The sequence below is a fragment of the Streptomyces sp. NPDC001663 genome (assembly GCF_042893105.1).
In the GTDB taxonomy this organism is placed as follows: domain Bacteria; phylum Actinomycetota; class Actinomycetes; order Streptomycetales; family Streptomycetaceae; genus Streptomyces.
The window spans coordinates 278,112-335,106 of the sequence record NZ_JBIAUR010000006.1 but is presented as its reverse complement, the minus strand read 5'-3'; the positions used below and the strand labels follow the sequence as shown (position 1 = coordinate 335,106).

Here is a 56,995-nt window from a genome sequence, read left to right as displayed (position 1 = left end):
GGCGTCTTTCGAGGCGAGAACCGCCTGGTAGGCGGGCATGCCGGGCCCGCGCATCGCGGCGAAGGCCTCCTCGACACCCCGGCCCTCGGTCCTGCGTGTGATCTCCTTGATCGCCGCAAGGGCGAGGGGCGCGCTGCGGCAGACCTGGCGAGCGAGCGCCATGGCCGCGGGGAGGAGCCGTTCGCGGGGGACGACCTGGTTGACGAGTCCCCAGCGGGCCGCCTCCGGCGCGGTCATGCGCCGTCCGGTCAGCAGCAGCTCGGTGGCGATCGCCGGGGGCAGGCGCCGCGGCAGCCGCAGTACGCCGCCGGAGTCCGGGACCAGGCCCAGCGTGGCCTCGGTGAGGGCGAACTCGGCATGCTCGGCGGCCACGATCAGGTCGGCGGCCAGGGCGAGTTCGAAGCCGCCGCCGAGCGCGAGGCCGTTGACTGCGGCGATGACCGGCTTGTCGAGGTCGAAGAACTCGGTCAGCCCGGCGAAGCCGCCCGGTCCGTGATCGGCGTCGACCGCCTCGCCCGCCGCCGCGGCCTTGAGGTCCCAGCCGGCGCTGAAGAACCGCTCACCGGCGCCGGTGACGACCCCGACCCGCAGTTCGGGGTCGGTGCGCAGCCGCTCGAAGGCGGCGTACAGGGCGCGGCTGGTGGCGACGTCGACGGCGTTCGCCTTCGGCCGGTCCAGCGTGACGACGAGGATGCCGTCGTCGGTCGAGAGCCGTACGGCGGCTTCGGTTGCGACGTCGGGCTCAGGCATGGGGCGGGTCCTCCTGCGCGGGATGGGTGAGTCGGATCAGTGCGTCGGCGGCGTAGGCCCCGCGGCCCTCGGGGAGCACCAGCAACGGGTTGACGTCCAGCTCGACCAGGTCGGCCGCGTGGTCGTGCGCGTAGGCGGCCACGGCGGCCACCGCTGCCACGGCGGCTTCGACGTCGGCCTTGGGCCGGCCCCGGTGGCCGTCGAGCAGCGGCCAGGTGCGCAGGGAGGTGAGCGCCGTGCGGATCTCGGCCGGGGAGGCCGGGAGGAGCAGGGTGGCCGTGTCCCGGATCAGTTCGACCAGGATGCCGCCCGCGCCGACGGTCAGCGCCGGGCCGAAGCAGGGGTCGCGGTGGACTCCGACGATCAGCTCGGCGACCGGTTCCTGCACCATCCGCTCGACGAGGAAGCGGTCGGGCAGGCCCCGGCGGAGCATCTCCTCGGCCGCCTCGCGCACCTGTCCGGTGTCGGTCAGGTGCAGGCGTACGGCTCCGGCCTCGGTCTTGTGCGTGAGAGAGGCGGAGACGGCCTTGAGGACGATGGGAAAGCCGAGCTCGCGGGCGCGGAGGGCCGCCTCGTCGGGGCCGGTGGCCAGGGCCGCCTCGGGGACGCGCAGGCCCCGGGCGGCGAGGGCGCGTTTGCCCTGCCACTCGTCGAGGGTGTGGGGCGTGCCGCTGTGCGCCGAGGGGTGGGCGGTGAGCGGCCGGATGCGGTCGGCGCCGGCCTGGGCGGCGCCGATGGCCGCGGCGGCGGCGATCGCGTCCAGGCATTCGGTCAGGCCCTGCATGGGGGCGATGCCCTCGCCGAGCAGCCGTGTGCCCGCCTCCTCGGGCAGCCCTTCGGGGAGCGAACTGACCAGGCAGGTGACGGGAGTTGGGGCAGCTTCGCGGTGCGCGGCGATCAGGGCGTCGACCGCCGTGTCCCATGAGGACGCGTCCCCCGTGCCGGGCTTCGGCATGTCGAGGATCAGCAGCTGCGCGTCCAAGTCGGCGCCCAGCACCGCCCCGTAACACTCCGTCAGCGCGGCTCGGTCGTCCCAGATGTAGGTGTGGTAGTCGAGGGGGTTGGCGACGCTGACGCGTTCACCGAGTACGGATCGCAGTCGCTCGCCGGTGAGTTGGGGGAACTCCGGCAGCGTCACCCCGCGGGGCTGAGCCAGGTCGGCGACCAGGGACGCCTCGCCGCCGGAACAGCTCATGGAGGCGATCCGCGAGCCGCGCAGCGTGCCGTGCACCGTCAGGAACTTCAGCGTCTCCAGCAGTCCGGGCAGATCCCGGACCCTGGCCACTCCCAGGCGCCGGAACAGGGCGTCGTACAGCGCGTCCGAGCCGGTCAGGGAGCTGGTGTGGCTGAGGGCGGCACGGGCGCCGAGCGGTGAGCTGCCGGCCTTCAACGCGACGAGGGGGATGCGTCGTTGCAGGGCTTCGAGCGCGACGCGGGAGAAGCCGGCCACGTCCTCCAGGCCCTCAATGTGCAGTCCGATCGCCGTCACCCGGGGGTCGTCGAGGAGTCCCTCGACGAGCTCGTGCAGCTGAAGGGCCGCGCTGTTGCCGACGGTGATGAGGTACGACAGCGGGAGCGAGCGGCGGTGCATGGTGAGGTTGAGGCCGATGTTGCCGCTCTGGGTGATGATCGCGGGCCCGCGGGCGGTGCGTGCGCCGCCGTGGCGGTCCGGCCAGAGGGCGGCGCCGTCAAGGTAGTTGAGGATGCCGTAGCAGTTGGGGCCGACAACGGCCATGTCGCCGGCGGCCGCCACCAGCCGGTGCTGCAGTGCGGTGCCGGTGGCGCCCGTCTCGGCGAAGCCGGAGGCGTAGCACACCGCTCCGCCGGCGCCTCGCCTCGCGAGGGCGGCGACGATGTCGACCGTCGGCTCGCGCGGTACGGCGACGAAGGCCGCGTCGGGCGCCTCGGGCAGGGCGTCCACGTCGGGGTGGCAGCACAGTCCCCCGACGGTGCGGTGCGTCGGATGTACGGGCCAGATGGCGCCGTCGTAACCGATGCGCCGGCACTGGCGCACCACCTCCGCCGCGTGCCGTCCGCCGAAGACGGCGATGTGCCGGGGGGAGAGCAGGCGTTGGAGGTTGCGGGCGCGGGCGGAGCGGGCGGTGTCGAGGGCGGACGACGTCATCCCCGCTCCCCCTTCAGGCCCCGTGCGGGCGCAGCAGCGACCGCGAGATGATGTGCCGCTGGATCTCGCTGGTGCCGTCCCAGATGCGTTCCACCCGGGCGTCGCGCCAGTGGCGTTCGACGGCCGTCTCCTGCATCAGGCCCATGCCGCCGAAGATCTGGACGGCGTGGTCGGTGATCCGGCCGAGCGTCTCCGAGGCGTGCAGCTTGGCCATCGCCGCGTCCCGGTCGGTCATCCTGCCGCGGCTGAGCTTCCAGGCGGCCGAGAGGGTCAGCAGTTCTGCTGCCGCCAAGTCGGTTGCCATGTCGGCGAGTTTGAAGCCGGTGCCCTGGAAGCGGCCGATGGGCTGCCCGAACTGCTCGCGCTCGGCGGCCCAGCGCACGGCCGACTCCAGCACGCGGCGCCCGCGGCCGACGCTGGTCGCGGCCACGGTGAGCCGGCTGGCGCCCAGCCACTCCCCCATCAGCTCGAAGCCCCTCCCCTCCTCGCCCAGCAGCTGCCCTGCCGGTATCCGGCAGTCGGTGAAGGTCAGTTCGCACTGGTGGTAACCGCGGTGCGAGACGCAGGCAGAGCCGCGGCGGACCTCGAAGCCGGGGGTTCCCTTGTCGACGAGGAAGGCGCTGATGCGGCTGCGTTCGCCGCGCGCGGTGCGCTCGGTGTCGGTGGTGGCGAAGAGGATGACGTAGTCGGCGGTGTCGGCGTGGCTGATGAAGTGCTTGGTGCCGTTGAGGACCCAGTCGCCGTCGACGCGTTCGGCGCGGGTGCGCATCGAGCGGACGTCGGAGCCGGCGCCGGGTTCGGTCATGGCGAGGCAGTCGTGGCGTTCGCCGCGGATCGTGGGCAGGAGGTAGGTGTCGATCTGGTCGCCGGTGCAGCCCTGGAGGATGTTGCTGGGGCGGGCGACCAGCATCTGCAACGCGTAGGAGGCGCGGCCGAGTTCGCGTTCCGCGAGGGTGAGGGCGATGGGGTCGAGGCCGCCGCCGCCCAGTTCCTCTGGCATGTTGGGGGCGTACAGGCCGGCGTCGAGGGCCTTCTTGCGGATCTGGGCGGCGAGTTCGGCGGGGACCTCGTCGAGGCGCTCGACCTCGTCCTCGTACGGATAGAGCTCGGTCTCGACGAACGCGCGGACGGTGTCGACGACGAGGTCCTGCTCGGGGGTGAGCCCGAAGTCCATGGAGCGTCCTGCCTTTCGAGTCTCCTGAGGAGGCGTCAATTTTCGTGAGGGCGGGGCGGTTTGCGGTGGATGCCCATGACGTGGCCGACCGCCTCGGGCACGGGCAGTCGGGCGTGTGCGGCGCGGGTGGCGGCCAGCCGCTGGACGAGGGACCCGGGGAAGGGCGCGACACGCCCGGCGGCGGTGTCGACGTGCAGCAGCATCTGTTCGGCGGTGGCGAGCAGCGCCCCGGAGTCCTCGTGGTGCATGGCGTGGAAGAGGTGCAGGCGCTTGTCGTCGACGTCGAGGATCTGCAGCGTGAGCCGCAGCGGGTCCCCCTCGCTCGCCTCGCCGCGGTGGTGGAGGTGCGTCTCCGCGGTGTAGAGGGAGTGGCCGGCCGCCCGGTAGGCCTCGTCCACGCCGATCCACCGGAAGAAGGCGTCGGAGTTGTCGCCGAAGACGAGCAGGAAGCAGGACTCGCTGAGGTGGCCGTTGTAGTCCACCCAGGCCGGGGAGACGGTGGTGCGGTGCAGGGCCAGTGGGGCGGGGATCGGGGCCTCGGGGTCCCAGCCGCCGTGCTGCCGGCCTTCGTACGGAGTGACGATGCCGTGTTGCTTCATGCACCCACCGCCTCGGCTATTGCGGGCAGCGCCAGGTAGCAGAGGTCGCGGTACTGGCGGTCGGCCCAGGCGTCCGCGTGCGGCCAGGCCGACGTCTTGACCACGACCACGCGCCGGGCCCGGTCGACGTAGACGAACTGGCCGCGCATGCCGTCGGCGGTCACCCGCTGCCCGGTTCCGTCCAGGGGCCACCAGTGGTAGCCGAAACCGGCGTGTGTGGTGATCGTGCTGGGCAGTCGGCCCGGGGTGAGGAACGGCTGCTCGGGCCGGCTGGAGGCCTCGACCCAGTCGGGCGGCACGAGCTGTCGGCCGCCCCGACTGCCGTCGATCTGCAGCCATCCGAGGCGGGCCCAGTCGCGGGCCGTCGCCGCGAGTGCTCCGCCGGCCATGGCGACGCCGGACGCGTCGAGGCCCACGACGGCGGGGTGTTCGGCGCCTATTGCCTGCCAGAGCCGGGAGAGGTGGGCGGCGAAGTCGAGGCCGGTCGCACGTTCGCGCACCCAGTCGAGGACGAGCGAGTCGGCGGTGCAGTAGGCGAAGGCCGTGCCGGGCGGGCGGCCGGGCGGGATGCGCAGTACGTGGTCGCGCAGCTCGCCGCATCCCTCGCGGAGGCAGGCGACGAGTCGGGAGGCGGGCGAGGCGGGATCGCGGTGGTCCTCCTCCCAGTCCACCCCGCTGGTCATCGTGAGGAGTTGACGGACCGTCACCCGTGCGTAGCCGCTGCCCGTGAGTTCGGGGACGTGGGTGGCAGCGGGTGTGTCCAGGTCCAACCCCTCAATCCGGCCGACCAGTTGAGCGAGCACCGACTTGGTCGCCGAGTTGCCCACGAGCCGGTCGTCCGGGGTGATGCCGGGGGCGTAGCGCTCGTGGACGAGGGCGCCGTCCGCGATGACGACCAGCGCGGTGGTGTGGGTGAGGGAGAGGAACTCGTCGAGGTCCATGGTGCGTCCGGCGCCGGTGATGCGGGCGGACAGCGGGCGGACGGCCCGGGGCCAGGGTTCGGGTGGCGCGGCCGCGGCGATCTCCGTGGAGCGGGGATACCAGCGCTGGGGTTCGCGCAGGGTGTCGACGTCGGCGCCGGGCGAGACGGCTGACGTGACCATCAGGCGCCCTCCCCGACGAGTTCGGCGGAGCCGTCTCCGCGGCCGGGTGTGTCCGCGAGCAACTGCCGTGTGTAGGCGGCCGAGGGCCGGTCCAGTACGTGGGCCGTGGATCCCTCCTCGACGATGTGGCCGTCGGAGAGCACCGCCACGCGGGTCGCCAGCGAGCGGACGAGGGCGAGGTTGTGGGTGACGAACAGCATCGACAGGCCTCGGCTCGAGCGCAGTTCCTCCAGCAGGCCCACGATCGACGCCTGGACGGAGACGTCGAGGGCGGAGGTCACCTCGTCGCAGATCAGCAGTTCCGGCTCGCAGGCCAACGCACGGGCGATGGCGACACGTTGGCGTTCACCGCCGGAGAGACGGTCGGGGCGCAGGTCGTACACCGCCGGTGAGAGCATCACCTGGCCGAGGAGTTCGTGCACGCGCCGGGTGGCGTCGGCGCCGTGGGCCAGACCGAACAGCTCCAGCGGTCGGCGGACGATCCTGCCCACGGTCATTCGGGGGTTGAGGGCGAGGTAGGGGTTCTGGAAGACGTACTGGACCGCCTTGCGCAGCTCGCGGGTTCGCTGCCGGGCGCCGGGCGGCAACGGCTCGCCCCGGAAGGACAGGGTCCCGCTCCATTCCTCGTGCAGCCCTCCGATGGCACGTGACAGGGTCGACTTGCCGCTGCCGGACTCTCCTACGACGGCCACGCACTCGTTGCGCCCGACCTCCAGGTCGATGCCGTGCAGGATGGGCCGGGAGCCGTAACGGGCGCTCAGGCCGCGGACGGTGAGGACGGGGTCGGGGCGGGTGGTGGCGGGCGGGGCGGAGACCGTGAACTCGAGGGGCTGGGAGCGGACGTGCTCGGTGCGGTGGCAGCGGACCAGGAGGGAAGCGGTGCCGGCGGGGGCATCGCCGATCTCGGTCAACTCCGGCTCCCGCTCGGCACATTCGGCCTCGGCGAACGCACACCGGTCGTGGAAGCGGCAGCCGGAGGGGCGCCTGCCGGGCGAGGGCGCGCGGCCGGGAATGCCCTTGAGGACGCGGGATTCCCTGACGCTGGGGACGGCCGCGAGGAGGGCCCGGGTGTACGGGTGCGCAGGGGCCTCGAAGATCTGCTCCCGTGGTCCGATCTCCACGATCCGACCGGCGTACATCACCGCCACCCGGTGGGCGAACTCGCCGACCACCGCGAGGTCGTGGGTGACGTACACGGCCGCGACGGCATGCCGGGCGCACAACTCCCGTACGGTGGCCAGGACATGGGCCTGGGTGGTGACGTCGAGGCCGGTGGTGGGCTCGTCGAGGACCAGCACCCGGGGTCGTAGCGTGAACGCCATGGCGATGGCGACGCGTTGGAGCTGGCCGCCGGAGAGCTGATGCGGATAGCGGCGCAGGAACTCGTCGTCGTCCGGCAGGGCGACCTCCGCGAGGACCTCACGGACGCGAGCGTCGCGCTCGGCGGGGGTCCCCGCGTGGTGGACGTCGAGCACCTCGCGGATCTGGCGGCCGATCCGCATCACGGGGTTGAGGGAGGCGGCTGGATCCTGAGGGACGTACGCGACCTCGGAGCCACGGCGTTTGCGGGCCTCGCCGGGCGAGGCCCCGAGCAGTTCGCGGCCGTCGAGGACGACGGCACCGGCGTCGATGCGGGCGCCGCGCCGGGTGTGGGCGAGCAGGGCGGTGGCGATGGTGGTCTTGCCGCTGCCGGACTCGCCGACCAGCGCGAGGATCTCGCCCTCGGCGACGTCGAAGGCGATGTCGTCGACGACGTCGGGACCGCTGCGGCCGAGGACCACCCGCAGCCCGGTGACGGAACAGGAGGGACGAGTGGTGTCGGTGGCCGGCGTGCTCATGAGCTCGCTCCCTTGCTGCTCGTGCCGACGTCCGTTCCTGCCGCCGCCCGGGCGATCCCGTCGGCGATGAGGTTCGTGCCGAGGGCGAGTACCGCGATGGCGAGGACGGGCGCGAGGATCGCCCAGGGCTGGACGGCGAGGGCGAGGCGGTTTTCGTTGATCATCAGGCCCCAGTCGGCGGCGCTGGGGTCGGAGGCGAAGCCGAGGAAGCCGATGGAGGCGACCAGGCCCACGGAGTACGTCAGGCGCAGCCCGAGTTCCGCCAGCAGCGGCGCGGTCATGTTGGGCAGGAGTTCGGCGAACAGGATCCGGGTCCGCTTCTCGCCCAGCGCTTCCGCGGACTGGACGAATTCTCGTGTCGCGAGGCCGGTCGTCATGCCCCGGGTCAGCCGGGCGACGCGCGGCGCGTGCGAGACGCCGACGACCACCACGACCAGCCACCGCTTGGGGCCGGCCACCGAGAGCAGCACCAGGACGAGCACGATCTGTGGGAAGGCGAGCACCACGTCGCAGACCCGCATGACCACTTCGTCCACCCAGCCCCGGGCGTAACCCGCGATCAGGCCTGCCGCCACGCCCAGCACCATGCCGAGCAGCGTGGCCAGCACGGCGGTCACGACGACCCAGTTGCCGCCGGCCAGCAGCCGGCTCCACACGTCCTGGCCCAGGTAGTCCGTGCCGAGCAGCGCGCCGGGCGCGGAGTCCGAGTACGGCGCCCCGACGATGTCGTTCTCGCCGTGCGGGGCGAACAGCGGGCCCAGGAAGGCCAGGCCCATGACCAGCACGGTCAGCAGGATGCCGGCCCAGGTCCGGCCGGAGGCGAACGCCCCGCGCAGCCGGAACCGCCGTACAGGAACCGGTACTTCGAGCACTGCGGCAGTCATCACCGCACCCCCGTCCGCAGCTTGGGCGTCACCAGGATGGTCAGGACGTCGGCGATCAGATTCACGACGACGTAGACCGCGGCGATCAGCAGGGCCAGCGCCTGGATCACCGGCACGTCGCGGTTGCGCACCGCGTCGACCAGGGCGGTGCCGATCCCGGGGTAGAGGAAGAGGCTTTCGACCACGACAACTCCCCCGGCCAGCCAGGCCAGTTGGAGGGCCATCACCTGGATCGCGGGGACGACGGCGTTGCCGAGCGCGTGCCGGCCGACCGCCCGCCGCTCCGGCACGCCCTTCAGGCGGGCCATTTCCACGTAGTCGCTCTCCAGGACCTCGATGAGGCTCGCGCGCAGGATGCGGGCGACGTACGGGACGACTGCCAGGGTCAGTGTGGCCACCGGGAGGATCATGACGACCGGATCCGTCCACGGGCTGCCCGTCCAGGACACCGCCACCGACGGCAGCCAGGTGAAGACGACGGTCGAGAACAGCGTGACCAGCAGGATGCCGATCACGAACTCCGGGAGCGCGGCCGTGCCGAGCAGGGCGACCTGGATGACGTGGTCGGCGGCCCGGTCGCGGCGGCGGGCCGAGTAGAGGGCGATCAGGGCGGACAGCGGGGCGATGATCACGGCGGACACGGCGACCAGCACCGTGCTGTTGACGATCCGCCCGCCGATGAGCGTGGACACCGGTCCCTTGGTCGCGAGCGAGGTGCCGAAGTCGCCGGTGAGGACGCCGCCGAGCCAGGAGAAGTACTGGTGGACGGCGGAGTGGTCGAGGCCGAGCTGCCTGCGCAGGGCGGCCAGGCGTTCCGGAGTGGCGGAGCGGCCGAGGATGGCCTGCGCGGGGTCGCCGAGCAGATGGGTGGCCGTGAACACGAGCAGCGAGATCAGCCAGAGGGTGAGCAGCGCGAGTCCGACCCGGCGCAGCAGCCACAGGGTCCAGGTGCGTGCGGCGGACGAAGAGGCGTCGTCGCGACGGGTGGACCCGACCGTCGCGGGAATCGCCGCGGCCTCAGCCGTTGACCGAGACATTGCGGAACTCGTAGTTGGAGAGCGGCAGATTGCGGTTGGGCGTGAAGCCGGTGACGTTGGCGGCGTAGGCGTCGACCTGGTTCTTGAACCCCCAGATGATGTGGCCGCCCCGCTCGTACTCGATCTTCTGGGCGGCTTTCAGGAGTTCGCTGCGTTTGTCCGCGTCGAATTCGCGGCGGGCCCGGTCCATGAGGGTGTTGAACTCCGCGTCGTTCCAGTGGGTTTCGTTGTACGGGGAGGTCTTGAGGGACCCGGCGTCAACCTGGGGCAGGTAGTTGCGGGTGAACCAGTAGTCCTGGGCGAACGGCCAGCTCAGATAGCGGTCGCCGTAGAAGGTCGCGGAGTCGGTGATGCGGACCTTGACCTTCACTCCCGCGCCCTTGGCCTGCTCGGCGAAGATCTGGGCCGCCTCGATGGAGCCCGAGCCGATGCCGGTGGACGTGACGAGCTCGACGGTCAGGTCCTCGCGCCCGGCCGCCTTCAGCAGTGCCTTCGCGCGGCCCAAGTCCTGGTGGCGCTGCGGGAGTTCATGGTCGTAGGCGACGTCGAAGGGGGCGTAGAGGTCGTTGCCGATGCGGCCCTGGCCGCCGAGGACCTGTTCGACCATCTGGGGCCGGTCGACGATGAGCCGGAAGGCCTGGCGCACCCGGACGTCGTCGAAGGGGGCCGTGTCGACGCGCATCGTGATCGGGTTCCAGGAGCCGGTCTGGGAGATCAGCACCTGGCCGCCCTGCTTCTTGATCATGCCGATGTAGGCGGGCGGGAGGTTGTCGATGGCGTCGATCTGCGCGCTCAGCAGGGCGTTGATCTTGGCGGTGTCGTCGGGGAAGTCGAGGATGTGCAGCTCGTCGAGGTAGGCCGGACGCCGCCAGTAGTTCGCGAACCGCGTGAACGTCGACCGGTCGCCGGGCGCGAAGGACCCGTACCCGAAGGGGCCGGTGCCGACGGGCCGCTTCAGGTCGAAGTCCTCGGGGACGATGCCGAGGGTGTACTGCGCGAGCAGGTCCTCCAGCAGCGCGTACGGATACTTCAGCGGGATGCGTACGGTCGTGGCGTCCACCCGGTGCAGGGCCTTCGCGTCGATCACCGAGAGGCTGGTGGCGCCGGCGGTGGGGGCCTTGGGGTCGACGATGCGGCGCAGGGTGGCGATGACGTCGCGGGCGTCGAGGGGCTTGCCGTTGTGGAACTCGACGCCGGGGCGCAGCTTCAGCAGCCAGGTCTTTCCGTCCTTGGACGGTTCGATCGACTCGGCGAGGAGGGGTTTCAGGCGGTATTCGGCGTCGTGGTAGAAGAGCGGTTCGTACAGGTTCACCACCCGCGCCTGGTCGGGGTAGGACAGCGGGTTGTGCGGGTCGAGGGTGTCCTTGGCGCTGCCGCCGCTGACGCCGACGCGCAGCGCACCGCCGCGCACCGGCCTGCCGTTCGTGGCGGCGACGGTGGTCCTGGAGCAGGCGGTCAGCAGGCCGGCGGCCGGGAGGGCGGCGGCGAGCAGAGCGCCCCCGCGGAGGATGTCCCTGCGCGTCATCGCGTGGGGAGGGGAATGGGTGTCGGGCATGGCTGGCCTCGCCTTCGGATCGCAAGACGTTCAGATCGCAAGACGTTCGAGACGTTCATATGACGCGATGGCCGCACGGATGGTGAGAAGATAGGGACGACTGTCAGGTAGGTCAAGGGGCCGAGAGTCAAGGGGAAGAGATGCGTAAGTCGAAAGCCGGACACACCAGCGACAACGGCGAGGCGCCCGAGATCACCGAGCCGGGCGAGGCGTCCGCCCCGGCGTCGACCTCGGGCAAGGTCCAGTCGCTGGAGCGGGCGATCATCCTGCTGCAGGCGACGGCCGACAGCGCGCCGGACGGCGATACGGCCGCCAACCTGGCCGCCCGCTGCGACCTCAACCGCGCCACGGCCTGGCGGCTGCTGTCCACGCTGGAGCAGTTCGGGCTGGTGGAGCGCAGCCCCGTCACCAACCGCTACACGATCGGTTTCGCGGTGGCCCGGATGGCCTCGGCGGCGGGATACGACGGGCTGATCCGCCGCGCGCACGGCACGCTGAGCCGGGTCAGCGAGCAGACCGGCGAGACCGCGAACCTCGCGGTGGTGCAGCAGCTCGGGCTGACGTACATCGACGAGGTGACCCCGCCGGTCGTGCTGAGCGCCAAGTGGCTGGGCCGGCAGGTGCCGCTGCACGCCACGTCCACGGGCAAGGCCCTGCTCGCCTGGCTGCCCGAGGAGGAGGCGGACGCCCTGCTCGCCGGGCCGCTGGACGCCTTCACGGACACCACGGTCACCGACCGGGCGCGGCTGCGGGCGGAACTGGAGCAGACGCGGGAGCGTGGCTACGGCGTCTGCGTGGGCGAGCTGGAGCGGAATCTGTACGGCGTCTCCGCACCGGTGCTCGGCAGCCGCGGCCGGCCCTTCGCGGTGGTCAGCATCTGGGGGCCGCAGGACCGGGTGCCCGAGTCGCGGTTCACGACGCTGGGACCGCTGGCGCGCGCCGCGGCGGACGAGATCGCTCGGGCGGCACAGGCGCTCTGACGTCTCGCTGGTTTCATAATGTGCGACGAGCGCACGCATCATGAAACCGGGGTCTTGCCGCTTCGGCTTGTGCGCGGTTACGGTCGTGGGGTCTTCGTCGCCCACCTCCGTCCCCGAGAGGAACCAGCGCGACCATGAATCAGGACGTCATCATCACGTGCGCCCTCACCGGCGCCGGCGACACCGTGCGCAAGAGCCCGCACGTCCCCGTCACCCCCGAGCAGATCGCCGCCTCCGCGGTGCAGGCCGCCGAGGCCGGTGCCGCCGCGGTCCACATCCACGTCCGCGATCCCGAGACCGGAGCGCCCTCCCGCGACCCGCGGCTGTACCGCGAGGTCGTCGAGCGCATCAAGGAGACCGGGACCGACGTCGTCATCAACCTCACCGCGGGCATGGGCGGCGACCTGGTCATCGACCCGGACGAGCCGCTGAAGCAACTGCCCGGCACCGACCTGGTCGGCGGCCTGGAGCGGCTGCCGCACGTCGAGGACCTGCTGCCCGACATCTGCACCCTGGACTGCGGCTCGCTCAACTTCGGCGACGGCTCCAACCTCTACGTCTCCACCCCCGACATGCTGCGCACCGGCGCCAAACGCATCCAAGAGCTGGGCGTACGCCCGGAGTTGGAGATCTTCGACACCGGGCACCTGTGGTTCGCCAAGCAGCTGCTCGCCGAGGGGCTGCTGGACGATCCGACCGTGTTCCAGCTGTGCATGGGCGTCCCCTGGGGCGCGCCCGCCGACCCCGGCGTACTCCAGTCGATGGTCAACATGCTGCCGGACGGCGCCCAGTGGGCGAGCTTCGCACTGGGCCGGATGCAGATGCCGTGGGTGGCGCAGTCGATCCTGCTCGGCGGCCATGTGCGGGTCGGCCTCGAGGACAACCTCTACCTCGGCAAGGGCGTCAAGGCGACCAACGCCCAGCTGGTGGAGCGCGCCGTGACGATCGTCGAGGCGCTGGGCGCGCGGGTCGCGACCCCCGACGAGGCCCGACTCAAGCTCGGCCTGAAACCGCGCGGTTGAGACCCAGCTCGCCCCTCCCCCACCTTCAAGGAGCCGTAGATGACGGAGACTTCCGCCCCCACGCCCTCCCCCGAGGACGTACGCCGCGTCGCCTGCGTCGGCGCCGGAGTGATCGGCGGCGGCTGGGTCGCCCACTTCCTGGCCCGTGGCTACGACGTCACGGCCTGGGACCCGGCCCCCGACGCCGAGGCGAGGCTGCGACGCCTCGTCGACGCCGCATGGCCCGCACTCGAACAGCTCGGGCTCGCTCCGGGCGCCTCGACGGACCGCCTCACGGTCACCGCGACCCTCGAAGAGGCCGTCGCCGAGGCGCAGTTCGTGCAGGAGAGCGCCCCGGAGAAGCTCGACCTCAAGCGCGAACTGCTGGCGAAGCTGGACGCCGCGACGCCCGCGGGAGTCGTCATCGCCTCCTCCACCTCCGGCTACCCGATGACCGACATGCAGACCGAGGCGGTCACGCCGGGCCGCCTCGTCGTCGGCCACCCGTTCAACCCGCCGTATCTCATCCCGCTCGTCGAGGTGGTCGGCGGCGAGCGGACGGACCCGGCGGCGGTGCGGTGGGCGTCCCGCTTCTACGAGGTGGCCGGCAAGTCGGTCATCACCATGGACCGCGAGGTCCCGGGCTTCATCGCCAACCGCCTCCAGGAGGCGCTGTGGCGCGAGGCCCTGCACATGGTCGCCGGCGGTGAGGCGACGGTCCGCGACATCGACCTGTCCATCACCGAGGGCCCGGGCCTGCGCTGGGCGATCATGGGCCCGATGCTCACCTTCGCCCTCGCGGGCGGCGAGGGCGGCATGGCCCACATGCTCGACCACTTCGGCCCGTCCCTGAAGTCGCCGTGGACCCGCCTTGAGGCTCCTGAGCTGGACAAGGCACTCTACGACGCGGTCGTGGCCGGCTGCGACGAGGCCGCCGACGGCCGTACCATCGCAGACCTGGTCGCCGAACGCGACCGGGGCGTGATCGCCGTCCTGCGCGCCACCGGCCGACTGCCCGGGGAGGGCACCGAGTGAACCCGCCACGCCTTCCGCTGTACCGGGACACCGTGCGCCCGGAGTGGATCGACTACAACGGCCACATGAGCGAGGCGTACTACGTCCTGGTCTTCGGCTTCGCGACGGACACCATGATGGAGCTCACCGGCATGGACGCCGAGTACCGCAAGAGCACCGGTTGCTCGCTGTACACGGTCGAGTCCCACGTCCGCTATCTGCGGGACGTACCGGAGGGCGCCCAACTCGCCGTACGGACCAGGATGTTGCGTGCAGTCGGGAAGAAGGCGTGGTTCACGCACGAGATGTACGTGGGCGCGGAGCCGGCGGCCGATGCCGACCCGGTGGCCACCATCGAGCTGCTCCTGCTCCACGTCGACCAGGCGGCCGGCCGGGCGACGCCGTTCCCCGAGACGGTCCGTGAGCGTCTCGCCGCGCTGACGGAGCCGGCCCCGTCGTGGGCAGGACGCTCGGTCGGGGCGCCCTGAACCCGGTCCTCGCACCGGCGCCGAAGCCGAGCGGCGCCCACCGGACCACCCGCCATGGGTGATGCCGCCCCGTCCCGATCGCGTGACCATGAGCAGCGCGCCGGGAACGAAAGGAGCGCCGCGGCCGACGCATCTGTTTTTCCATCCCTTCCGCTGGTCAGGAGTGACCATGAGTGACGACCTGGAAGAAATGGGTCCCGTCGACTATCTGGTCGTCGAGTTCCCCGGCAATCGGATGACGGGCGAGGGGTTCCCGCTGCTCGTCGACCTGGTCGATCGCGGCATCATCCGGATTTTCGATTTTCTCTTCGTCCGCAAGGACGAGGACGGCTCGGTCTCGGTTCTGGAGCTGAAGGACGTGGGGGACGAGGTGGATCTGTCCGTCTTCGAAGGAGCCTCCTCCGGCCTCATGGGCGACGAGGACATCAAGGAAGCAGGGAACGTGCTGGAGCCGGGCAACTCCGCGGCGCTCCTGGTCTACGAGAACGTATGGGCGGCCCCTCTGGCGCGGGCGCTGAGGCGTAGCGGCGCTCAGATGGTGGCGAGCGGGCGTATTCCGGTCCAGGCCCTGTTGGCCTCGCTGGAGGCCGCCGAGACCGCAGCGTCCGGCGCAGGATCTGCGGTCGGTTGATCCGAGACTCCGCCCCGCGGCGCGCACCCCCGCGCCGGCGGATCGCACACCCTGGGAGATGAGTGGACATGCCCGGACTGCTTCGCGGTGTCGCGCGCACCGCCGTCGTCGCCGGCACCGCCACGGCCGTGTCGAACCGCGTTTCGCGGCGTCAGGCCGGACGGTGGGCGCGGCAGGACGACGAACAGCAACAGACGTACCAGCAGGCGCCTGCCCAGTCGGCGCCGCCGACCGCCCCCTCGGACGAGATGTCCGACAAGATCGCGCAGCTCAAGCAGCTGGGCGAACTGAAGACGCAAGGAATTCTGACCGACGCGGAGTTCGAGGAGCAGAAGCGCCGCATCCTGGGCTGAGGAGCACTACCCGAGCCAGGCCTTGACCTTGTCCGGATTCGCCTCGACCCATTTCTTCGCCGCGGCCTCCGGCGTCATCTTCTCCAGGGCGATGTACTTCGCCACGGTGTTCTGGTCGGTGTTGGTCCACTTGAAGTTCTTCACCAGGTCGTAGGCCGGGCTGCCGGACTTCGCGAACCTGGTGCTGACGATCTTGTCGAGGTCGAAGACGGGGTAGTCGCAGGCGACCTTCGCAGGCTCGGCGTCGCAGCCGGTCGTGTGCTTGGGCAGGTCGATGTGGACCAGGGGGATCTCCGAGAAGAACCACTGCGGCTCGTAGAAGTAGCCGATCACCCATTTCTTGTTCTTCTCGGCGTCCCGGAAGGCCTGGATGAGCGCGGTCTCGCTGCCCGCGTACACCACCTTGAAGTTCAGCTTCAGGTTCTTCACCAGCGCCGCGTCATTGGTCTGGTACGACGGGTCGCCGTCCAGGAGCTGGCCCTTGCTGCCCGACTCGGAGGTCTTGAAGTTCGACGCGTACTTGTTGAGGTTCTTCCAGTCCGTGATGTCCGGATACTTCTTCGCGATCCACGGCGGGATGTACCAGCCGATGATGCCCTTGTTGCCGGTCTGGCCCAGGTCGACGGCGGTCTTCTGCTGGGTGATGTACTTCTTCTTCAGGTCCTCGTGGCCCCAGTTCTCGAGGATGGCGTCGACCTCGCCGGTCTCGAAGCCCTGCCAGCCGATCTCCGCCTTCAGGTCCTTCTTGGCGACCTTGCAGCCGAGCTCGTGCTCCGCCACGTAGCCGACGACGGCCGCGTCCGCCTCGTATCCCACCCACGGGTTGACCGCGAGGTTGAAGGTGCCGCACTTGCCCGAACTGCCGTCCGCCGCAGCCGGGTTGTCGCCGACCTTCGCGCCGCCGCAGGCGGTGAGGGCGAGGCCGAGCACCACCGTGCCCGCCGCGCCGACGCGCCACTTTCTTGTTCGTTCCGCCATGGTCCTGCTCCTTGGTCGAAAGAGGTTCATGTCATGTCCGCGGCGCACCGGAATCCCACGTTGCCGGTGGCCGAATCCGGGAACAGGCCCTGCCTCGCGGCCACCCGGTAGCGGCGGCAGTAGGAGGCGTGGCACAGATAGGAGCCGCCCTTGGCGACACGCTGCTGTCCGCTACGGGAGAAGGGGTCCGCGCACCACTCCCACACGTTGCCGGTGGCGTTGTACAGGCCGAAGCCGTTGGGTTCGTAGGCGTCGACCGGGCAGGTGCCGTACCAGCCGTCGGCCGTCGGGTGGCGGCTGGGGAAGTCGCCCTGCCAGACGTTCATGCGGGGGCGGCCGCCCGGTTCGAGCTCGTCGCCCCAGGGGAACACCTTGGCGTGCAGTCCGCCCCGGGCGGCGCGCTCCCACTCCGCCTCCGTGGGCAGGCGTTTGCCGGCCCAGGCGCAGTAGGCCCGGGCGTCGTCCCAGTCGACGTGGACGACCGGGTGGTCCGGCCGGTCCTGCCAGGTGGAGTGCGGTCCGTCGGGGCGGCGCCAGTCGGCGCCCTCGACCTGGCGCCACCAGGGTGCGCCCACCACGCCCCGGGTGGGCGGGAAGTCGTCCGGGAGCAGACCGGCGAAGACGAACGACCAGCCGATCCGCTCGGCGGAGGTGCGGTAGCCGGTTTCGTCGATGAAGCGGGCGAACTGCTCGTTGGACACCGTGCAGGCGTCGATCCAGAAGGGGTCGACGGACACCGTCCGCACGGGGCCTTCGCCGTCGGCCGGGTAGGCGAGGGCGTCCTGGCTGCCCATGAGGAACTCGCCGGCGGGGACGGCCACCATGCCCTCGGTGGTCGCGAGGCGGTCGGCGCTCTGCACGGCCGACGGCCGCCCGGCGTCCCGGCCGCCGGACGGCGCACAGCAGTTCACTGGGCCCCCATGACGCGTCGGTGCAACCCGCCGTCGAACTCCGCCTGTTCGCCGACGGCAGCGTCGAGGTCGATGCGGACCGTGTGCACGATCCCCGTGAACTCGTTGTCGAGGACGGGATAGTCGTCGGTCACCGGTGTGCTCAGGTCCACTCCCACGTCGAGGGTCTCGTCGAAGGAGAAGTAGTACGGGATGGTCTGCTCGACCCGGCCGGTGGCGTGCCGTTCGCCGTCGACCAAGAGGGTGGCGGTGCCGCCCTTGCCGAGCCCTGCGCCGTCGTAGTCGAACTCGAGCCGCACCTCGTGCCGTCCCGGCGTCAGGGGCCTCTCGCCGCGCACGGTGTACAGGCTCATCCCGAAGTAGTTGTAGACGTAGGCCGGTTTTCCGTCGGTGACGTACAGGGACCAGCCGCCGAACCGGCCGCCCTGCGCGATGAGCACGCCCTCGGCCGGCGTACCGGGCGTCTGGGGTGTCTCGATGTCCGCGGTGATGCTGTGCGAGCGGTTCTTGATGTTGGGGGTGGTCTCCTCCGTGAACCGTCGCATGCCGCCGCGGTAGGTCACGGAGGTGCGGTCGCCGAGCAGGTCGATGCGTCCGGCGACGGCGGGGTTCTCCCGTTCGGTGACGCGGTCGTCCAGCGGGAAGACCTGGTACTTGGCCGCCTCGATGAGGAACAGGTCCTGCAACCGGCGCAATTTCTCCGGGTGTTGGGCGGCGAGGTCGTGGGCCTGGCTCCAGTCCCTGGTGAGGTCGTACAACTCCCAGACGTCGTCGGCGAATCGCTTGTTCTTGTCGGGCACCATCTCCCACGGGATGCCGTGCCGGGTGACCGCCATCCAGCCCTCGTGGTAGATGCCGCGGTTGCCGCACATCTCGAAGTACTGCGTACGACGGTGCTCGGGCGCCTCGGGATCGGTGAGCGTGCGCCACATGCTGGTGCCCTCGATGGGCTGCTGTGTGACGCCGTCGACGCTGAACGGTGCCGGGACGCCGACGCAGTCCAGGATCGTCGGGAGTACGTCGATGACGTGGGAGAACTGGTGGCGCAGGCCGCCGGGTTCGGCCACTCCCCGTGGCCAGTGCAGGATCATGCCGTCCCGGGTGCCGCCGAAGTGCGAGGCCACCTGCTTGGTCCACTGGTAGGGGGTGTTGAGTGCCAGCGCCCAGCCCGCCGGGGCGATCGGGTAGCTGTGGGGGCCGCCGATCTCGTCGAGGTGCTCGATCATCTCGTCCGGGTCGTCGACGATACCGTGGCCGAGCCGGTGCTCGACGACGGTGCCCTCGATGCCGCCCTCGCCCGAGGCGCCGTTGTCGCCGAGGATGTAGAGGATCAACGTGTTGTCCAGCTCGCCGAGTTCGTCGAGGGCGTCGAGAAACCGGCCGACCTGGACGTCGGCGTGTTCGGTGAAGCCGGCGAAGGTCTCCATGAAGCGGGCCGCCAACCGGCGTTGGTTGTCGGCGAGTTCGTCCCAGTGGGGCACGCCCTCGGCCCAGTTCGCGAGGTCCGCGTCCGCGGGCACCACGCCGAGTTCCTTCTGCCGCTGCAGGGTCAGTTCGCGCTGGCGGTCCCAGCCGTGGTCGAAGTGTCCGCGGTACTTCTCCTGCCATTCCGGGGCTACGTGCAGCGGTGCGTGCGCGGCGCCGAGGGCGAGGTAGGTGAAGAACGGGCGGCCCGGGGTCAGGGTGCGCTGGGTGCGCACCCAGTCGACGGCGTGGTCGACGAGGTCCTCGGAGAGGTGGTAGCCGTCCTCGGGGCGGCGGTCCGGCTCGACGGGGGTGGTGCCCTGGTAGAGCAGCGGGTACCAGTGGTTCATCTCGGCGCCCATGAACCCGTAGAAGGTGTCGAAGCCCTCGCCGGTCGGCCAGCGGTCGAACGGCCCGACCGCGCTGATCTCCCGCGGCGGGGTCTGGTGCCATTTGCCGAAGGCGGCGGTGCTGTAGCCGTTGCCCTGCAGGATCTGGGCGAGAGTGGCCGCGCTGCGCGGGCGGAAGCCGTTGTATCCGGGGGCCGCCGTGGTCATCTCGGTGGTGCCGCCCATGCCGACGGAGTGGTGGTTGCGTCCGGTCAGCAGGGCCTGGCGGGTCGGTGAGCACAGGGCCGTGACATGGAAGCGGGTGTAGCGCAGTCCGCCCTCGGCGAGGCGTTCCGCGGCCGGCATCTCGCACGGTCCGCCGAAGGCGCTGGAGGTGCCGAAGCCGAGGTCGTCGACGAGCACGATCACGACGTTCGGTGCGCCCTGCGGTGGCGGGACCGGGCCGATGGGTGTGAAGGGCGTCTGCTGCTCGTGGACGTCCATCGCGGTCGTCAGGGGCCGACGGAAGTCGGGGCGGGGAAGGATGTGCCGTCCGGCGTCGAACTCAGTCATGCATTTCTCCGATGCGGTCCGCCGGGGAAATTTCACAAACTTTTCGCAATGCCGAATCAATGGCGCAATGCAGCTGGACTTCCGCTGCATGTCCGCCCGCGGCTCAGTAAAAATGTCAGTCGGCGTCGACGCAGGTCAACAAGGTGCGGAGAATCGCCCTGAACCGGTTTTGAATGAAGGCGGTAGAAAACTTCTATACCTGCAGCAGGCGTCAGCCTTCGGCCGGTAAGGCCGGTGCGGCCGCCAGATCGACGAAGGCCTGGGCGGCGGGCGAGAGCGGGCCCGACCGCCAGACGAGGCGTCCGTGGCGCAGCAGTTGGGGGCGGTTGGAGAGCATGCGGGCCCCGCGCAGCTCGGCGTCCCGGGCCATGGAGGCGGGCAGCAGGGAGGCGCCGACGCCGGAGAGGACCAGCGGCACGATCATCGCGCGGTGCGCGGTCTCCACCACGATCCGCGGTTCGACGCCGAGCGCGGTGCACACGTCGTCCACCGCCACCCGGGTCTCGGTGCCCGGTGGCGTCACGATCAGGTCCAGCGCGGCCAGTTCGCGCGAGGTGATGGTGCTGCCCGGCGGATGCGGGTGGTCCGGCGGCAGCACGACGTGCATCTCCTGCGCCGGCAGGTCGATCCCGCTGAGGTCACCGGTGGGCACCGAGGCGTCCACCAGTCCGAGCTCGCACCGGCCGGCCCCGACCATGACCGCCACGTCGGCTCCGCGCTCCGGGTCCACCACGCGCACGGAGACCTTCGGATGCGCGCGGTGGAAGCGCCCGAGCATGCCGGCGAGCGGATCGACGGAGAGTGTCGTCTGGGAGACGATGTCGAGCCGCCCGCCCTCCAGGCCGAGGACCTCGCGCACCAGGGAGCCCGCGGTGGCGAGGTCCCGCAGGACCTGCTGGGCCGGCCGCACGAGCGCCTCACCGGCCGCGGTGAGCACGACGCCGTGCGGAAGGCGGTGAAAAAGACTTCCGCCGAATTCGCGCTCCAGGGCCCGAATGGCATGCGACAGCGAGGGCTGGGCGACATGGAGCGCAATGGCCGCGGCTGTGAATCCGCCGTGTTCGACCACGGCGATGAAGTATTCCAGCTGACGTCGTTCCATCGGGTCTCCGTGAATTTCGGGTCACACTGTCACCCGGCTGACGGAGACCCGATGTTCACACGTATTCCGTCGCCGCGTCCAGTATCCAGTCCGTGAGATAGCCGGCGAAGGAAGAGCGGACCAGTACCCAGAATCCGGCCCTGGGTTCGTCGCGGGCGACCAGGACGACCTGGGTGCGGCCCAGGGTGGTCTGGGCGCAGCGGCCGGGGGCGAAGGACCGCGGGTGCAGGTCCAGTGCACAGCCGTGGGCCAGCAGGTCGCGGGCGCTGGAGCCCGCGACCAGGAGCGTGGTGCGCTGGGCGGAGACGTCGGTGACGGAGACCGGTTCGTCCCCGGCGGCTTCCCTGATACGGCCCTCGAGGTCGCGCTGCGTCCCCGGCGGGCCGACCAGCAGCCACTCGTCCGGTCCGAGCCACAGGGCGGTCAACTCCCCTGCACGGACAACCGTGTTGGGCTCCAGGGGCAGTTGGAGTCCCAGCGTCAGGCCTACTGCGTCCGCCGCGGCTCCCTTGGCGTCCAGGCGGATGTTCAGCTGGGCCAGGAAGGGGAGTTCGGCCAGTCGGATCGCACCCCCGGAGGCGTGCGTCGCGGCGGCCAGGCGGTCCGCGGCGTGCGAAAGGGGGCTGCGGGGCGGGGCGTTGAGTGCGGTGTCAGCCATCGCGACGGGCTCCCTCGGGGTCGTAGAGGACGGGGCTTGCGACGGTCACCGGGACCAGCCGGTCGCCGACGGGGGCGTAGAGCCGCTCGCCGATGCGCTCGCGGCCGCCCTTGATCAGGGCGAGCGCGAAGGTACGGCCGAGGGCGGCGCTGCGATAGCTGGAGGTGACATGGCCGAGCATCGGGACCGGCGGGGCGGGCAGTTCGCTCTCGGCGACCAGGTGGGTGCCCTCGGGGAGGAAGGTGCCCGGGTCCTCCGGGAGCAGGCCGACCAGGTGCTTGCGGTCGGGGCGGACGGTGTCGGCGCGGGCGTAGGAGCGCTTGCCGATGAAGTCGGGCTTCTTCTTGGACACCGCCCAGCTCATGCCGAGGTCCTGCGGGGTGACCGTGCCGTCGGTGTCCTGACCGATGATGGGGTAGCCCTTCTCGGCACGCAGGACGTGCATGGTCTCGGTGCCGTACGGGGTGATGTTGTACGGGGCGCCGGCCTCGTACAGCGCCTCCCAGAGGGCGAGGGCCTCCCACGGTGACACGTTGATCTCGTAGGCGAGTTCGCCGGAGAAGCTGATCCGGCAGACCCGGGCCTCGATGCCGGCGACGGTCGTCTCCCGCCAGGCCATGAACGGGAAGTCGTCGTTGGAGACGGCGAGTTGGGGCGCGAGCGAGCCGAGGACAGCGCGGGACTTCGGGCCGACCAGGGCGACGGTGGCCCACTGCTCGGTGACCGACGTGCAGTGCACCTTGAGCTCCGGCCACTCGGTCTGGAGCCACTCCTCCATCCAGTCCAGTACGGTCGCCGCGTTGCCGGTGGTCGTGGTGACCAGGAAGCGGTCCTGGGCGAGGCGGATGACCGTGCCGTCGTCGAAGACCATGCCGTCCGGGCGGCACATCACGCCGTAGCGGATCATGCCGACCTTCAGGGTGCTCATCATGTTGGTGTAGAGCAGGTCGAGGAAGACGCCTGCGTCCGGGCCCTGCACATCGATCTTGCCGAGGGTGGAGGCGTCCATGAAGGCGACGCTTTCGCGGGCGGCGGCGCACTCGCGCAGGACGGCCGCTTCCATGTCCTCGCCGGACTGCGGGTAGTACCAGGGGCGCTTCCACTGGCCGACGTTCTCGAACAGGGCGTGGTGTGTGACATGCCACTGGTGCAGGGCGGTCGTGCGGACCGGGTCGCTCAGCGCGCCGCGGTCCCGGCCGGCGAGGGCGGCGAAGGAGACGGGGGTGTAGGGCGGGCGGAACGTGGTCGTGCCGAGCGCGGAGATGTCCACGCCGAGCAGTTCCGCGACCACGCCGCTGGCCAGGACGCCGGAGGTCTTGCCCTGGTCGTTGGCGGTACCGGCCGTGGTGTAGCGCTTGGTGTGCTCGACCGAGTTCAGGCCGGCGCCGGTGGCGCGGGCCAAGTCGTCGATGGTGACGTCGCGTTGGAGGTCGACGAAGCTGGGGGCGCCGTCCCGGCCGGGCACGGTGAACACCTGCATGGACGGTGTCGGCTGCGGCTGTGCGGGCACCTGCGGGAGCCGGGGCGTCTCGGCCGTGTAGCCCTCGGCCTCGATCGCGCGGGCGCCGGCGGCGGCACCCTGCGCGAGGACCGCGGCCTGGTCGAACTCGCCGTTCGCACTGCCCGCGACCTCGACGGCCTGGCGGCCGGTGTCGGGGACGAAGGTGCCGAGGGTGTCGTCGTGGCGGAGCTTGCCGCCGGACTGGCTGAACAGGTGCGCCACCGGGTTCCAGCCGCCCGAGACCAGGAGCAGGTCGGCCGCGAACTCCCGTTGTCCTGTGGTCTGTCCGTACGGCGCGACGGTCACGGCGGTCAGCCGCGGCTCGCCCTCCGTGCCGGTGACTGCGTGACCGGGCAGCACCTCGATGCCGGCCGCGCGGGCGCGGTCCGCCCATGCTCCCGGCTCGGGGCGGGTGTCGACGATCGCCGAGATCTCCACGCCGGACGCGGCGAGGTCCAGGGCGGCGGCGTACGCGCTGTCGTTGGTGGTGAACACGACCGCGTGACGGCCGGGCAGGACGCCGTGGCGGTTGACGTAGGTGCGGGCCGAGGCGGCCAGCATCACGCCGGGGCGGTCGTTGTCCGCGAAGGCCAGGGAGCGCTCGTGGGCGCCGGTGGCGAGGACGACTCGGCGAGCGCGGATGCGGTGGACTCGTTCGCGGGAGACGTTCTGCGGGGCTTCGGCGCCGAGGTGATTGGTTCGGCGTTCCACGGCGAGGAGGTGGTTGTCGTCGTAGTAGCCGAAGACGGTCGTACGGCGCAGGACGCGGACGTCGGGGGCGGCGTCGAGTTGCGTGGCCAACTCGTCGACCCAGTCGAGGAGTTCGCCGGAGCCGAGGAGGCTGCCGCCGAGTTCGGGACGGTCGTCCGCGATGATCACGCGGGCGCCGCTGCTTGCTGCCGCGGCTGCCGCTGCGAGGCCGGCGGGACCGGCGCCGACGATCAGGAGGTCGCAGTGGGCGTGTACGGCGTCGTAGCGGGCCGGGTCCGGGTCGGTGGCGAGGCGGCCCTGGCCGGGGAGGCTGGTCGCGACCAGGCCGTCGTAGAGCTCGACGGTGGTCGCGGGGAGCATTGGCTCCGGGAAGGGTTCCTCGATCTGGATGACTGCGTTGGGTTCTTCGACGCCGGCGGAGAAGATGCCGCGCGGGCGGCCCAGCTTGATGCTGGTGCCGGCCTGGATGACGCCGTTGGCCAGGAGGGCCGACGCGAGGGTGTCGCCGCGGAAGCCCTGGTACTCAGTGCCGTCGAAAGTGAAAGTGACGGGGTGGTTGCGGTCGACTCGGCCGCCCGCGGCCAGGCGGTTCGGTTGGGTGGTCAGCCGTGCTGGGGGCTCTGCCCCCGGACCCCCGATCGGCCCTGAAGGGGCCTCGTCCTCAAACGCCGGACGGGCTGGTTGTGCCGGACCCGGCTGAGAAGTGACCGGACCCGGCTGGGAAACAACCGCGCGCGGCTCGAAGGTACCCGGACGCTCCTCCCCCGCCCGGTACACCGCCAAGATCTCGTTCGTCGACGTGTCCCGTACCGCGTTGAACCAGCGGCGGCAGCCCGCCGAGTGGCTCCAGCGCTCGGCGAAGGGGCCCTTGGGGTTGTCGCGGAAGAACAGGTACCGCGCCCACTCCTCGTCGGTGAGGTCGGCCGGGGTCTGCGGATACGGGACGTGCGCCTGGCCGCCGTAGTGGAACTCGGCCTCGTCGCGGGGCCCGCACCACGGGCAGGGGATGAGCAGCATGGATCGGCTCCCTAGTGGGCCACCGCGGCCGCGCCGTGCTCGTCGACGAGCGCGCCGGTGGTGAAACGGTCGAGCGAGAAGGGGGCGTTGAGCGGGTGGGGGGTGTCGTTGGCGATGGTGTGGGCGTAGACCCAGCCGACGCCGGGGGTGGCCTTGAAACCGCCCGTGCCCCAGCCGCAGTTGAGGTACAGGTTGTCGACGGGGCTGAGGCCGACGATCGGCGAGGCGTCGGGGCTGACGTCGACGATGCCGCCCCAGGTGCGCAGCACATGCGCCCGGGCGAAGACCGGGAAGAGTTCCAGGGCCGCCGCCATCTGGTCCTCGATGATGTGGAACGCGCCGCGCTGGGTGTAGGAGTTGTACGAGTCGATGCCCGCGCCCATCACCAACTCGCCCTTGTGCGCCTGGCTGACGTACACGTGGACGGCGTTGGACATGACGACGGTCGGGTGGACCGGTTCCAGGAGCTCGGAGACCAGTGCCTGCAACGGGTGGCTCTGGACCGGGAGTTCGATGCCCGCCATGGCGGCCAGGACCGACGTGTGGCCGGCCGAGCAGAGTGCCACCTTGCCGGCCGCGATCGGGCCGAGGTTGGTCTGGACGCCCACCACCCGGCCGCCGACCACGTCCAGGCCCGTGACCTCGCAGTTCTGGATGATGTCGATGCCGGCCGCGTCCGCGGAGCGGGCGTAGCCCCAGGCCACGTAGTCGTGCTTGGCGATGCCGGCGCGCGGCTGGTAGGTGGCGCCGAGGACCGGGTAGCGCACGTCGGGTGAGATGTTGACGATCGGGCAGACCTCTTTGACCTGCTCGGCGTCGAGCCACTCGGCGTCGACGCCGTTGAGGCGGTTCGCCTCGACGCGGCGGACGCTGTCGCGGACGTCCTGGAGGCTGTGGGCGAGGTTGAGCACGCCGCGCTGGGAGAAGAGGATCGGGTAGTCGAGCTCCTCCTCCAGGTTCTCCCAGAGCTTGAGCGCATGCTCGTAGATGCCGGCGCTCTCGTCCCAGAGGTAGTTGGAGCGGATGATCGTGGTGTTGCGGGCCATGTTGCCGCCCGCGAGCCAGCCCTTCTCCAGCACCGCGACGTTGGTGATGCCGTGGTTCTTCGCCAGGTAGTGGGCGGTGGCCAGGCCGTGTCCGCCGCCGCCGACGACGATGACGTCGTACGAACGCTTCGGCTCGGGCGTGCGCCAGAGGAAGTCCGGGTGGTCGGGGAGGTCGGCGCCGGGGGTGGTGGGGCTCATCGGGCGTCTCCTGAGGCACCGGAGAGGTGCGGGTAGAGCGGGTGCTTGGCCGCCAGCGCCTCCGTGCGGGCGCGCAGCGCGGCGGTGTCGGGCTCCGGCTGGAGCGCCAGCGCGATCACGTCGGCGACCTCGGCGAAGTCCTCCTCGGTGAAGCCGCGAGTCGCCAGGGCCGGGGTGCCGATGCGCAGGCCCGAGGTGACCATGGGCGGGCGCGGGTCGAAGGGGACGGCGTTGCGGTTGACCGTGATGCCGATCTCGTGGAGCAGGTCCTCGGCCTGGCGGCCGTCCAGTTCCGAGTCGCGCAGGTCGACCAGGACCAGGTGCACGTCCGTGCCGCCGGTCAACACCTTCACCCCTGCCGCCGCCGCGTCCGGCTGCGTGAGGCGCTCGGCGAGGATGCGGGAGCCGGCCAGCGTGCGGGCCTGGCGCTCGGCGAACTCCGGTGACGCGGCGACCTTGAACGACACCGCCTTCGCGGCGATGACGTGCTCCAGCGGACCGCCCTGCATCCCGGGGAACACCGCCGAGTTGATCTTCTTGGCGAGGTCGGCCTCGTTGGTGAGGATGACTCCGCCGCGCGGGCCGCCGAGCGTCTTGTGCGTCGTCGTGGTCGTCACGTGGGCGTGCGGTACGGGGTTCGGGTGCAGCCCGGCTGCCACCAGCCCCGCGAAGTGCGCCATGTCGACCATCAGCAGCGCGTCCACCTCGTCGGCGATCCGACGGAAGGCCGCGAAGTCCAGCTGCCTCGGGTACGCCGACCAGCCCGCGATGATCATCTTGGGGCGGTGTTCCTTGGCGAGGCGCTCCACCTCGTCCATGTCGACCAGGTAGTCCGTCTCCGACACGTGGTAGGGCACCACGTTCAGCATCTTGCCGCTGTAGTTGATGCGCATGCCGTGCGTGAGGTGACCGCCGTGCGCGAGGTCGAGGCCGAGGATGGTGTCGCCGGGCTGCAACAGGGCGAAGAACACGGCCGTGTTGGCCTGGGCTCCCGAGTGCGGCTGGACGTTGGCGAACCCGGCCCCGAAGAGGGACTTGATCCGCTCGATCGCCAGCCGCTCGGTGACGTCGACGTGTTCGCAGCCGCCGTAGTAGCGGCGGCCGGGGTAGCCCTCGGCGTACTTGTTGGTGGCGACCGAGCCCTGGGCCTCCATCACCGCGGTGGGCGCGAAGTTCTCGGAGGCGATCATCTCGAGGGTGGACTGCTGGCGGTGCAGTTCGGCGGCGAGCGCGGCGTGGACCTCGGGGTCCAGCTCCGCCAGCGGGGTGTTCAGCGCGTTCATACGGCGTTCGCGTTCCTCTCGGCGGCCTCGACGACGTTGGCGAGCAACATCGCCCGGGTCATGGGGCCCACGCCCCCGGGCATCGGCGCGAGCCAGCCGGCGACCTCGGCGGCCTCCGGGTGGATGTCGCCGACCAGCCCGTTCTCGGTGCGGGTGATACCGACGTCCAGGACGGCCGCGCCGGGGCGCAGCATGTCCTTGGTGATCAGTCCGGGCGAGCCGGCGGCCGCGACGACGATGTCGGCCTCGCGGACGTGCCAGGCCAGGCCCTTGGTTCCGGTGTGGCAGAGGGTCACGGTGGCGTTCTCGGAGCGGCGGGTGAGGAGGAGACCGATGGGCCGTCCGACCGTGATGCCGCGTCCGATCACACAGACCCTGGCTCCGGCGATCGGCACCTCGTAGCGGCGCAACAGCTCGACGATGCCGCGCGGGGTGCAGGGAAGCGGCGCCTCGGTGCCGAGGACGAGCCGGCCGAGGTTGACCGGGTGCAGCCCGTCGGCGTCCTTGGCCGGGTCCATACGCGCCAGTACGGCGTTGGCGTCCAGGTGCTTCGGGAGCGGGAGCTGGACGATGTAGCCGGTGCAGGCCGGGTCGGCGTTCAGCTCGTCGATGACGTCCTCGACCTGCTGCTGCGAGGCGTCGGCGGGCAGGTCGCGGCGGATGGAGGCGATGCCGACCTGCGCGCAGTCGCGGTGCTTGCCGGCGACGTAGGCACGACTGCCGGGGTCGTCGCCGACCAGGACGGTGCCCAGGCCCGGCGGACGGCCACCGTTCGCGGTCAACTTGGCCACGCGCTCGGCGAGTTCGCGGCGGATGTCGGCGGCGGTCGCCTTGCCGTCCAGGAGTTGTGCGGTCACCGGCGGTACCTCTTCCCCTCGGTCAGCCACGGAGGCGGGACATCGTCGGGTCGAACAGGGGCTCCTCGGCCACGACCGCCTCGAAGCGCTGGTCGAAGTAGCCGATGTGCAGGGTGGTTCCGGGAGTGGCGAGTTCGGCCGGGAGCCAGGCGTAGGCGATCCCCTTGCCGATCGTGTAGCCGTAGGCCGCGCTGGTGACGTAGCCGACGGCGCGGTCGCCGTCGTACACCGGCTCCTTGCCCAGGACGACCGACTGCGGGTCGGCGATGGTGAGGCAGGTGAGCTTGCGCCGTACGTCGGCCTTGCGGCGCTCCAGCGCCTCCTTGCCGACGAAGTCGCCCTTGTCGAGCTTGACGGCGAAGCCGACGCCGGCCTCGTACGCGTCGTGCTCGTAGGTCATGTCGGTGCCGAAGGAGCGGTAGCCCTTCTCCAGGCGCAGGCTGTTGAAGGCGCCGCGGCCGGCGATGATGCCGCCGAGCGGTTCGGCCGCCGCCCAGAGGGTGTCCCAGAGCTTCTCGCCCAGGTCGGCGGTGGTGTACAGCTCCCAGCCCAGTTCACCGACGTACGACAGGCGCATGGCCGTCACCGGCACGCTGCCGATGTGGGCGCGCTTGGCGCGGAAGTACTTCAGGCCGTCGTTGGTGAAGTCCTCGTCCGTCAGCGGCTGCAGGACCTTGCGGGCCAGCGGGCCCCACAGGCCGATACAGCAGGTGCCGGGGGTGATGTCGCGGACCTGGACCGTGCCGTCGGCGGGCAGGTGGCGGGTGAACCAGTCGAGGTCCAGGTTGCCGTTGGCGCCGACCTGGAAGAGGTCGCGGGCGAGGCGGGCGACGGTGATGTCGCTGCGGATGCCGCCGTCGTGGTCGAGCAGGAGCGTGTACGTCACCGAACCGACCGACTTGGCGACCTTTCCGGTGACCAGGCCCTCCAGGAAGTCGGCGGCACCGGGGCCGCTGACCTCGAGGCGCTTGAGGGCCGTCATGTCGTACAGGGCGACGGTCTCCCGGGTGCGCTGTGCCTCGGCGCCGACGATGGGCGACCAGTACTGCGCGGCCCAGTGGTTGGGGGTGGGGATGGAGCGGCCCTCGACGAGCGAGGCGTTGGCCTCGTACCACTGCGGGCGCTCCCAGCCGTTGGCCTCCAGGAAGAAGGCGCCGTGCTCCTGCTGGCGGGCGTAGAAGGGGCTCTTGCGGATCGGGCGCGGCTTACCCGAGGGCTGGAGCGGGTGGAGGATGTCGTAGACCTCGACGAAGTTCTGGCAGTCGCGGGCCAGGACGTACTCCGGGGTCAGCTGGTGCGGCTCGAAGCGGTTGACGTCGCACTCGTGCAGGTCGAAGGAGGAGCAGTAGCCGTCGACCAGCCATTCGGCCATCGCCCGGCCGACGCCGGCGGAGTGCGTGACCCACACGGCCTCGGCGACCCAGAAGCCCTTGACGTCCTGGGACTCGCCGAGCAGCGGGTAGTTGTCGGTGGTGAAGGAGAAGAGGCCGTTGATGCCTTCCTCGACCTTGGCCTCCTGCGTCGCGGGGAGCAGGGACTGGGTCTCGGCCCAGGCGTCGGCGAAGTCGTCCTCGGTGAACTTCAGGACCGAGGGCATGGACTCGGCCTCGTCGACGGAGAGGATCTCGTCGGCGGTGATGGGCATCGGGCGGTGGCCGTAGTAGCCGATGCCGATGCCGTCGAAGCGGTCGCGGTAGTAGAGGTCGGCGTCCTGGTGGCGCAGGATCGGGCGCACCGCCTCCTCGGTCTGGCCCGCGAGCGCCGGTATGGGGCCGGTCCAGGCGAGCTGGTGGGCGAGCGGCGTGAGCGGGAGGTTCATGCCGACCATGCGGGCGATCTTCGGGCCCCAGATGCCGGCGCAGCACACCACGATGTCGGCGGGGATCTCGCCCTGGTCGGTGAGGACGCCGGTGACGCGGCCGTCGGCCTGGAGTACGTCCAGGACCTCGTGGCGGGCGCGGAACGTGACGCCGCGCTCGGTGGCCCGGCGGATCTGCGCCTCGACGGCGAGGACCGCCTTGGCGAGACCGTCGGTCGGGACCAGCAGGCCGCCGAGGACCCTGTCGCGGTTGACCAGCGGGTGCTGCTCGACGCACTCGTCGGCGGTCAGCAGCCGGGCCTCGATGCCCCAGGCGGTGATCCAGCCGTGGCGGCGGTGCAGCTCCGCCAGGCGCTCGGGGGTGGTCGCCACCTCGAGGCCGCCGACCTGCAGGAAGCAGGGCTTGCCGTCGACGTCGAGGGAGCAGAACTTCTCGACGGTGTAGCGGGCCAGCTCGGTCATGGTCTTGGACGAGTTCGTCTGGAAGACCAGGCCCGGGGCGTGCGACGAGGACCCCCCGGTCGCGGGGAGCGGGCCCTGGTCGACCACGGTCACTTCGGTCCAGCCTCGTGCGGAGATCTCGTCCGCGAGGGCCGCTCCCACGACACCCGCTCCGATGATCACCACTCGGGGTCCCGCCATCGCCGCACCTCCGAAATCAAAACCAGCTAGTTGCTTTCTGCGCAACGTGATTCAGGTTGCGCAACTCAATGTGCCTGGCGCGGGGAGGGGGTGTCAAGGGGTCCGTGACGTCGGAAAACGGCCCGAAACACACCCCCTGGACACGGCAATGCCCGGCGGGCGGCGCGTACCTGCACGCACCGCCCGCCGGGCATGTTCGACCGGCTTGTGGACTCGGCTACTTGATCCAGGCGTCGACCTTGTCCTTGTTGGCCTCGACCCACTTCTTGGCCGCCGCGTCGTCGGACAGCTTGTCCTGGGCGATGTACTTGGCGACCTCGTTCTGGTCGTCGTTCGTCCAGTTGAAGTTCTTCACCAGGTTGTAGGCGGGGCTGCCCGACTTGGCGAACTTCGTACTGACGATCTTGTTCAGGTTGTAGATCGGGTAGTCGCAGGCGACCTTCGCCGCGTCGGCGTCACAGCCCGTCTTGTAGGCGGGCAGGGAGACCTTCTTCAGCGGGACCTCGGACAGGAACCACTGCGGCTCGTAGAAGTAGCCGATCACCCACTTCTTGTTCTTCTCGGCGTCGCGGAAGGCCGTGATGAGGGCGGCCTCACTGCCCGCGTACACCACCTTGAAGTTCAGCTTCAGGTTCTTCACCAGCGCCGCGTCGTTGGTGACGTACGACGGGTCGCCGTCCAGCAGCTGGCCCTTGCCGCCCGACTCGGACGTCTTGAACTTCGACGCGTACTTGTTGAGGTTCTTGTAGTCGAGGATGTCGGGGTGCGCCTTGGCCAGCCACGGCGGCACGTACCAGCCGATGATGCCCTTGTTGCCGGTCTGGCCGGCGTCCACGGCGGTCTTCTGCTGGTCGATGTACTTCTTCACCAGATCGGCGTGGCCCCAGTTCTCCAGGACCGCGTCGACCTCGCCGGTGCCGAAGCCCTGCCAGGCGATCTCTTCCTTCAGGTTCTTCTTGTTGACCGTGCAGCCGAGGTTGTGCTGCGCGACGTACGCGACGACCGCCGCGTCGGCCTCGTAACCCACCCAGGGGTTGACCGCGAGGTTGAACGTGCCGCACTTGCCCGAGCTGCCCGCGCTGTCGGAACCCGAGTCGCCGACCTTCGCCCCGCCGCACGCGGTCAGGGTGAGGCCGAGGACGGCCAGGCCGGCCGCGCCGGCTCGCCAGTGTCTTGCCATGGTGTCCTGCTCCTTTAAGCGCCCGCGCGTCGCGCCGCTGCCTGAGTGATCCGGTCGAACATGACTCCGAGCAGTACGATGGCGAGTCCTGCCGCCAGCCCCTTGCCGTACAGCTCTCCCTGCGAGAATCCGGCCACGACGTCGTAGCCGAGGGCGCCCGCGCCTACCAGGCCGCCCACAACAACCATCGACAGCACGTAGATCAGGCCCTGGTTTGTCGCAAGCGTCAGGGCACTGCGTGACATCGGCAGTTGAACCTTGGTGATGATCTGCCAGGTGTTGCACCCGGCGGAGGTGGCCGCCTCCACGGTGGTCTCGGGCACCGCCCGGATCCCGTCGGCGATGATCTTCATGGCGACGGGCGCCCCGTAGACGATCGCGGCGACGATGGCCGTGAAGCGGGTGGCGCCGAACAGCGCGAGGAACGGCACGAGGTAGACGAACGGCGGCATGACCTGGGCCGCGTCCAGGGTGGGCCGGATCATGCGGTCGGCCATCATGCTGCGGCCCATCCACACACCGAAGACGATGCCGAGGATCATCACGAGCACCGTCGCGACGATCGTCGAGGCCATCGTCGTCATGGCGTCCGACCACACGCCGGTGGCGACCAGCAGGCCCACGCACACGGCCGTGGTGATCCCGGCCTTCCAGCCGCCCAGCACCACTGCCAGTGCGACCAGCACCGCGCCGACGAGCCACCACGGGGAGTCGGTGAGCAGCGTCTGGAACGGGTTGAGCAGGCCGTTGGTGATGGCGTCGCGGAAGGCGTTGGTCAGGCCGGACAGGTTGTCCTGCACCCAGTTGGCCGCGGTGTCCGTCGCGCTCGCGATGTGGGTTCCGACGGTGCCGTCACCGGGGAAGTCGGCGGCCCACAGGTAGGTGTGCGAGAGGTAGATCAGGACCACGGTGACCACGGCGCCGGCGGCGAGCAGCGGCCTGCGCCACTTCTCGAAGCGGTTCTTGGAGTTGCGTGCGTGCTCCTCGCGGGCGCTGGCCGCGGTCGTGACCCGGTCCAGCACGATCGCCATGATCACGATGGCGAGGCCCGCGTTGAAGGCCGTGCCGACGTCGAGCGACTGCAGTGCCTGGAGGACGTTCACGCCGAGGCCCGGCGCGTTGATCAGGGCCGCGATGGTCACCATGGCCAGGGCGGCCATGATGGTCTGGTTGACGCCCATCACCACGGTCCGCTTGGACATCGGCAGCAGGACCTTCAGCAGCGACTGGCGGCGCGTGGCGCCCAGTGAGTCGGCCGCCTCGACCGTCGTCTTCGACACGTTGCGGATGGCGTGCGCCGTGATGCGGATCGTCGGCGGGGCCGCGTAGATCACTGTGGCGATCGTGGCGGACGCACCGCCGATGAGGAAGAACAGGGTCAGCGGCGCCAGGTAGACGAAGGTCGGCATCGTCTGCATGAAGTCCAGGAAGGGCGTCATGAGCCGGTTGAACCGGTCCGAGAGACCGGCCCACACCCCGAGCGGGATCGCGAACAGCAGGGCCACGAACACGGCGCACAGGATGAGCGCCAGGGTGTCCATGCTCTCCTGCCACAGGCCCTGCAGCCCGAAGAAGGTGAAGCCGGCCACGGCCAGCAGGGCGACCTTCCAGTTGCCCACGGCCCAGGAGACGAATCCGGCGAGGCCGACGACGCCGAGCCAGCCGATCTGCGGGACCGGGCGGGCGCCGGACGGCTGGGAGATCAGGTGCTGGACGAAGGTCACCAGGTTGTCGATGACCAGCCGGATCTCGTTGAAGAAGTACAGGAAGAGCGGGTTGGAGTTGCGGTTGGCGCCGATGGAGTCGTTGAAGTCGTTGATCCACCGGTGCAGGTCGGTCAGATCGGCCACCGCCAGGGACAGGGTCTGCTTGCCGCGCAGGACGGCGAACAGCACCAGCCAGACGACGAGGATCGCGCCGATCACCATCGGCCGGCTGACCTTGCGCGCCCCCTTGGCGGGCGCGGCCGGTTCTACGGCCTCTGTTTTCTCGGGTTTCTCTATGGCGACGGTCATTACGCGCCGCCTTCCTGCCCGGCGACCACCGCGAGGATCTCCTCGTCGCCGACGATGCCGAGCAGCTTGCCGTTCTCGACGACCTTGACCGGCTTGTCGGCGGCCAGGACGACCCGGGTGGCCTCCTTCACCACGACATCCGGGCCCAGCTCCGGGCCGTCCAGGTCGTCGCCGTCCTCCAGGCCGCGCATGATCCAGCGCAGCGTGAGCACGTCGCCGCGCGGCACGTCCTTGACGAACTCGCGTACGTAGTCGTCGGCGGGGGCGCCCACGAGCTCGTCGCCGGTGCCGCACTGGACCATCTTGCCGTCGCGCATGATCAGGATGCGGTCGCCCAGCTTGAGGGCCTCGGAGAGGTCGTGGGTGATGAACACCATGGTCTTGCCGACCTCGTGGTGCAGCCGGATGACCTCGTTCTGCATGTCCCGGCGGATCAGCGGGTCCAGCGCGGAGAACGGCTCGTCGAAGAAGAGCACGTCCGGGTCGCCGGCCAACGCCCTTGCCAGGCCCACGCGTTGCTGCATACCGCCGGAGAGCTGGTCGGGGTAGGAGTTCTCGTAGCCGGCGAGGCCGACCAGCTCGACGACCTCCAGGGCCCGCTTGGTGCGCTCGGCCCTGCCCATGCCGCGGATCTCCAGGCCGAAGGCCACGTTGTCCACCACCCTGCGGTGGGGCAGCAGCCCGAAGTGCTGGAAGACCATGGAGAACTTGCTGCGGCGCAGTTCGCGCAGCCGCTTGTCGTCGGCCTCACGGATGTCCTGGCCCTCGAAGACGATCTCACCGGAGGTGGGTTCGATCAGCCGGGTGAGACATCGCACCAGCGTGGACTTGCCGGAGCCGGACAGGCCCATGACGACGAAGACCTCGCCGGGCGCGACCTCGAAGTTGACGTCGCGTACGGCGGCGGTGCATCCGGTGCGGTCCATGAGCTCGCGGCGGCTGAGCCCGCACAGCTCCTCCGATTCCGGCACCCGGTCGGCCTTCGGCCCGAACACCTTCCACAGATTGCGTACGGATATGACGGGCATGCCGTCCGAGTCCTGAGGCGTGCCGCGCCGCTGCGCCACCTCGGTCTGTGTGGGGGTCACGATCGACCTCTTTTCGGCGTTCAGCCGCGGAACCAGTGCTGCGGCCGGGGTTGGATGTTCTGCCAGATGTGCTTGGGCTCTCGGTACTCGTTCAGGCCGGACGGTCCCAGTTCCCGGCCCACGCCCGAGTGCCCGAAGCCACCCCATTCCGCCTGCGGCACATAGGGGTGGTAGTCGTTGATCCACACCGTGCCGTGGCGCAGCCGCCGGGCGACCCGCTGGGCCTTCCCGGCGTCCTGCGTCCAGACGGCGCCGGCGAGTCCGTACTCGGTGTCGTTGGCGATGCGTACGGCATCGTCCTCGTCGGTGAAGCGCTCGACGGTCAGCACGGGCCCGAAGGACTCCTCGTGCACGACGCTCATGTCCTGCGTGCACTCGGCGAGCACGGTCGGCGGGTAGTAGTGGCCGCTGGCGAGGGCCGGGTCGTCCGGCCGCTCACCGCCACATCGCAGTACGGCGCCCTCGGCGATGCCGGCTGCGACGTACGCCTCGACCTTCGCCAGGTGCTGCGCGGAGATCAGCGCGCCGGTCTCGGCCTCGGGGTCGAAGGGCCCGCCCAGGCGGATCTGCCGGGCACGGCGGACGACCTCGTCGACGAAGCGGTCGTGGATCGAGTCCTCGACGATCAGCCGGGCGCCCGCCGAGCAGACCTGCCCGGAGTGCAGGAAGACGGCCGTGAGAGCCATGTCCACGGCCGTCTCGAAGTCGGCGTCGGCGAAGACGACGTTCGGATTCTTGCCGCCGAGCTCCAGCGCCACCTTCTTCACGCTCGCCGCGGCGGTGGCCATGATCCGCTTGCCGGTCTCCAGGCCGCCGGTGAAGGACACCATGTCGACGGCCGGGTCCTCGGAGAGCGGGGCGCCCACCTCCGGGCCGGTGCCCAGGACGAGGTTGGCGACACCGGCCGGCAGTCCGGCCTCCTCCAGGGCCTTCATCAGCAGGATGGAGGTGGAGGGGGTGAGCTCGCTGGGCTTCAGGACGATCGTGTTGCCGGCGAGGAGAGCCGGGGCGACCTTCCAACTGGCCTGCAGCAGCGGGTAGTTCCAGGGGGTGATGAGCCCGCAGACACCGACCGGCTCGTAGACGACCCGGCTGACGGCGTCGTCCCGTCCGGTGTCGATCACACGGCCCGCGTCGGTACCGCCCAGCCCGCCGTAGTAGCGGAAGCAGGAGACGACGTCGGCGATGTCGTACTCGCTCTCCACCAGCCGCTTGCCGGTGTCCAGCGACTCGGCGCGGGCGAACTCCTTCGCGTCGCGCTCGAGGATGTCGGCGGTGCGCAGCAGCACGGCGCCGCGCTCGCGCTCGGGGGTGGAGGGCCAGGGGCCCTCGTCGAAGGCGCGGCGGGCCGCGGCGATCGCCGCCTCGGAGTCGGGACGTGTCCCTTCCGATACGGTCGCGGAGAGCGTGCCGTCGGCGGGACATCGGATCTCCCGGAGGCCTCCGGCCACCGGATCCCGCCATTCACCGGCCACATACAGATCTGCCACGCGCCAAGCCCTTCAGCTGAAATGCGTTGCGCATCGTGCATTCAATTGCTTGTGGTGGAACACCCTGGCGAAAGCGCACACATACGTCAAGTGGTTGGCGGATGACGATTTCGCATTGCGGGCTCTTGTCCGGCCACCCTTGACCGCGAGCGGGCACTGAGCCGACCATGTTGCGTATCGCTCACCTTGTTGTGCAATACGCACCGACGGAGGCCGCACATGTCCCCTCGTCCTCAACCCGGCCGTGAGTACGTCCTCACTCTCTCGTGTCCCGACAGCGCGGGACTGGTCCATGCCGTGAGCGGCTTCCTCGTCCGCAACTCCGGCAACATCCTGGAAAGCCAGCAGTTCGATGATCGACTCCAGGGCCGTTTCTTCATGAGGGTCCACTTCGACGTTTCCGATCCAAACGCGGATCTGGAAACTCTGCGTTACCGATTCGGTCCCGTCGCCGAGGCCTACCGCATCTCCTGGAAGCTCTGGGACGCCTCGACCCCGACCCGCACGCTCATCATGGTGTCCAAGTTCGGTCACTGCCTGAACGACCTTCTCTTCCGCCGGCGCACCGGTGCCCTCAACATCGAGATCCCGGCGATCGTCTCCAACCACCGGGACTTCGAGGGGCTGGCCGAGACGTACGGCATCCCCTTCCACCACGTCCCGGTGACCAAGGAGACCAAGCCGGAAGCCGAGGCACGCCTCCTCGAGCTGGTGCGCGAGCTGGACGTCGACCTGGTGGTGCTGGCCCGCTACATGCAGGTCCTCTCCGACGACCTGTGCAAGCAGTTGGAGGGCCGGGCGATCAACATCCACCACTCCTTCCTGCCCAGCTTCAAGGGCGCACGCCCCTACGTCCAGGCCTACGACCGCGGAGTGAAGCTCGTCGGCGCGACGGCGCACTACGTGACCTCGGACCTCGACGAGGGCCAGATCATCGAACAGGACGTGGTCCGCGTCGACCACTCCCTCGACCCCGGCGAGCTGGTCACGGTCGGCCGGGACGTGGAGGCCCAGGTACTGGCCCACGCGGTGAAGTGGCACAGCGAGAGCCGGGTGATGGTGGACGGCAACCGCACCGTGGTCTTCCGCTGAGCGGTGCCACGACGAAGGGCGGGCCGGATCTCCGGCCCGCCCTTCGTCGTATACGGCGATCGTGTACGGCTTTCGTGCATGGCTTTCGCGTACGGCCGCCCGGCTCAGCCGCGCCCGCTCCCGGAACCCCGGGCCCAGCGCCGCAGCCGCGCCACGCACTGCGCCTTCGCTTCCCCGAGCGACGCGAACTCGCCGCCACCGCTCATGAACGCCGTGACCGGCGTCCACCGGCTACGGCCCGTGGCCGTCCGCCAGCGGACCGCGGGAAAGTCCGTGACCGCCCGAATCCGCTGCCGCGGAATCACCCGGGTCCACAGCAGCCCTCGCACCACGAGCCGGTCGGCCTCGCAGCGCACGCCGATCCGGTAACCACGGACGGCCAGCATCGCGCTCAGGGCGACGACGATCGCGGCAGCGCACCGGGACAGCGCGTCCGCGCTCCCGGCACCGTAGGCGACGGCGCCCGCCGCCGGCACGGCCCAGGGCGCCGCGCAGGCCACCCGCGCCACCGTCGGCGGCAGTATCTCCACGGCCTCAGCCTACGAGCCGGTCCAGCAGCGCCCGGCGCCACGCCTCCGTCTCGGCGATCTGGTTGAAGGTGAACAGGTGTAGGCCCGCCACCCCGACCGAGGACGCGTCCAGGGTCTCCTCGGTGCGGGTCAGGAGCTTGTCGGGTGAGTAGCCCCCGGGCGCCGCGAACCGCAGGAACCAGGACGCGTGCTTCGTGAGGAAGCGTGTCGACTCCCCCACGCCGATCTTCGTGGCCATCGCGAGCAGCTTCGTCCGCTGCACCGGCCCCGCCACACCCAGGTACACGGGCAGGGTGACGTGCCGGCGCCGTATCCGGGCGATCCACTCCCCCAGCACCCGCGGGTCGAAGCACAGGTTGCTCACGATGTACGTGGCGTGCGCGCGCTTGTCCCACATCGCCTGGATGGTGAGGTCGTCGTGGATGAGGGGATGGCTCTCGGGGTAGCCGGTGATGCCGACGTGCGTGAAGGGGGCGTCCAGCTCGGTCAGGCGGCGCAGGACCGGCAGGGCGCCCTCGTAGGACCCCGCCGGTGGGTCCGCGTCGCCCGCCGGTACGAAGACGTCGTCCACGCCCGCCTCGCCGAGCCGGTCGACGACCTCCTTCAGGTGCGCGTCGTCGCGCAGCAGCCGCGCGGGCACGTGCGGGACGACACGGTAGCCGTGCGCCGCGAGCCGGCCGGTGAGTTCGAGGGTCGGCTCCAGGCCCTTGACCGGCGACGCCGTGATGGTGACCACGACGTCGCGCGGGACATGGGCGAGGACCTTCTCCTCGGTCGCCTTCGCGGGCAGCACCTCGTAGCGGACGCTCTCCAGCAGCGCCCTCAGTCCTGCGGCGCCCAAGGTCTACCCGGCCTGCGTCTCGGCGTCGCGAAGGCGGTAGTACGCGGCCTTCGACGGGGCGAGGGGCTCCTTGCCCAGGATCAGGTCGGCGGCCTTCTCGGCGACCATCATCACCGGCGCGTAGATGTTGCCGTTGGTGACGTACGGCATCACCGACGCGTCGACGACCCGCAGGCCCTCCACGCCGTGCACCCGCATGCTCGTGGGGTCGACGACGGACATCTCGTCGGTGGAGGGGCCCATCTTGCAGGTGCAGGACGGGTGCAGCGCGGTCTCGCCGTCCTTGGCGACCCAGTCGAGGATCTCCTCGTCGGTCTCGACGGACGGTCCGGGCGAGACCTCCCCGTCGTTGTAGGGGGCGAGCGCGGGCTGGTTGAGGAGCTTGCGGGCCACCCGGATCGCCTCGACCCACTCACGGCGGTCCTGCTCGGTGGAGAGGTAGTTGAAGCGCAGGGCCGGGTGCTCGCGCGGGTCCTTGCTCTTGATCTTCACGGAGCCGATCGCGTCGGAGTACATCGGGCCCACGTGGACCTGGTAGCCGTGTCCGCCCGCGGGCACGGAGCCGTCGTAGCGCACTGCGATGGGCAGGAAGTGGAACATCAGGTTGGGGTAGTCCACGTCCTCGTTGCTGCGTGCGAAGCCGCCGGCCTCGAAGTGGTTCGTCGCCGCCGGGCCCTTCCTGAACAGCCACTGCAGGCCGATGAAGGGGGCGCGCCACTTGGCCAGGTACGGCTGCATCGAGACGGGCTGCTTGCAGGCGTACTGGATGTAGACCTCGAGGTGGTCCTGCATGTTCTCGCCGACGCCCGGCAGGTCGTGCACGACGTCGATGCCGAGCGCGCGCAGCTCCTCGGCGTTGCCGACGCCGGACAGCTGCAGCAGCTGCGGGGAGTTGATCGCGCCGCCGCAGAGGATGACCTCCTTGGCGCGCACCTGCTGCAGGGCGCCCTTGCCGCGCTGGTACTCGACGCCGACGGCCTTCTTGCCCTCGAAGAGGACGCGGGTGACGAAGGCGCGGGTCTTGATGGTCAGGTTGGGCCGCTTCCTGACGGGCTTGATGTACGCCTTCGAGGCCGACAGCCGGCGTCCGCGGTGGACGTTGCGGTCGAACTTGGCGAAGCCTTCCTGCCGGTACCCGTTGACGTCGTCGGTGGGCGCGTAGCCCGCCTCCTCGGTGGCCTTGAGGAAGGCGCCGAACAGCGGGTTGGTGGCCGGGCCGCGCTCGAGGACGAGGGGGCCGTCGTGGCCGCGGAACTCGTCGTCCGGGTCGGCCGCGAGACAGTTCTCCATGCGCCGGAAGTAGGGGAGACAGTGGGCGTAGTCCCAGGTCTCCATACCGGGATCGGCGGCCCAGCGCTCGTAGTCCATCGGATTGCCGCGCTGGAAGATCATGCCGTTGATGCTGCTGGAGCCACCCAGCACCTTGCCGCGGGCGTGGTAGATCCGGCGGCCCCCCATGTGGGGCTCCGGCTCGGACTCGTACTTCCAGTCGTAGAACCGGCTGCCGATCGGGTACGTCAGCGCCGCGGGCATGTGGATGAAGACGTCCCACGGGTAGTCGGACCGGCCGGCCTCCAGGACCAGGACCTTGTTGGCCGGGTCCGCGGAGAGTCTGTTCGCCAGTGCACTGCCGGCCGAACCGCCGCCGACGATGACGAAGTCGTATTGCAGGGGAGCCATGGTGCCTCGTCTCGCTCGCGCCGTAGATACGCGAGGCATGCTAGTACCAGTAGCGCTATACGCACTAGGTTGCGAGCCACGCAACTTACGTGGTCTTCGTTTCGACTCGGTTACTTGCAAGGGTGTTGTTTACTGCGCGTATAGTTTCGTTGTGAGCAACCACAGCCAAGACACCGAAACGTCAAATTCGCAGGCCGGCGGAGTCCAGTCGGTCGACCGAGCCATCAGCGTCCTCGAGATCCTGGCCCAGCGTGGCGAGGCGGGCGTCAGCGAGGTGGCCGCCGAGATCGATGTTCACAAGTCCACCGCCTTCCGCCTGCTCGGCGCCTTGGAGGCGCGCGGCCTGGTGGAACAGGCGGGCGAGCGCGGCAAGTACCGGCTCGGCTTCGGCATCGTACGCCTCGCCGGCGCGGTCACGGGACGTATCGACATCACGCAGCAGGGCCGCCCGGTGTGCGAGCGTCTCGCCGAGGAGATCGGCGAGACGGTCAACATCGCGGTGCTCCAGGAGCACTACGCGATCAACCTCTACCAGGTGCGCGGCCCCGCGGCGGTCACCGCGCACAACTGGGTCGGCCAGCTGACCCCGCTGCACGCGACGTCGAGCGGCAAGGTCCTGCTGGCGTACCTGCCGGCCAAGGAGCGCGCCGCGCTGCTGGCCGAGGGGGGCCTGAAGAAGGTCACGCCGCACACCATCACCTCGAAGGCGAAGCTCGAGAAGAACCTCGCCGAGGTGCGGGAGGCCGGGTACGCCTGGACCAAGGAGGAGCTGGAGATCGGTCTGCACGCCATGGCCGCGCCGGTCCTCGACAGGGACGGCGAGGTCATCGCGGCGGTCACCGCCTCCGGCCCCTCCTACCGCTTCACGGAGGAGCGGATGCGCGAGCTCGCCCCGGTGCTGATCAAGGGCGCCGAGGAGATCAGCCACCGCATGGGCTACCTGGGCTGAGTCACCCCTGGGTGATGCCCAGGCGCTCGTTCACCCAGTCGTGGAAGGCTCCGATGTGGTGCTCGCTCGGCACCAGCACGCCGCCCTTGGCGTACATCCGGGAGCCCATTCCGGGCTGCGTACGTTCGCATGCGTCGAAGTCCTGCTGGTTGACGCGGTGGAACAGCTCCACGGACCGGCTGACGTCCTTGCCGCTCTCCACGACGTGCGGGAGGTAGAGCCAGTCGCACTCGACGACCGTGCGGTCGACGGCCACCGGGTACATCCGGTGGAAGATCACGTGGTCGGGCACGAGGTTGATGAAGACCTGCGGCTTGACGGTGATCGCGTAGTAGCGGCGGTCCTGGTCGTCCGCGACGCCCGGGATGCGGTCGAGCCCTTCGCTGCCGTCGACGGTGAAGCCCTGGACCTCGTCGCCGAACTCCGCGCCGTGGCCGACGTAGTACTGGGCCGCGTAACCGTCCGCGAACTCCGGGAGCACCTCGGTCAGTTCGGGGTGGATCGTGGCGCAGTGGTAGCACTCCATGAAGTTCTCGATGATGAGCTTCCAGTTCGCCTTCACGTCGTAGACGATCCGCTTGCCCACCGAGAGGTTGTCTATGTCGTAGCGCTCGATCGACTCGACGTCGCCGAGCCGCTCCACGATCGCGCCGATGACGTCCTCCTCGAAGGAGGGCGGGTTCTCCGCGAGACACACCCAGACGTAGCCGAGCCATTCCCGGACGGCCACGCTCACCAGGCCGTACTCGGTGCGGCCGACGTCGGGCATCTTGGTGAGGTTGGGGGCCGCGACGAGCTTGCCGTCCAGGCCGTAGGTCCAGGCGTGGTACGGACACTGGAAGGCCCGCTTGACCTCGCCGGACTCCTCGGTGCAGAGCCTGGCCCCGCGGTGCCGGCAGACGTTGAAGTAGGCGCGGATCGAGTTGTCACGCGCGCGTGTGACGAGGATGCTCTCGCGGCCCACGTCGACGGTGCGGAAGGCGCCGGGCTTCGCAAGTTCCGAGGAGCGCGCGGCGCAGAACCACATGGTCTCGAAGATGCGCTCCTGCTCCTGGGCGAAGATCGCCGGATCCGTGTAGGAGGAGCCGGGGAGGGTGGCGATCAGGCTGTCCGGCAGGCTGGTCGAGGTCACGGTGCACTCCTCGGGAAACGTCGTGGAGGGGTCATTCACGCGCCGGGAAGAGCGACTCCGGACGGCGTTGGGACGGTGCGCTCGGATGGCGCGCCGCTTTGGTGCTCATTACGAGTTGTTCATTACGCAACGCTGCGTGCTATATGCAACCGCAGCATGAAACGCCGCTCGGGCGGTGTCAAGACATGGCGGCGAGCTGCTTGCGCCAGCGGGTGAACAGCCGCGGCTGGTTCATCCCGAGCACGGCGACCGGGTTCCCGGCACGCCGGTAGACGGCGAGGACGTTGCGGTCGTCCGCGGCGCCCTCCTCGACCGTCACACTGTCGGCGCCGGCCGCATGACCGGCGAACTGGATCTTCACGCCGTACTGGTCGGACCAGAAGTACGGCGGCCGGGGCACGCCCGGTTCCACCGCGCCGCCCGCGAGCAGCGTGGCGATCGCGGCGTCGGGGCGCTCGCGCGCACCGGTCCAGTGCTCGACGCGGCGGTGCGCGCCGGCCCGGGGGTCGTACCAGTTGGCGCAGTCGCCGACCGCGACCACGCCGGCCAGGCTGGTGCGGCCGTCTGCGCCGCACTTGACGCCGTTGTCGAGCGTGACGCCGGAGCCTTCCAGCCACTCGACGCACGGGCTGGCACCCACGCCGACGACGACGATGTCGGCAGGGACGCTGCGGCCGTCCTCCATCAGGACGGCGTCGACGCGGGTCTCCCCGCTCAGCCCCTTGACGCCGACACCGCACAACAGCCGTACGCCGTGGTCGGCATGGAGTCCGGAGACGACGGCGCCCATGACCTCGCCCAGGGGCCCGGCGAGTGGTGTCGGGGCGGCCTCGATCACCGTCACGTCCAGCCCCAGGGCGTACGCCGTGGAGGCGACCTCGGCGCCGATGAAGCCGCCGCCGATCACCACCAGCCGTCCGCCGCGGACGAGTTCGTCGCGCAGGGCGCGGGCGTCGTCCAGGGTGCGCAGGGTGTGCACGCCGGCCAGGCCGTCGGAGCCGGGCAGTGCGCGGGCGGCGGCGCCGGTGGCGATGACGATGCCGTCGGCGTGGACCTCCCGCCCGTCACCGAGCCGGACGGCGCGGGCCGTGCGGTCGAGGCCGGTGGCGCGGGTGCCGAGCAGCCACTCGGCGCCCAGGTCCTCGTCGTCCGTCTCCAGCACGAGATCCGCTTCGCCGAGCGTGCCGGCCAGGAACTCCTTGGACAACGGGGGCCTGTCGTACGGCCGGTGGATCTCGTCGCCGATGACGACGAGCCGCCCGTCGTACCCCTGCTTGCGCAGCGAGCGCGCCGCCGAGAGACCGGCCAGCGAGGCGCCGACCACGGCCACCGTCCTCACGCGGGACCTCCGGCGAGCCGGGAGGCGATGCAGGGCGGCAGGTTGGGGGCGTCGGTGGACACCTGGACGTAGATCATGCCGTCCTCGACGACGACCTCGTGGGTGCGGACCGGGAGCTTGGCCGGCGGGGCGTCCACGGCACCGGTGCGCAGGTCGAACTTCGAGGCGTGCAGCGGGCATTCCACCTCGCAGCCCTCCAGCCAGCCGTCGGCGAGCGAGGCGTCCTGGTGGGTGCAGGTGTCGTCGATGGCGAAGAGCTCGCCGTCGTCGGTGTGGAACACCGAGACCGGCGGGTCGATGTCGAGCCGGAAGGCCTCACCTCGCGGAAGATCCACGAGTCGGCACGCGGGAATCATCATGACACCTCGGTGCGTATAGCGAAACGGATTGCGGTAAGCGCAACGTCAGTTTGAGGTCGGCCCAGAACCCTTGTCAAGGAGTTCCCGTGGGCCGGATGACCCCTGCCCGTTGTTGCCTGTCATGCAACTAGCAGCACTATGAGCAACGCGGTCAGGGCAGGGGTCGGCACCGGCTTGCGGTGCCTTGGAGCAGGTCGGGAGGTCAGTGACCCCGTTCGATCCACTCCTGGAGGTGCGGGGACTCGGCGGCGATCCTGGTCGTCTCCCCGTGACCGGTGTGCACAACGGTGTCACCGGGCAGCGTCAGCAGCTTGTCCCGGATCGAGTCGATGATGGTGGGGAAGTGGCTGTACGACCGTCCTGTGGCCCCCGGGCCGCCCGAGAAGAGGGTGTCCCCGCTGAAGAGCGCCGTCAGCGCGGGCGCGTACAGGCAGACCGCGCCGGGGGCGTGGCCGGGGGTGTGCAGCACGGTCAGTTCGACCCCCGCCACCGTGAGGACCTGCCCGTCGGTCAGTTCGCCGTCGGGCGCCCGGTCGGGGTGGGTCTGCTTCCACAGCGGCAGATCGTCGCCGTGCAGCAGGATCGGGGCCCCGGTGCGCGCCGCGAGCTCGGGCGCCGCGTCGATGTGGTCGTTGTGGGCGTGGGTGCACACGATGGCCCGCAGGGTGCGGCCGCCGAGGGCCTCCGCGATCGTCTCCGCATCGTGCGCGGCGTCGATGACGATGACCTCGTGGTCGTCGCCGACGACCCACACGTTGTTGTCCACGTCCCAGGTGCCGCCGTCGAGGGAGAACGTCCCCGAGGTGACGAGATGTTCGATGCGCGCGGTCATCAGAGCACCACCACCGAGCGCAGCACGTCGCCGCCGTGCATCCGCTCGAAGGCCTTCTCGACGTCGTCCAGCGCGATGGTCTCGGTGACGAAGGCGTCCAGGTCCAGGCGGCCCTGGAGGTAGAGGTCGATGAGCATCGGGAAGTCCCGGGAGGGCAGGCAGTCGCCGTACCAGGACGACTTCAGCGCCCCGCCGCGACCGAAGACGTCCAGCAGCGGCAGTTCGAGCTTCATCTCCGGAGTCGGCACCCCGACCAGGACGACGGTGCCGGCCAGGTCGCGGGCGTAGAAGGCCTGCTTGTAGGTTTCCGGGCGGCCGACCGCCTCGATGACGACGTCCGCGCCGAAGCCGCCGGTCAGCTCACGGATCGCTTCCACCGCATCCGTCTCACGCGAGTTGACGGTGTGGGTCGCGCCCAGCCTGCGGGCGGTGGCCAGCTTCCGGTCGTCGATGTCCACCGCGATGATCTTCGCCGCGCCCGCCAGGTTCGAGCCGACGATCGCCGCATCGCCGACACCGCCGCAGCCGAGGACCGCCACGCTGTCACCGCGCCCGACGTTGCCGGTGTTGATGGCGGCGCCGATGCCCGCCATCACCCCGCAGCCGAGCAGACCGGCGGCCGCCGCCGAGGCGGCCCGGTCGACCTTGGTGCACTGCCCGGCCGCGACCAGCGTCTTCTCCGCGAACGCGCCGATGCCCAGCGCCGGGGACAGCTCGGTGCCGTCCAGCAGGGTCATCTTCTGCTTGGCGTTGTGGGTGTTGAAGCAGTACCAAGGCCGCCCGCGCAGACAGGCCCGGCACTGCCCGCACACCGCACGCCAGTTGAGGATCACGAAGTCACCGGGGGCCACGTCCGTGACCCCCTCCCCCACGGATTCCACGACGCCGGCCGCCTCGTGGCCGAGCAGGAAGGGGAAGTCGTCGTTGATGCCGCCCTCGCGATAGTGCAGATCGGTGTGACAGACCCCGCAGGCCTCGATCTTCACCAGCGCCTCCCCCGGTCCGGGGTCGGGCACGACGATCGTTTCCAGGCTGACGGGGGCACCCTTGCCCTTCGCGACGACAGCACGGACCTGGTGAGCCATGGCCACTCCTCGGCTTGCTACGAGTACTGATGGTGCGAGCACTGATTCGTAAGTTGCTCATTACGGCACACATCTCATGTGTCGCAACACAGCATCCTGGAGGGCCGAGCGGGGGTCAAGGAGTCCGCCGCCGCTTGCTGCAGCGCTTGCTGTAGCGTCTACTCCAATTGGAGGAAGGTGGATCGCATGACCGGGCCGCAGACCACGCGCAAGAAGCGGGCGAACGGGGTGGAGTCGCGGCAGCGGATTCTCGATGCCACGGTCGAGATCGCGGGCGAGCGCGGGTACGAGGGCACGTCGATCGCGGCGGTCAGCGCCAAGTGCGGACTTCCTGCCAGCTCCATCTACTGGCACTTCAAGGACAAGGACGACCTGATCGCCGCAGTCATCGAGCGCAGCTTCGACACCTGGCTCACGGCGGTCGTGCTCCCGGACGAGGAAACCGGCACCCCGCTGGAGCGGGCCACCGCCATGGCGGCCAACGTGGCGAAGTCACTGGTCGACGCACCGGACTTCCTGCGCCTCGGCCTCATGCTCGCCCTGGAGCGGCGGCCGACGGAACCCCGCGGCCGGACGGTGTTCCTCCAGGTCCGCGACATCGCCTCGCGGAAGATCTCCGAAGTGATCGGCGGCCTGTTCCCCGACCTGGAAGACGCAGCCGTACACACCCTCACGGCCTACGCCGTGGCCGGCGCCGACGGCCTGTTCGTGCACCGGGAGATCAACGGCGACGCCGTCGACCTGGTGGCGTTGTTCGAACTGCACGCCCGGTCGGTGCACGATGCGGCGGCCCGTATGGCGGCAGGGGGCAAGGCATGACCCTGAGCGCGCAGGACCGCGCGCATGCGGCCCGGCTGCTGCGCGAGGCCGAGCACCACGTGGCCCCGATCGATCCGCTGTCGGCCCTGCTGCCCGGCCTCGACCTGGCCGACGCGTACGCCGTGCAGCAGGACAACGTCGCCCGCCGCCTCGCCGACGGCGCGACCGTCGTCGGCCACAAGGTCGGGCTGACCTCGGCGGCGATGCAGCAGCTGCTCGGGGTGCGCGAGCCCGACTTCGGTCATCTGCTGGACGACATGGTCCACCGCGACGGAGGCGTCGTCCTCGCCGCGCACTACTGCCGGCCGCGCATCGAGCCGGAGATCTGCTTCCGTCTCGCCCGGCCCCTGCGCGGTCCGGACGTGACCGTCGAGGAGGTCCTCGACGCCACCGAAGCGGTCGCGCCCGCCCTGGAGATCGTCGACAGCCGTATCCGCGACTGGCAGATCACCCTCGTCGACACCGTCGCCGACAACGCCAGCTCAGCCGGACTCGTCCACGGCCCCTGGACCCCTCTGGCCGACGCGCCCGACCTCGCCGCCGTCCGCGCCGACCTGCTCGTCGACGGCGAGCCCGTCGCGTCGGGCAGCGGGCGCGAGGTGCTGGGCCATCCGGCCGCCGCGGTCGCCTGGCTGGCCAACGCCCTCGCCGAGTTCGGCACCGCCCTGGAGCCCGGTCACCTGGTGCTACCCGGGGCCATGACCACCGCCCCCTTCGTCATCGCGGGCCAGAAGATCGAGGCACGCTTCGGCGGCCTCGGCCCGGTGTCGGTGACGTTCGTCTGAAGGCCCGGACGCGGGAGGGGGCGACGGACAACCGCCACCCCCTCCCGCCGCGTTCCCGCCAGGTCACCCGATCTCGACCAGCAGGTCACCACCCTCCACCTGCTGGATCCGGTTGATGGCCAGGCGGTTGACCCGTCCCGCCTTCGTGGCGGTGATCGCCGCCTCCATCTTCATCGCCTCGATGGTGGCCACCGTCGCCCCGGCGTCCACCTCGTCGCCCTCGGCGACCGCGAGGGTGACGACGCCGGCGAACGGTGCCGCGACATGGCCGGGGTTGGTGCGGTCGGCCTTCTCGGTCACCGGCACGTCGGAGGCCGCCGCCTTGTCCCGGACCTGAATGGGCCGGAGCTGGCCGTTCAGGGTGGACATCACGGTGCGCATGCCGCGCTCGTCGGCCTCGCCGACCGCCTCCAGCCCCATCAGGAGCCGCACGCCGGGTTCGAGGTCGACGGCGTACTCCTTGCCCGGGCGCAGCCCGTAGAAGAAGTCCTTGCTGTCGAGCACGCTGGTGTCGCCGAAGGCCTGGCGGTGGGTGTCGTACTCGCGGGTCGGGGCCGGGAACAGCAGGCGGTTGAGGGTCGCGCGCGGCTCCTTCGACAGGCCCTCGCGGTCCTCCGTCGTCAGCTCCTGCACGGGCTTGGCGTCGGCCCGGCCCTCGAGTGCCTTGGTACGGAAGGGCTCCGGCCAGCCGCCGGGCGGGGTGCCCAGTTCGCCGCGCAGGAAGCCGATGACCGAGTCCGGGATGTCGTACCGGTTGGGCGCCGCCTCGAAGTCCTCCGGCGTGACCCCGGCGCCGACGAGGTGCAGGGCGAGATCGCCGACCACCTTGGACGACGGGGTGACCTTGACGAGGCGGCCGAGGATGCGGTCGGCGGCCGCGTAGAGGTTCTCGATGTCCTCGAAGCGGTCACCGAGGCCGAGCGCGACGGCCTGGGTGCGCAGGTTGGAGAGCTGGCCGCCGGGGATCTCGTGGTGGTAGACGCGCCCAGTCGGGGAGGCGAGGCCCGCCTCGAAGGGGGCGTAGATCCTGCGGACACTCTCCCAGTACGGCTCCAGGTCGCCGACGGCCTGGAGGTCGAGGCCGGTGGGCCGCTCGGAGTGGTCGGTCGCGGCGACGATGGCCGACAGGGAGGGCTGCGAGGTCGTGCCGGCCATCGAGGCGACCGCGCCGTCCACCGCGTCCGCGCCGGCCTGGATGGCGGCCAGGTAGGTGCCCAGCTGGCCGCCCGCCGTGTCGTGGGTGTGCAGGTGGACGGGGAGGTCGAACTCCCGCCGCAGCGCCGACACGAGCTTCGCGGCGGCCGGGGCGCGCAGCAGGCCCGCCATGTCCTTCACGGCCAGGACGTGGGCGCCCGCCTCGACGATCTGCTCGGCCAGCCGGAGGTAGTAATCCAGCGTGTACAGGCGCTCGTTCGGGTCGGACAGGTCCGAGGTGTAGCAGAGGGCGACCTCGGCGATCGCGGTGCCCGTCTCGCGCACGGCGTCGATGGCGGGGCGCATCTGGCCGACGTCGTTGAGGGCGTCGAAGATGCGGAAGATGTCGATACCGGTGGCGGCGGCCTCCTGTACGAAGGCGTCGGTCACCTCGGTCGGGTACGGGGTGTAGCCGACGGTGTTGCGGCCGCGCAGCAGCATCTGGAGGCAGATGTTGGGGACGGCCTCGCGCAGGGCGGCCAGCCGCTCCCACGGGTCCTCGGCGAGGAAGCGCAGCGCGACGTCGTAGGTGGCGCCGCCCCAGCACTCCAGGGACAGCAGCTCGGGCAGGGTGCGTGCCACCACCGGGGCGACGGCCAGCAGGTCCTTGGTGCGCACCCGGGTGGCCAGCAGCGACTGGTGGGCGTCGCGGAACGTGGTGTCGGTGATGCCGATGGTCGGCGACTCGCGCAGCCAGCGGGCGAAGCCCTCGGGGCCGAGTTCGACGAGCCGCTGCCGGGAGCCCGCGGCGGGTTCACCGGCGGGCAGCGGCGGCAGCTTGGTGCTCGGGTCGATCAGCTCGGGGCGTTCGCCGTGCGGCTTGTTCACGGTGACGTCGGCGAGGTAGGTCAGCAGCTTGGTGCCGCGGTCCGCGGAGGAGCGGGCGGTCAGCAGGTGCGGGCGCTCTTCGATGAAGGACGTCGTGACGCGCCCTGCCTGGAAGTCCGGGTCGTCCAACACGGCTTGCAGGAAGGGGATGTTGGTGGCCACACCGCGGATGCGGAACTCGGCCACCGCACGCCGGGCCCGCCCGATCGCGGCCTTGAAGTCCCGCCCCCGGCAGGTGAGTTTGACCAGCATCGAGTCGAAGTGCGCGCTGATCTCCGTACCCGCGTGGGTCGTTCCGCCGTCGAGCCGGATGCCCGAGCCGCCCGGCGAACGGTAGGCGCTGATGCGGCCGGTGTCCGGGCGGAAGCCGTTGGCCGGGTCCTCGGTGGTGATACGGCACTGCAGGGCCGCGCCGTGCAGCTTCACCGTCTCCTGGGAGAGCCCGAGGTCGGCCAGCGTCTCGCCGGAGGCGATGCGCAGCTGGGCCTGGACGAGGTCGACGTCGGTGACCTCCTCGGTGACCGTGTGCTCGACCTGGATGCGCGGGTTCATCTCGATGAAGACGTGGTTGCCGTCGCGGTCGAGCAGGAACTCCACGGTGCCCGCGTTGCGGTAGCCGATCTCGCGGGCGAAGCGGACGGCGTCGGCACAGATGCGGTCGCGCAGCTCCGGGTCGAGGTTGGGCGCGGGGGCGAGCTCGATGACCTTCTGGTGGCGGCGCTGGAGCGAACAGTCGCGCTCGAAGAGGTGGATGACGTTGCCCTCGCCGTCGGCGAGGATCTGCACCTCGATGTGGCGGGGGTCGACGACGGCCTTCTCCAGGAAGACGGTCGGGTCACCGAACGCGGAGGCGGCCTCGCGGGAGGCGGCCTCGATGGACTCGCGCAGCACGGCCGGGTCCTCGACCCGGCGCATACCGCGCCCGCCGCCGCCCGCGACCGCCTTCACGAACACCGGGAAGCCGATCTCCTCGGCGGCGCGGACCAGTTCGTCGACGTCGTTGGAGGGCTCGGAGGAGCCGAGTACCGGTACGCCGGCCGCGCGGGCGGCGGCCACGGCACGGGCCTTGTTGCCGGTCAGCTCCAGGGTGTGCGCGCTGGGCCCGACGAAGGTGATGCCCGCTTCCTCGCAGGCCTTGGCCAGCTCGGGGTTCTCGGAAAGGAAGCCGTAGCCCGGGTAGACGGCGTCCGCGCCGGCCTTGCGCGCCGCGCGGACGATCTCCTCGACCGACAGATACGCCCGCACCGGATGCCCGGGCTGGCCGATCTCGTACGCCTCGTCCGCTTTGAGCCGGTGCAGCGAGTTGCGGTCCTCGTGCGGAAAGACGGCGACCGTCCTCGCGCCCAGTTCATAGCCGGCGCGAAATGCCCTGATCGCGATCTCACCGCGGTTGGCGACCAGCACCTTGCGGAACATCGCCGCTCCCTTCAGCCTGCCGAGATGACGTCCCCCATGGTGTCGGTGACATGCCTTTCTGGCCATGTGAGCCGGGCCACTCATTGCGCGTGTCGGGTCACGGAGTGCGGTCGGCGGCCCTCTTCATGGCGTCGCCGCCGTCCTTACGGCTTCGCGGCCTTCTTTATGGCTTCGCGGATACGGGAGTAGGTGCCGCAGCGGCAGACGTTCTCGATGGCGTCGATGTCGGCGTCGGTGGGTTCGGACGTCTTCTTCAGCAGGGCCGCGGCGGCCATGATCTGCCCGGGCTGGCAGAAGCCGCACTGCGAGACGTCGCAGTCGATCCAGGCCTGCTGCACGGGGTGCAGGGTGTCGCCGTCGGCCAGGCCCTCGATGGTGGTGACCTTGCGGTCCGCGCAGTCCTTGACCTTGACGACGCAGGGCTGGATCTCCGCGCCGTCGAGATGACTCGTACAGGCACGGCAGACGCCGACGCCGCAGCCGTACTTGGGGCCGGTGACGTGCAGCAGGTCGCGCAGCACCCACAGCAGCGGCATGTCGGCCGGGGCGTCGACGGTGACCGGCTCGCCGTTGAGGACGAAGGAGTAGGAGGGCATCGGTACCTTCTCGAAGGCTGATCCGGCGGCGGTCAGAAGTGGGACGGTCAGAAACTGAGCGGGAAGCGGCGCGGCTTGGTGCCGGTCGCCCGGGCGTAGGCGTTGGCGACGGCTCCGGAGGCGGCCGGCACACCGAGTTCACCGGCCCCGCCGGGCTCCCCCTTGGACGGCATGATGTGCGCCTCGAAGTGCAGCGGGGCGTTGCGCTGGCGGGCCCAGTGGAAGTCGGCGAAGCTGCCCTCGCGCACGGCGCCCCGGTCGATGTGCAGCCCGGCGCTCAGCACGGTCGAGATCCCGTCGATCGAGGTGCCCATCAGCTGCGCCTCGAGCCCGCGCGGGTTCACGGCGGTGCCGACGTCGGCCGCCATCACCACCTTGGTGACCCGCGGATTCTTCGGATCGCTGGCGTCGATCTCCACCAGACAGGCCACACACGACCCGTACTCCTCGTGCACGGCGACACCCTGCCCGTGCCCGTCGGGCATCGCCCGGCCCCAGCCCCCGGCCTCGGCGACCTTGTCGAGTACGGCCTTGACGGCCTTGCTCCGCAGCGTCGTACGGCGGAACGCGACCGGGTCCTTGCCCAGGCTCCGCGCCACCTCGTCGACCATGATCTCCTCGGCGGTCCGCGTCGTCCCGGAGTCCACCGACCGCCAGGCGCCCAGCGGCATCGCGAGGTCGACACCGCCCGAATCGCCGGACAGGCGGCCGAAGTTGTAGAGGCCGGAGTCGCTGGGCAAGGGCGCGGACACCGGTCGTACGAAGGACGCCTGGCTCGCGGTGCCGCTCTTGCCGTACGACTCGCTCACCGAGGCCGTCGCATGGGCGAAGGCGACCACCCGGCCGTCCGCGTGGCTGGCCCGGATCCTGTGGTGGCTGGCGGGGCGCATCCGGCCGTGCCGTGTGTCGTCGTTACGGCTCCACATCAGCTTGACCGGCCGCTTCGCCGCCTTGGAGATCAGGGCGGCCTCGATCGCGGCGTCGAAGTTCAGCCGCCGCCCGAACGAGCCGCCGCCCCGCAGCACATGGACCTTGACCTTGGAGGCCCGCAGCCCGGTGGCCGAGGCGATGCTGTCGCGTGCGTCCGTCGGCGTCTGGGAGGAGAACCAGATCTCGGCCCTGTCGGCGCGTACGTCCGCGACCGCGGTCAGCACCTCCATCGGGGCATGGCTCACGAAGGCGAACTCGAACTCGCCCTCCACCTGCGCCGATCCACGCGGCGGCGACCCCAGGGAGGGCACGGCCGCCCGCAGCCGGGAGCGGATCTTCGCGTCGGACAGCGAGACCAGCGGCCCCGGCGCCCACTTGATCTTCAGGGCGTCGCGCGCGTTGAAGGCGTGGTGGAAGGTCTCGGCCACGACGGCGACCCCGCCGGGGACCCGGACGACGGCGTGCACGCCCGGCATCGCGCGGGCGGCCCGATCGTCGACCGTGACGACCTTCCCGCCGATCGTCGGCGGCCGGGCCACCACGGTCGGGCCGGCCCCGGCCGCGGAGAGGTCTCCGGTGTACTTCGCCTTGCCGGTGACGATGTCCCGGGCGTCGATGCGGTTCGCGGGCCGGCCGATCACCTTGTGCTTGGACGCCGGTTTGGGCTTGGCGGACACGGCCGTACGGCGGATCTTGGCGGCGCTCGCGCTCAGCGAGCCGAAGGTGGCGGTACGGCCGTCCGGGGCGATCACCATGGTGTTCCTGGTGCGCAGGGACCAGGCGGGCACGTGCCAGCGCCTCGCGGCGGCGGTGACCAGCCGGGCGCGGGCGGTCGCGGCCAGCTGCCGGGCGGGGCCGTACAGCGAACTGACCGAATTGGAGCCGCCGGTGTACTGGTTGCCCTTGGTGCGGGCGTCGGCGAGGGGGATGTCGACGTCGGCGAGGCGCGCGTCCAGCTCCTCGGCGATCATCATGGCGACGGCGGTCGTGATGCCCTGGCCGACCTCGACCCGCGGCAGCCGTACGACGATCTTGTTCGCCTCGGTGACCTCCAGGACGAGCATCTCGTCGTCGGCGCCGGTCACCAGCACGTCGGAGGCGGCCCGGGTGGGCTCGCTGCCCTGCGCCTTCGAGGTGTCGCAGGCGAGCGGGGCTGCGACCGTGAGCGTGGACGCGGCCAGGGAGTAGACCATGAACCGGCGGCGGGAGACCGCGTGCCGTGCCGTCGCCCCGCCCGGGGCCGGGCCGGTGCCGGCGGCGGGGGACTCGATGCCGTCCAACGGACGCTCCTCTCGTGGGTCGCACCTGATATGAGGCAACGGTGGCCCTGTGGGTTCCCTGATAACCCGGGTCGCGCAGTCCAGTTCAGGCCTGTCGCGCGCGGCCTGTCCTCTTTGGGGCCCTCTGCTCCGTACGCTCGGGGTGCGCACAGGAGCCGTCCGGTAGTCGCCCCCGTCCCGACAACCTACGGAGAACCATGGCCGACGCCAGCCCCCAGGCCCGAGCCGTCACGTTGCTGGGCCACCCCAAGCTGTGGCTCATGCCCACCGTCCTGACCGGACTGCTCGCCTTCCTGCTGGCCCTGCTCTACATGGGCGGCATCGTCAACCCACAGGGCGATCTGCACCGTCTGCCGATCGCTCTGGTCAATGGGGACACCGGCAAGCCGCCGGCCGGGCAGAAGCAGAACGCGGGCACGCAGATCGCCGCCGCCATCACCTCCGACACCTCGAGCGAGAAGGCCGAGTGGCGCACGCTCAGCCTCGCGCAGGCCCAGGACGAGCTCGACTCCGGCAAGGTCTACGGCGCCCTGGTCATCCCCGCCGACTTCACGGACTCGATCACCGCGCTCACCACGACCGGGGCCACCGCCCGGCCGACGATGACGGTGCTCACCAACCCCGGCAAGGGCAGCCTGGGTTCGTCCCTCGCCAGCCAGATCACGACAGCGGCCGCGCACCAGGCCTCGCAGAGCCTCGGCAAACAGCTCACCGCGGCCGTGGGAACGCAGGCGAACTCCACCACCAAACTGCTGCTGGCCGACCCGGTGAACGTCGTCACCCAGGTCGGGCACCCCATCGGCAGCCACAGCGGCCTCGGGCTGAGCGCCTTCTACTACACGCTGCTGCTCGTGCTGGCCGGCTTCATGGGCGGCAACGTCATCAGCAACGCCGTCGACACCTCCCTCGGCTACGCCGACACCGAGATCGGCCCCTGGCACACCCGCCGCCCCACCGTGCCGATCACCCGCACGCAGACGCTGCTGCTGAACATGGGGATGACCGCGGGCATCACGGTCGTCAGCGTCTCCCTGGTCATGCTGGCCACCATCACCATCCTGGGCATGGACGCCACCCACATCCCGCTGCTGTGGATCTACTCCTACTGCGCGGCCCTCGCCGTGGGCCTGGGCGTGCAGGCCATCAACGCGGCCTTCGGCGGAATCGGCCAGCTGATCTCCATGTTCGTGTTCATCGTCCTGGGCCTGCCATCCTCCGGCGCCACCGTCCCGCTCCAGGCCGTCCCCGGCTTCTACCGCTTCCTGTCCCACTTCGAGCCCATGCGCCAACTCAGCGACGGCGTCCGCGCCATCCTCTACTTCGACGCCCGCGGCGACGCAGGCCTCACCCGCTCCTGGATCATGATCGCGATCGGCGCGGCGCTCGCCCTCCTCTTCGGATTCGCGATGACCAGGTACTACGACCGCAAGGGCCACAAACGCCTGACGCCGCAGCCCGCTTGAGATGCGGACGCCGGGCGCCACGACCTGCGAGGGACAGGTACAGCCGGTTTCAGGGACAGCTGCACTCGGCGGTCACAATGAGCCGCCAGCGCACCTCCCCGGACGCCGGCACCCGGGCGGCGTCGCCCGGGCCCGCCTCCGCCAGGTCGAAGACGCGGCCGAGCATCGGCTCGACGCCCGTACTGCGATAGGCGTCCGTCGCCGGGAAGCCGCCGAGGTTGCGCCACAGGGCGATCGACCGCGGCGGTCCGTCGGCTTCGAGGGCGAAGGACAGGCGGTCGGGGTCGTCGTGGACGCAGGCGCGGGAGGCGTCGACGACCGCCCCGATCGCGGTGCCGTCGTCCGGTCCGAAGCGGTCCAGCCGCACTCCCCGGGGTGCGGGCCAACTGCCCTCCGCCCATGGGCCGTTCGCCGACGGGTACAGACGGGCGTCCGCGGCCTCGGGCAGCTGCAGGGTCGCCCGCCGGGAGAGGTCGAGCAGGGCGTGTGCGGCCCAGACGAACCGGAAGCCCGGGTCGGCCGTCAGAACGTAGTCGACCCGAGCACCGTCGTGGATGGTCCGGGTCAGCGAGAAACGGTCGCAGTCCACGCTCTGCGTGCCGTCCCGCTCGCTCGTCCAGACCCGCGACCAGGCATCCCCGTGGTCCGGTGTGCCGCGGACCGTCGGCACGCACTCCTCCAGGCCACCCGCGTCCACGAAGGCGTCCCCCGGCGCGACGTCCGCCCGCCCGACGCCGTCCCGACGCCACAGCCACTCGCGCCCGTCCGCCCGCAGCGAGGTCCAACGCCCGCCGTGCGCAGGGTCGGTGACGATCTCCAGCGACGGCAGCCCCGACCCCACCGTCACCACTCCGCGAACGAACCGTCGGCGTGCCGCCACACCGGATTGCGCCAGGCATGACCGGTGCGGTCGGCGGCACGCACGGCCGCCTCGTCGACCTCGATGCCCAGTCCGGGGGCGTCGCCGCGGGGCGCGTGCCCGTCCACGAATCGGAAGGGCTCGGGGTCGACGACGTACGAGAGCAGATCGGCACCCTTGTTGTAGTGGATGCCCCGGCTCTGCTCCTGGATCAGGAAGTTGGGTGTGGCGAACGCGACTTGGAGGCTCGCGGCCAGCGCGATCGGACCGAGCGGGCAGTGCGGGGCGAGCTGGGCGCCGTAGGTCTCGGCGAGCGAGGCGATGCGGTGCACCTCGGAGATGCCGCCGGCGTGCGAGAGGTCGGGCTGGGCGACGGCGACGCCGGCGGCGAGGACGGGCAGGAACTCGGCGCGCGAGTAGAGGCGTTCGCCGGTGGCGAGCGGTACGGAGGTCGAGGTGACCAGGCCCGGCAGCAGATGGCTCTGCTCGGGGACGACCGGCTCCTCGACGAACAGCGGGTGCAGCGGGGCGAGTTCGGCGAGGACCCGGCGGGAGGCGGCGGCGCTGAAGCGGCCGTGGAAGTCGACGGCGA

Annotated in this window: 47 protein-coding genes (2 of these 47 only partly in view); 11 read left to right on the top strand and 36 right to left on the bottom strand. The window is 70.6% G+C overall.

Features of this window, described 5'->3' with window-relative positions; all coding sequences use genetic code 11:
• The 9 genes in view from ACFY1L_RS21285 to ACFY1L_RS21245 are tightly spaced (at most 35 nt apart) and all read right to left on the bottom strand, a layout consistent with a single transcriptional unit that may run on beyond the window.
• A protein-coding gene (locus ACFY1L_RS21285; RefSeq protein WP_388826233.1) for an enoyl-CoA hydratase-related protein crosses the window boundary here: on the bottom strand, positions 1–750 show its 5' portion. The gene continues 57 nt to the left of window position 1, outside the view; the window shows 750 of its 807 coding nt (coding positions 1–750); the start codon lies at positions 748–750; the stop codon falls past the left edge of the window.
• Complete coding sequence (locus ACFY1L_RS21280) at positions 743–2,875, bottom strand: acetate--CoA ligase family protein (RefSeq protein ID WP_388826230.1); 2,133 nt, start codon at positions 2,873–2,875, stop codon at positions 743–745. Before ACFY1L_RS21280 ends, ACFY1L_RS21285 begins: the two co-directional genes overlap by 8 nt.
• Positions 2,876–2,888: 13 nt before the next feature.
• Positions 2,889–4,049 (bottom strand): acyl-CoA dehydrogenase family protein, encoded by a 1,161-nt coding sequence (locus ACFY1L_RS21275; RefSeq protein WP_388826227.1) that lies wholly within the window; start codon positions 4,047–4,049, stop codon positions 2,889–2,891.
• Positions 4,050–4,084: 35 nt separating this feature from the next.
• Positions 4,085–4,648 (bottom strand): thioesterase family protein, encoded by a 564-nt coding sequence (locus ACFY1L_RS21270; protein WP_388826224.1) that lies wholly within the window; start codon positions 4,646–4,648, stop codon positions 4,085–4,087.
• Entirely contained in the window at positions 4,645–5,751 is a 1,107-nt protein-coding gene (locus ACFY1L_RS21265) for a serine hydrolase domain-containing protein (RefSeq protein WP_388826221.1), read from the bottom strand. Before ACFY1L_RS21265 ends, ACFY1L_RS21270 begins: the two co-directional genes overlap by 4 nt.
• Entirely contained in the window at positions 5,751–7,589 is a 1,839-nt protein-coding gene (locus ACFY1L_RS21260) for an ABC transporter ATP-binding protein (RefSeq protein WP_388826218.1), read from the bottom strand. The genes ACFY1L_RS21265 and ACFY1L_RS21260 overlap by 1 nt, the downstream gene beginning before the upstream one ends.
• Positions 7,586–8,473, bottom strand: a complete 888-nt coding sequence (locus ACFY1L_RS21255; RefSeq protein ID WP_388826215.1) for an ABC transporter permease — start codon at positions 8,471–8,473, stop codon at positions 7,586–7,588. The genes ACFY1L_RS21260 and ACFY1L_RS21255 overlap by 4 nt, the downstream gene beginning before the upstream one ends.
• Positions 8,473–9,510: an ABC transporter permease gene (locus tag ACFY1L_RS21250; protein WP_388826212.1), complete on the bottom strand. Its 1,038-nt coding sequence runs from the start codon at positions 9,508–9,510 to the stop codon at positions 8,473–8,475. Before ACFY1L_RS21250 ends, ACFY1L_RS21255 begins: the two co-directional genes overlap by 1 nt.
• Positions 9,491–11,065, bottom strand: a complete 1,575-nt coding sequence (locus tag ACFY1L_RS21245) for an ABC transporter substrate-binding protein (RefSeq protein WP_388826209.1) — start codon at positions 11,063–11,065, stop codon at positions 9,491–9,493. The genes ACFY1L_RS21250 and ACFY1L_RS21245 overlap by 20 nt, the downstream gene beginning before the upstream one ends.
• Before the next feature lie 140 nt (positions 11,066–11,205).
• On the opposite strand from ACFY1L_RS21245, the gene ACFY1L_RS21240 reads away from it, so the two are divergent.
• The 6 genes from ACFY1L_RS21240 to ACFY1L_RS21215 all read left to right on the top strand — a co-directional run bounded on the left by ACFY1L_RS21240 (position 11,206) and on the right by ACFY1L_RS21215 (position 15,532).
• Positions 11,206–12,045, top strand: a complete 840-nt coding sequence (locus tag ACFY1L_RS21240; RefSeq protein ID WP_388826206.1) for an IclR family transcriptional regulator — start codon at positions 11,206–11,208, stop codon at positions 12,043–12,045.
• Between the two features lie 134 nt (positions 12,046–12,179).
• On the top strand, positions 12,180–13,067 hold the full coding sequence (locus ACFY1L_RS21235; RefSeq protein ID WP_388826203.1) for a 3-keto-5-aminohexanoate cleavage protein: 888 nt from the start codon (positions 12,180–12,182) through the stop codon (positions 13,065–13,067).
• A 39-nt stretch (positions 13,068–13,106) separates the two neighbouring features.
• On the top strand, positions 13,107–14,081 hold the full coding sequence (locus ACFY1L_RS21230; protein ID WP_388826200.1) for a 3-hydroxyacyl-CoA dehydrogenase NAD-binding domain-containing protein: 975 nt from the start codon (positions 13,107–13,109) through the stop codon (positions 14,079–14,081).
• Complete coding sequence (locus ACFY1L_RS21225; protein ID WP_388826197.1) at positions 14,078–14,548, top strand: thioesterase family protein; 471 nt, start codon at positions 14,078–14,080, stop codon at positions 14,546–14,548. Before ACFY1L_RS21230 ends, ACFY1L_RS21225 begins: the two co-directional genes overlap by 4 nt.
• Positions 14,549–14,717: 169 nt before the next feature.
• Positions 14,718–15,179, top strand: coding sequence for a DUF6325 family protein (locus ACFY1L_RS21220; RefSeq protein ID WP_388826194.1), 462 nt, complete (start codon positions 14,718–14,720; stop codon positions 15,177–15,179).
• 68 nt (positions 15,180–15,247) lie between these two features.
• A complete protein-coding gene (locus tag ACFY1L_RS21215; protein ID WP_388826191.1) occupies positions 15,248–15,532 on the top strand; it encodes an SHOCT domain-containing protein in 285 nt (94 codons plus the stop codon).
• A 6-nt stretch (positions 15,533–15,538) separates the two neighbouring features.
• Here ACFY1L_RS21215 and ACFY1L_RS21210 read toward each other — a convergent pair whose 3' ends face one another.
• The 14 genes from ACFY1L_RS21210 to ACFY1L_RS21145 all read right to left on the bottom strand — a co-directional run bounded on the left by ACFY1L_RS21210 (position 15,539) and on the right by ACFY1L_RS21145 (position 36,394).
• The gene (locus ACFY1L_RS21210) at positions 15,539–16,510 is read right to left on the bottom strand and encodes an ABC transporter substrate-binding protein (protein WP_388826188.1); all 972 of its coding nucleotides are present in this window, start codon (positions 16,508–16,510) and stop codon (positions 15,539–15,541) included.
• Positions 16,511–16,536: 26 nt separating this feature from the next.
• Positions 16,537–17,334, bottom strand: a complete 798-nt coding sequence (locus tag ACFY1L_RS21205) for a formylglycine-generating enzyme family protein (RefSeq protein ID WP_388826915.1) — start codon at positions 17,332–17,334, stop codon at positions 16,537–16,539.
• An 83-nt stretch (positions 17,335–17,417) separates the two neighbouring features.
• Positions 17,418–19,787 (bottom strand): arylsulfatase, encoded by a 2,370-nt coding sequence (locus ACFY1L_RS21200; RefSeq protein ID WP_388826185.1) that lies wholly within the window; start codon positions 19,785–19,787, stop codon positions 17,418–17,420.
• A gap of 211 nt (positions 19,788–19,998) precedes the next feature.
• A complete protein-coding gene (locus ACFY1L_RS21195) occupies positions 19,999–20,889 on the bottom strand; it encodes a LysR family transcriptional regulator (protein WP_388826182.1) in 891 nt (296 codons plus the stop codon).
• A gap of 55 nt (positions 20,890–20,944) precedes the next feature.
• Positions 20,945–21,547: a sarcosine oxidase subunit gamma gene (locus ACFY1L_RS21190; protein WP_388826179.1), complete on the bottom strand. Its 603-nt coding sequence runs from the start codon at positions 21,545–21,547 to the stop codon at positions 20,945–20,947.
• Positions 21,540–24,776, bottom strand: coding sequence for a sarcosine oxidase subunit alpha family protein (locus tag ACFY1L_RS21185; protein ID WP_388826177.1), 3,237 nt, complete (start codon positions 24,774–24,776; stop codon positions 21,540–21,542). The genes ACFY1L_RS21190 and ACFY1L_RS21185 overlap by 8 nt, the downstream gene beginning before the upstream one ends.
• An 11-nt stretch (positions 24,777–24,787) precedes the next feature.
• A complete protein-coding gene (locus ACFY1L_RS21180; protein WP_388826174.1) occupies positions 24,788–26,020 on the bottom strand; it encodes a sarcosine oxidase subunit beta family protein in 1,233 nt (410 codons plus the stop codon).
• On the bottom strand, positions 26,017–27,303 hold the full coding sequence (glyA, locus tag ACFY1L_RS21175) for a serine hydroxymethyltransferase (RefSeq protein WP_388826171.1): 1,287 nt from the start codon (positions 27,301–27,303) through the stop codon (positions 26,017–26,019). The genes ACFY1L_RS21180 and glyA overlap by 4 nt, the downstream gene beginning before the upstream one ends.
• Positions 27,300–28,160, bottom strand: coding sequence for a bifunctional methylenetetrahydrofolate dehydrogenase/methenyltetrahydrofolate cyclohydrolase (locus ACFY1L_RS21170; protein WP_388826168.1), 861 nt, complete (start codon positions 28,158–28,160; stop codon positions 27,300–27,302). The genes glyA and ACFY1L_RS21170 overlap by 4 nt, the downstream gene beginning before the upstream one ends.
• 22 nt (positions 28,161–28,182) lie before the next feature.
• Positions 28,183–30,621 carry an FAD-dependent oxidoreductase gene (locus ACFY1L_RS21165; protein WP_388826165.1) on the bottom strand — a complete coding sequence of 813 codons (2,439 nt, stop codon included), beginning with the start codon at positions 30,619–30,621 and terminating at the stop codon, positions 28,183–28,185.
• Between the two features lie 217 nt (positions 30,622–30,838).
• Entirely contained in the window at positions 30,839–31,801 is a 963-nt protein-coding gene (locus ACFY1L_RS21160) for an ABC transporter substrate-binding protein (protein WP_388826162.1), read from the bottom strand.
• Between the two features lie 14 nt (positions 31,802–31,815).
• Positions 31,816–33,816 carry an ABC transporter permease gene (locus ACFY1L_RS21155; protein WP_388826159.1) on the bottom strand — a complete coding sequence of 667 codons (2,001 nt, stop codon included), beginning with the start codon at positions 33,814–33,816 and terminating at the stop codon, positions 31,816–31,818.
• Positions 33,816–34,904: a glycine betaine/L-proline ABC transporter ATP-binding protein gene (locus tag ACFY1L_RS21150; protein WP_388826156.1), complete on the bottom strand. Its 1,089-nt coding sequence runs from the start codon at positions 34,902–34,904 to the stop codon at positions 33,816–33,818. Before ACFY1L_RS21150 ends, ACFY1L_RS21155 begins: the two co-directional genes overlap by 1 nt.
• 20 nt (positions 34,905–34,924) lie before the next feature.
• A complete protein-coding gene (locus ACFY1L_RS21145; RefSeq protein ID WP_388826153.1) occupies positions 34,925–36,394 on the bottom strand; it encodes an aldehyde dehydrogenase family protein in 1,470 nt (489 codons plus the stop codon).
• Between the two features lie 219 nt (positions 36,395–36,613).
• On the opposite strand from ACFY1L_RS21145, the gene purU reads away from it, so the two are divergent.
• The gene (purU, locus tag ACFY1L_RS21140; RefSeq protein WP_123963576.1) at positions 36,614–37,486 is read left to right on the top strand and encodes a formyltetrahydrofolate deformylase; all 873 of its coding nucleotides are present in this window, start codon (positions 36,614–36,616) and stop codon (positions 37,484–37,486) included.
• A gap of 104 nt (positions 37,487–37,590) precedes the next feature.
• On the opposite strand, the gene ACFY1L_RS21135 is transcribed toward purU, so the two are convergent.
• From ACFY1L_RS21135 to betA, 3 genes are read right to left on the bottom strand one after another with little or no spacing between them, the layout of a single operon-like run.
• On the bottom strand, positions 37,591–38,016 hold the full coding sequence (locus tag ACFY1L_RS21135) for a hypothetical protein (RefSeq protein ID WP_388826150.1): 426 nt from the start codon (positions 38,014–38,016) through the stop codon (positions 37,591–37,593).
• Between the two features lie 4 nt (positions 38,017–38,020).
• A complete protein-coding gene (locus ACFY1L_RS21130; protein WP_388826148.1) occupies positions 38,021–38,857 on the bottom strand; it encodes a 5,10-methylenetetrahydrofolate reductase in 837 nt (278 codons plus the stop codon).
• 3 nt (positions 38,858–38,860) lie between these two features.
• Positions 38,861–40,537, bottom strand: a complete 1,677-nt coding sequence (gene betA, locus ACFY1L_RS21125) for a choline dehydrogenase (RefSeq protein WP_388826145.1) — start codon at positions 40,535–40,537, stop codon at positions 38,861–38,863.
• 151 nt (positions 40,538–40,688) lie between these two features.
• Between betA and ACFY1L_RS21120 the strand changes: the two genes are divergently transcribed.
• The gene (locus ACFY1L_RS21120; RefSeq protein WP_388826142.1) at positions 40,689–41,486 is read left to right on the top strand and encodes an IclR family transcriptional regulator; all 798 of its coding nucleotides are present in this window, start codon (positions 40,689–40,691) and stop codon (positions 41,484–41,486) included.
• 1 nt (position 41,487) lies between these two features.
• Here the strand turns inward: ACFY1L_RS21120 and ACFY1L_RS21115 are convergent, their stop codons facing one another.
• The 5 genes from ACFY1L_RS21115 to ACFY1L_RS21095 form a co-directional block, all read right to left on the bottom strand.
• Positions 41,488–42,618, bottom strand: a complete 1,131-nt coding sequence (locus ACFY1L_RS21115; RefSeq protein ID WP_388826139.1) for an aromatic ring-hydroxylating dioxygenase subunit alpha — start codon at positions 42,616–42,618, stop codon at positions 41,488–41,490.
• A gap of 178 nt (positions 42,619–42,796) precedes the next feature.
• Positions 42,797–43,957 carry an NAD(P)/FAD-dependent oxidoreductase gene (locus ACFY1L_RS21110; RefSeq protein WP_388826136.1) on the bottom strand — a complete coding sequence of 387 codons (1,161 nt, stop codon included), beginning with the start codon at positions 43,955–43,957 and terminating at the stop codon, positions 42,797–42,799.
• Positions 43,954–44,316 carry a bifunctional 3-phenylpropionate/cinnamic acid dioxygenase ferredoxin subunit gene (locus ACFY1L_RS21105; RefSeq protein WP_361271847.1) on the bottom strand — a complete coding sequence of 121 codons (363 nt, stop codon included), beginning with the start codon at positions 44,314–44,316 and terminating at the stop codon, positions 43,954–43,956. The genes ACFY1L_RS21110 and ACFY1L_RS21105 overlap by 4 nt, the downstream gene beginning before the upstream one ends.
• Before the next feature lie 202 nt (positions 44,317–44,518).
• Positions 44,519–45,148: an MBL fold metallo-hydrolase gene (locus ACFY1L_RS21100; RefSeq protein WP_388826133.1), complete on the bottom strand. Its 630-nt coding sequence runs from the start codon at positions 45,146–45,148 to the stop codon at positions 44,519–44,521.
• Positions 45,148–46,233 carry an S-(hydroxymethyl)mycothiol dehydrogenase gene (locus tag ACFY1L_RS21095; protein ID WP_388826130.1) on the bottom strand — a complete coding sequence of 362 codons (1,086 nt, stop codon included), beginning with the start codon at positions 46,231–46,233 and terminating at the stop codon, positions 45,148–45,150. The genes ACFY1L_RS21100 and ACFY1L_RS21095 overlap by 1 nt, the downstream gene beginning before the upstream one ends.
• Before the next feature lie 186 nt (positions 46,234–46,419).
• On the opposite strand from ACFY1L_RS21095, the gene ACFY1L_RS21090 reads away from it, so the two are divergent.
• Positions 46,420–47,052 (top strand): TetR/AcrR family transcriptional regulator, encoded by a 633-nt coding sequence (locus tag ACFY1L_RS21090; protein WP_388826127.1) that lies wholly within the window; start codon positions 46,420–46,422, stop codon positions 47,050–47,052.
• Positions 47,049–47,837, top strand: coding sequence for a 2-keto-4-pentenoate hydratase (locus ACFY1L_RS21085; protein WP_388826124.1), 789 nt, complete (start codon positions 47,049–47,051; stop codon positions 47,835–47,837). The genes ACFY1L_RS21090 and ACFY1L_RS21085 overlap by 4 nt, the downstream gene beginning before the upstream one ends.
• 63 nt (positions 47,838–47,900) lie before the next feature.
• Here the strand turns inward: ACFY1L_RS21085 and ACFY1L_RS21080 are convergent, their stop codons facing one another.
• The 3 genes from ACFY1L_RS21080 to ACFY1L_RS21070 all read right to left on the bottom strand — a co-directional run bounded on the left by ACFY1L_RS21080 (position 47,901) and on the right by ACFY1L_RS21070 (position 53,994).
• On the bottom strand, positions 47,901–51,275 hold the full coding sequence (locus tag ACFY1L_RS21080; protein WP_388826121.1) for a pyruvate carboxylase: 3,375 nt from the start codon (positions 51,273–51,275) through the stop codon (positions 47,901–47,903).
• Between the two features lie 143 nt (positions 51,276–51,418).
• Positions 51,419–51,871 carry a (2Fe-2S)-binding protein gene (locus ACFY1L_RS21075; RefSeq protein WP_388826118.1) on the bottom strand — a complete coding sequence of 151 codons (453 nt, stop codon included), beginning with the start codon at positions 51,869–51,871 and terminating at the stop codon, positions 51,419–51,421.
• A 47-nt stretch (positions 51,872–51,918) separates the two neighbouring features.
• Positions 51,919–53,994, bottom strand: coding sequence for a molybdopterin cofactor-binding domain-containing protein (locus ACFY1L_RS21070; RefSeq protein ID WP_388826912.1), 2,076 nt, complete (start codon positions 53,992–53,994; stop codon positions 51,919–51,921).
• Between the two features lie 284 nt (positions 53,995–54,278).
• Between ACFY1L_RS21070 and ACFY1L_RS21065 the strand changes: the two genes are divergently transcribed.
• Positions 54,279–55,544 (top strand): YhgE/Pip domain-containing protein, encoded by a 1,266-nt coding sequence (locus ACFY1L_RS21065; RefSeq protein ID WP_388826115.1) that lies wholly within the window; start codon positions 54,279–54,281, stop codon positions 55,542–55,544.
• A 49-nt stretch (positions 55,545–55,593) separates the two neighbouring features.
• Here ACFY1L_RS21065 and ACFY1L_RS21060 read toward each other — a convergent pair whose 3' ends face one another.
• On the bottom strand, positions 55,594–56,391 hold the full coding sequence (locus tag ACFY1L_RS21060) for a hypothetical protein (RefSeq protein WP_388826910.1): 798 nt from the start codon (positions 56,389–56,391) through the stop codon (positions 55,594–55,596).
• On the bottom strand, positions 56,388–56,995 hold the 3' portion of the coding sequence (dgoD, locus tag ACFY1L_RS21055) for a galactonate dehydratase (protein ID WP_388826112.1). It continues 538 nt past the right edge of the window; only the last 608 of its 1,146 coding nucleotides appear in the window; its start codon lies off the right edge, out of view; it ends in the stop codon at positions 56,388–56,390. Before dgoD ends, ACFY1L_RS21060 begins: the two co-directional genes overlap by 4 nt.

Coding starts and splice junctions, on each gene's coding strand:
- ACFY1L_RS21205 (WP_388826915.1), bottom strand. CDS start 17,334: ATGGTGGCCGTCCCCGCCGGCGAGTTCCTCATGGGCAGCCAGGACGCC.
- ACFY1L_RS21215 (WP_388826191.1), top strand. CDS start 15,248: ATGCCCGGACTGCTTCGCGGTGTCGCGCGCACCGCCGTCGTCGCCGGC.
- ACFY1L_RS21065 (WP_388826115.1), top strand. CDS start 54,279: ATGGCCGACGCCAGCCCCCAGGCCCGAGCCGTCACGTTGCTGGGCCAC.
- ACFY1L_RS21235 (WP_388826203.1), top strand. CDS start 12,180: ATGAATCAGGACGTCATCATCACGTGCGCCCTCACCGGCGCCGGCGAC.
- ACFY1L_RS21270 (WP_388826224.1), bottom strand. CDS start 4,648: ATGAAGCAACACGGCATCGTCACTCCGTACGAAGGCCGGCAGCACGGC.
- ACFY1L_RS21255 (WP_388826215.1), bottom strand. CDS start 8,473: ATGACTGCCGCAGTGCTCGAAGTACCGGTTCCTGTACGGCGGTTCCGG.
- purU (WP_123963576.1), top strand. CDS start 36,614: ATGTCCCCTCGTCCTCAACCCGGCCGTGAGTACGTCCTCACTCTCTCG.
- ACFY1L_RS21155 (WP_388826159.1), bottom strand. CDS start 33,816: ATGACCGTCGCCATAGAGAAACCCGAGAAAACAGAGGCCGTAGAACCG.
- betA (WP_388826145.1), bottom strand. CDS start 40,537: ATGGCTCCCCTGCAATACGACTTCGTCATCGTCGGCGGCGGTTCGGCC.
- ACFY1L_RS21240 (WP_388826206.1), top strand. CDS start 11,206: ATGCGTAAGTCGAAAGCCGGACACACCAGCGACAACGGCGAGGCGCCC.
- ACFY1L_RS21180 (WP_388826174.1), bottom strand. CDS start 26,020: ATGAGCCCCACCACCCCCGGCGCCGACCTCCCCGACCACCCGGACTTC.
- ACFY1L_RS21230 (WP_388826200.1), top strand. CDS start 13,107: ATGACGGAGACTTCCGCCCCCACGCCCTCCCCCGAGGACGTACGCCGC.
- ACFY1L_RS21260 (WP_388826218.1), bottom strand. CDS start 7,589: ATGAGCACGCCGGCCACCGACACCACTCGTCCCTCCTGTTCCGTCACC.
- ACFY1L_RS21200 (WP_388826185.1), bottom strand. CDS start 19,787: ATGACTGAGTTCGACGCCGGACGGCACATCCTTCCCCGCCCCGACTTC.
- ACFY1L_RS21075 (WP_388826118.1), bottom strand. CDS start 51,871: ATGCCCTCCTACTCCTTCGTCCTCAACGGCGAGCCGGTCACCGTCGAC.
- ACFY1L_RS21185 (WP_388826177.1), bottom strand. CDS start 24,776: ATGCTGCTCATCCCCTGCCCGTGGTGCGGGCCCCGCGACGAGGCCGAG.
- ACFY1L_RS21070 (WP_388826912.1), bottom strand. CDS start 53,994: ATGGTCTACTCCCTGGCCGCGTCCACGCTCACGGTCGCAGCCCCGCTC.
- ACFY1L_RS21280 (WP_388826230.1), bottom strand. CDS start 2,875: ATGACGTCGTCCGCCCTCGACACCGCCCGCTCCGCCCGCGCCCGCAAC.
- glyA (WP_388826171.1), bottom strand. CDS start 27,303: ATGAACGCGCTGAACACCCCGCTGGCGGAGCTGGACCCCGAGGTCCAC.
- ACFY1L_RS21095 (WP_388826130.1), bottom strand. CDS start 46,233: ATGGCTCACCAGGTCCGTGCTGTCGTCGCGAAGGGCAAGGGTGCCCCC.
- ACFY1L_RS21195 (WP_388826182.1), bottom strand. CDS start 20,889: ATGGAACGACGTCAGCTGGAATACTTCATCGCCGTGGTCGAACACGGC.
- ACFY1L_RS21220 (WP_388826194.1), top strand. CDS start 14,718: ATGAGTGACGACCTGGAAGAAATGGGTCCCGTCGACTATCTGGTCGTC.
- ACFY1L_RS21275 (WP_388826227.1), bottom strand. CDS start 4,049: ATGGACTTCGGGCTCACCCCCGAGCAGGACCTCGTCGTCGACACCGTC.
- ACFY1L_RS21190 (WP_388826179.1), bottom strand. CDS start 21,547: ATGGCTGACACCGCACTCAACGCCCCGCCCCGCAGCCCCCTTTCGCAC.
- ACFY1L_RS21105 (WP_361271847.1), bottom strand. CDS start 44,316: ATGATGATTCCCGCGTGCCGACTCGTGGATCTTCCGCGAGGTGAGGCC.
- ACFY1L_RS21210 (WP_388826188.1), bottom strand. CDS start 16,510: ATGGCGGAACGAACAAGAAAGTGGCGCGTCGGCGCGGCGGGCACGGTG.
- ACFY1L_RS21100 (WP_388826133.1), bottom strand. CDS start 45,148: ATGACCGCGCGCATCGAACATCTCGTCACCTCGGGGACGTTCTCCCTC.
- ACFY1L_RS21160 (WP_388826162.1), bottom strand. CDS start 31,801: ATGGCAAGACACTGGCGAGCCGGCGCGGCCGGCCTGGCCGTCCTCGGC.
- ACFY1L_RS21090 (WP_388826127.1), top strand. CDS start 46,420: ATGACCGGGCCGCAGACCACGCGCAAGAAGCGGGCGAACGGGGTGGAG.
- ACFY1L_RS21265 (WP_388826221.1), bottom strand. CDS start 5,751: ATGGTCACGTCAGCCGTCTCGCCCGGCGCCGACGTCGACACCCTGCGC.
- ACFY1L_RS21080 (WP_388826121.1), bottom strand. CDS start 51,275: ATGTTCCGCAAGGTGCTGGTCGCCAACCGCGGTGAGATCGCGATCAGG.
- ACFY1L_RS21250 (WP_388826212.1), bottom strand. CDS start 9,510: ATGTCTCGGTCAACGGCTGAGGCCGCGGCGATTCCCGCGACGGTCGGG.
- ACFY1L_RS21165 (WP_388826165.1), bottom strand. CDS start 30,621: ATGGCGGGACCCCGAGTGGTGATCATCGGAGCGGGTGTCGTGGGAGCG.
- ACFY1L_RS21245 (WP_388826209.1), bottom strand. CDS start 11,065: ATGCCCGACACCCATTCCCCTCCCCACGCGATGACGCGCAGGGACATC.
- ACFY1L_RS21085 (WP_388826124.1), top strand. CDS start 47,049: ATGACCCTGAGCGCGCAGGACCGCGCGCATGCGGCCCGGCTGCTGCGC.